The organism is Methylobacterium sp. Leaf91, from assembly GCF_001422815.1.
Classification (GTDB): Bacteria; Pseudomonadota; Alphaproteobacteria; order Rhizobiales; family Beijerinckiaceae; genus Methylobacterium.
The window spans coordinates 1-56,883 of the sequence record NZ_LMMP01000009.1; the positions used below are offsets into that span (position 1 = coordinate 1).

At 69.2% G+C, this 56,883-nt stretch carries 52 protein-coding genes and 3 pseudogenes (1 of these 55 only partly in view); 40 read left to right on the top strand and 15 right to left on the bottom strand.

Annotated elements, in window-relative coordinates:
* From ASF32_RS09075 to ASF32_RS09085, 4 genes and pseudogenes are all read right to left on the bottom strand, one after another.
* Positions 1-1,859 (bottom strand): condensation domain-containing protein (locus ASF32_RS09075; RefSeq protein ID WP_156467742.1); only part of this gene is annotated, 1,859 nt, incomplete at its 3' end.
* Positions 1,860-6,755 (bottom strand): non-ribosomal peptide synthetase, encoded by a 4,896-nt coding sequence (locus ASF32_RS09080; protein ID WP_156467743.1) that lies wholly within the window; start codon positions 6,753-6,755, stop codon positions 1,860-1,862.
* A 56-nt stretch (positions 6,756-6,811) separates the two neighbouring features.
* Positions 6,812-11,983: pseudogene (locus ASF32_RS24450) on the bottom strand (amino acid adenylation domain-containing protein); the annotation flags it as partial.
* A gap of 20 nt (positions 11,984-12,003) precedes the next feature.
* Complete coding sequence (locus ASF32_RS09085) at positions 12,004-12,219, bottom strand: MbtH family NRPS accessory protein (protein WP_056426712.1); 216 nt, start codon at positions 12,217-12,219, stop codon at positions 12,004-12,006.
* A gap of 198 nt (positions 12,220-12,417) precedes the next feature.
* Here ASF32_RS09085 and ASF32_RS09090 point away from each other — a divergent pair, with 198 nt between their 5' ends.
* The 6 genes from ASF32_RS09090 (at position 12,418) to ASF32_RS09115 (ending at position 16,425) form a co-directional block, all read left to right on the top strand.
* Positions 12,418-13,800 carry a lysine N(6)-hydroxylase/L-ornithine N(5)-oxygenase family protein gene (locus ASF32_RS09090; protein ID WP_056426716.1) on the top strand — a complete coding sequence of 461 codons (1,383 nt, stop codon included), beginning with the start codon at positions 12,418-12,420 and terminating at the stop codon, positions 13,798-13,800.
* Between the two features lie 54 nt (positions 13,801-13,854).
* Positions 13,855-14,679 carry an ATP-binding cassette domain-containing protein gene (locus tag ASF32_RS09095; RefSeq protein ID WP_056426719.1) on the top strand — a complete coding sequence of 275 codons (825 nt, stop codon included), beginning with the start codon at positions 13,855-13,857 and terminating at the stop codon, positions 14,677-14,679.
* A 59-nt stretch (positions 14,680-14,738) separates the two neighbouring features.
* A complete protein-coding gene (locus tag ASF32_RS09100) occupies positions 14,739-14,942 on the top strand; it encodes a hypothetical protein (RefSeq protein WP_056426724.1) in 204 nt (67 codons plus the stop codon).
* Entirely contained in the window at positions 14,939-15,139 is a 201-nt protein-coding gene (locus ASF32_RS09105; protein ID WP_056426727.1) for a DUF3606 domain-containing protein, read from the top strand. The genes ASF32_RS09100 and ASF32_RS09105 overlap by 4 nt, the downstream gene beginning before the upstream one ends.
* 210 nt (positions 15,140-15,349) lie before the next feature.
* Entirely contained in the window at positions 15,350-15,772 is a 423-nt protein-coding gene (locus tag ASF32_RS09110; RefSeq protein ID WP_056426730.1) for a hypothetical protein, read from the top strand.
* A gap of 8 nt (positions 15,773-15,780) precedes the next feature.
* On the top strand, positions 15,781-16,425 hold the full coding sequence (locus tag ASF32_RS09115) for an OmpA family protein (protein ID WP_056454510.1): 645 nt from the start codon (positions 15,781-15,783) through the stop codon (positions 16,423-16,425).
* Positions 16,426-17,047: 622 nt separating this feature from the next.
* Here ASF32_RS09115 and ASF32_RS09125 read toward each other — a convergent pair.
* Positions 17,048-17,836, bottom strand: coding sequence for a helix-turn-helix transcriptional regulator (locus ASF32_RS09125; RefSeq protein WP_056426738.1), 789 nt, complete (start codon positions 17,834-17,836; stop codon positions 17,048-17,050).
* Between the two features lie 123 nt (positions 17,837-17,959).
* Here ASF32_RS09125 and ASF32_RS09130 point away from each other — a divergent pair, with 123 nt between their 5' ends.
* The 4 genes from ASF32_RS09130 (at position 17,960) to ASF32_RS09145 (ending at position 21,230) form a co-directional block, all read left to right on the top strand.
* Positions 17,960-19,156 carry an MFS transporter gene (locus ASF32_RS09130; RefSeq protein ID WP_056426741.1) on the top strand — a complete coding sequence of 399 codons (1,197 nt, stop codon included), beginning with the start codon at positions 17,960-17,962 and terminating at the stop codon, positions 19,154-19,156.
* Between the two features lie 106 nt (positions 19,157-19,262).
* Entirely contained in the window at positions 19,263-19,724 is a 462-nt protein-coding gene (locus tag ASF32_RS09135; RefSeq protein WP_056426744.1) for a hypothetical protein, read from the top strand.
* A 418-nt stretch (positions 19,725-20,142) separates the two neighbouring features.
* Complete coding sequence (locus ASF32_RS09140) at positions 20,143-20,625, top strand: Hsp20 family protein (RefSeq protein WP_056426748.1); 483 nt, start codon at positions 20,143-20,145, stop codon at positions 20,623-20,625.
* A 101-nt stretch (positions 20,626-20,726) separates the two neighbouring features.
* Positions 20,727-21,230, top strand: coding sequence for a hypothetical protein (locus ASF32_RS09145; RefSeq protein ID WP_056426751.1), 504 nt, complete (start codon positions 20,727-20,729; stop codon positions 21,228-21,230).
* A gap of 309 nt (positions 21,231-21,539) precedes the next feature.
* Here ASF32_RS09145 and ASF32_RS09150 read toward each other — a convergent pair whose 3' ends face one another.
* Both ASF32_RS09150 and ASF32_RS09155 read right to left on the bottom strand, forming a co-directional pair.
* Positions 21,540-22,775 carry a restriction endonuclease gene (locus ASF32_RS09150; RefSeq protein ID WP_056426754.1) on the bottom strand — a complete coding sequence of 412 codons (1,236 nt, stop codon included), beginning with the start codon at positions 22,773-22,775 and terminating at the stop codon, positions 21,540-21,542.
* Positions 22,772-24,046: a hypothetical protein gene (locus ASF32_RS09155; protein ID WP_156467745.1), complete on the bottom strand. Its 1,275-nt coding sequence runs from the start codon at positions 24,044-24,046 to the stop codon at positions 22,772-22,774. Before ASF32_RS09155 ends, ASF32_RS09150 begins: the two co-directional genes overlap by 4 nt.
* 502 nt (positions 24,047-24,548) lie before the next feature.
* On the opposite strand from ASF32_RS09155, the gene ASF32_RS09160 reads away from it, so the two are divergent.
* The 3 genes from ASF32_RS09160 (at position 24,549) to ASF32_RS09170 (ending at position 27,999) form a co-directional block, all read left to right on the top strand.
* Positions 24,549-25,286, top strand: a complete 738-nt coding sequence (locus ASF32_RS09160; RefSeq protein ID WP_244478180.1) for a hypothetical protein — start codon at positions 24,549-24,551, stop codon at positions 25,284-25,286.
* Positions 25,219-26,496 (top strand): terminase family protein, encoded by a 1,278-nt coding sequence (locus ASF32_RS09165; protein ID WP_056426764.1) that lies wholly within the window; start codon positions 25,219-25,221, stop codon positions 26,494-26,496. The genes ASF32_RS09160 and ASF32_RS09165 overlap by 68 nt, the downstream gene beginning before the upstream one ends.
* A gap of 342 nt (positions 26,497-26,838) precedes the next feature.
* On the top strand, positions 26,839-27,999 hold the full coding sequence (locus ASF32_RS09170; RefSeq protein ID WP_056426767.1) for a phage portal protein: 1,161 nt from the start codon (positions 26,839-26,841) through the stop codon (positions 27,997-27,999).
* Positions 28,000-28,004: 5 nt separating this feature from the next.
* Here ASF32_RS09170 and ASF32_RS09175 read toward each other — a convergent pair whose 3' ends face one another.
* The 3 genes from ASF32_RS09175 to ASF32_RS09185 form a co-directional block, all read right to left on the bottom strand.
* Positions 28,005-28,442, bottom strand: a complete 438-nt coding sequence (locus ASF32_RS09175; protein ID WP_056426769.1) for a DUF4440 domain-containing protein — start codon at positions 28,440-28,442, stop codon at positions 28,005-28,007.
* 165 nt (positions 28,443-28,607) lie between these two features.
* Positions 28,608-29,021 carry a type II toxin-antitoxin system VapC family toxin gene (locus tag ASF32_RS09180; RefSeq protein WP_056426772.1) on the bottom strand — a complete coding sequence of 138 codons (414 nt, stop codon included), beginning with the start codon at positions 29,019-29,021 and terminating at the stop codon, positions 28,608-28,610.
* Positions 29,018-29,296 carry a type II toxin-antitoxin system VapB family antitoxin gene (locus ASF32_RS09185; RefSeq protein WP_244483616.1) on the bottom strand — a complete coding sequence of 93 codons (279 nt, stop codon included), beginning with the start codon at positions 29,294-29,296 and terminating at the stop codon, positions 29,018-29,020. The genes ASF32_RS09180 and ASF32_RS09185 overlap by 4 nt, the downstream gene beginning before the upstream one ends.
* A gap of 38 nt (positions 29,297-29,334) precedes the next feature.
* Here ASF32_RS09185 and ASF32_RS09190 point away from each other — a divergent pair, with 38 nt between their 5' ends.
* Both ASF32_RS09190 and ASF32_RS09195 read left to right on the top strand, forming a co-directional pair.
* On the top strand, positions 29,335-29,868 hold the full coding sequence (locus ASF32_RS09190) for an HK97 family phage prohead protease (RefSeq protein WP_056426775.1): 534 nt from the start codon (positions 29,335-29,337) through the stop codon (positions 29,866-29,868).
* On the top strand, positions 29,865-31,178 hold the full coding sequence (locus tag ASF32_RS09195; protein ID WP_056426778.1) for a phage major capsid protein: 1,314 nt from the start codon (positions 29,865-29,867) through the stop codon (positions 31,176-31,178). The genes ASF32_RS09190 and ASF32_RS09195 overlap by 4 nt, the downstream gene beginning before the upstream one ends.
* A gap of 117 nt (positions 31,179-31,295) precedes the next feature.
* Here ASF32_RS09195 and ASF32_RS09200 read toward each other — a convergent pair whose 3' ends face one another.
* Positions 31,296-33,029, bottom strand: coding sequence for a hypothetical protein (locus ASF32_RS09200; protein ID WP_156467746.1), 1,734 nt, complete (start codon positions 33,027-33,029; stop codon positions 31,296-31,298).
* Between the two features lie 465 nt (positions 33,030-33,494).
* Here ASF32_RS09200 and ASF32_RS09205 point away from each other — a divergent pair, with 465 nt between their 5' ends.
* Positions 33,495-33,716, top strand: coding sequence for a hypothetical protein (locus ASF32_RS09205; RefSeq protein ID WP_156467747.1), 222 nt, complete (start codon positions 33,495-33,497; stop codon positions 33,714-33,716).
* A 187-nt stretch (positions 33,717-33,903) separates the two neighbouring features.
* On the opposite strand, the gene ASF32_RS09210 is transcribed toward ASF32_RS09205, so the two are convergent.
* Positions 33,904-34,767, bottom strand: coding sequence for a trypsin-like serine protease (locus ASF32_RS09210; RefSeq protein ID WP_056426786.1), 864 nt, complete (start codon positions 34,765-34,767; stop codon positions 33,904-33,906).
* A 107-nt stretch (positions 34,768-34,874) separates the two neighbouring features.
* Complete coding sequence (locus ASF32_RS09215) at positions 34,875-35,624, bottom strand: trypsin-like serine protease (protein ID WP_244478181.1); 750 nt, start codon at positions 35,622-35,624, stop codon at positions 34,875-34,877.
* Positions 35,625-35,674: 50 nt separating this feature from the next.
* Here ASF32_RS09215 and ASF32_RS09220 point away from each other — a divergent pair, with 50 nt between their 5' ends.
* The 10 genes and pseudogenes from ASF32_RS09220 (at position 35,675) to ASF32_RS09270 (ending at position 40,990) form a co-directional block, all read left to right on the top strand.
* Positions 35,675-36,235, top strand: a complete 561-nt coding sequence (locus ASF32_RS09220; protein ID WP_056426794.1) for a phage head-tail connector protein — start codon at positions 35,675-35,677, stop codon at positions 36,233-36,235.
* Positions 36,236-36,258: 23 nt separating this feature from the next.
* Positions 36,259-36,600, top strand: coding sequence for a phage head closure protein (locus ASF32_RS09225; RefSeq protein WP_056426797.1), 342 nt, complete (start codon positions 36,259-36,261; stop codon positions 36,598-36,600).
* 1 nt (position 36,601) lies between these two features.
* Entirely contained in the window at positions 36,602-37,042 is a 441-nt protein-coding gene (locus tag ASF32_RS09230) for a DUF3168 domain-containing protein (RefSeq protein WP_056426800.1), read from the top strand.
* 61 nt (positions 37,043-37,103) lie between these two features.
* Positions 37,104-37,511 carry a phage major tail protein, TP901-1 family gene (locus ASF32_RS09235; protein ID WP_056426803.1) on the top strand — a complete coding sequence of 136 codons (408 nt, stop codon included), beginning with the start codon at positions 37,104-37,106 and terminating at the stop codon, positions 37,509-37,511.
* Positions 37,511-37,834 (top strand): gene transfer agent family protein, encoded by a 324-nt coding sequence (locus ASF32_RS09240; RefSeq protein ID WP_018045759.1) that lies wholly within the window; start codon positions 37,511-37,513, stop codon positions 37,832-37,834. Before ASF32_RS09235 ends, ASF32_RS09240 begins: the two co-directional genes overlap by 1 nt.
* The gene (locus tag ASF32_RS09245; RefSeq protein ID WP_056426805.1) at positions 37,831-38,049 is read left to right on the top strand and encodes a phage tail assembly chaperone; all 219 of its coding nucleotides are present in this window, start codon (positions 37,831-37,833) and stop codon (positions 38,047-38,049) included. The genes ASF32_RS09240 and ASF32_RS09245 overlap by 4 nt, the downstream gene beginning before the upstream one ends.
* A 253-nt stretch (positions 38,050-38,302) precedes the next feature.
* Positions 38,303-38,875, top strand: coding sequence for a phage tail tape measure protein (locus ASF32_RS09255; protein ID WP_056426811.1), 573 nt, complete (start codon positions 38,303-38,305; stop codon positions 38,873-38,875).
* Between the two features lie 73 nt (positions 38,876-38,948).
* Positions 38,949-39,584 (top strand): DUF2460 domain-containing protein, encoded by a 636-nt coding sequence (locus tag ASF32_RS09260; RefSeq protein ID WP_056426813.1) that lies wholly within the window; start codon positions 38,949-38,951, stop codon positions 39,582-39,584.
* Positions 39,585-39,599: 15 nt separating this feature from the next.
* A pseudogene (locus ASF32_RS09265) lies at positions 39,600-40,494 on the top strand (DUF2163 domain-containing protein).
* A gap of 19 nt (positions 40,495-40,513) precedes the next feature.
* Complete coding sequence (locus tag ASF32_RS09270) at positions 40,514-40,990, top strand: NlpC/P60 family protein (protein WP_056426817.1); 477 nt, start codon at positions 40,514-40,516, stop codon at positions 40,988-40,990.
* Here the strand turns inward: ASF32_RS09270 and ASF32_RS09275 are convergent.
* Together ASF32_RS09275 and ASF32_RS09280 are read right to left on the bottom strand one after the other, a co-directional pair.
* Complete coding sequence (locus ASF32_RS09275; RefSeq protein ID WP_056426820.1) at positions 40,974-41,255, bottom strand: XRE family transcriptional regulator; 282 nt, start codon at positions 41,253-41,255, stop codon at positions 40,974-40,976. The two genes, ASF32_RS09270 and ASF32_RS09275, sit on opposite strands and share 17 nt — an antisense overlap.
* The gene (locus ASF32_RS09280; protein WP_056426823.1) at positions 41,252-41,593 is read right to left on the bottom strand and encodes a type II toxin-antitoxin system RelE/ParE family toxin; all 342 of its coding nucleotides are present in this window, start codon (positions 41,591-41,593) and stop codon (positions 41,252-41,254) included. Before ASF32_RS09280 ends, ASF32_RS09275 begins: the two co-directional genes overlap by 4 nt.
* An 82-nt stretch (positions 41,594-41,675) precedes the next feature.
* On the opposite strand from ASF32_RS09280, the gene ASF32_RS09285 reads away from it, so the two are divergent.
* The 14 genes and pseudogenes from ASF32_RS09285 to ASF32_RS09350 form a co-directional block, all read left to right on the top strand.
* Positions 41,676-45,584 (top strand): glycoside hydrolase/phage tail family protein, encoded by a 3,909-nt coding sequence (locus ASF32_RS09285; protein ID WP_056426826.1) that lies wholly within the window; start codon positions 41,676-41,678, stop codon positions 45,582-45,584.
* Between the two features lie 25 nt (positions 45,585-45,609).
* On the top strand, positions 45,610-47,175 hold the full coding sequence (locus ASF32_RS09290) for a DUF2793 domain-containing protein (protein ID WP_056426829.1): 1,566 nt from the start codon (positions 45,610-45,612) through the stop codon (positions 47,173-47,175).
* A 79-nt stretch (positions 47,176-47,254) separates the two neighbouring features.
* The gene (locus tag ASF32_RS09295) at positions 47,255-47,950 is read left to right on the top strand and encodes a lysozyme (RefSeq protein WP_056426833.1); all 696 of its coding nucleotides are present in this window, start codon (positions 47,255-47,257) and stop codon (positions 47,948-47,950) included.
* 41 nt (positions 47,951-47,991) lie between these two features.
* Positions 47,992-48,516 carry a hypothetical protein gene (locus tag ASF32_RS09300; protein ID WP_056426836.1) on the top strand — a complete coding sequence of 175 codons (525 nt, stop codon included), beginning with the start codon at positions 47,992-47,994 and terminating at the stop codon, positions 48,514-48,516.
* 406 nt (positions 48,517-48,922) lie between these two features.
* On the top strand, positions 48,923-49,273 hold the full coding sequence (locus ASF32_RS09305) for a hypothetical protein (protein WP_056426839.1): 351 nt from the start codon (positions 48,923-48,925) through the stop codon (positions 49,271-49,273).
* Between the two features lie 87 nt (positions 49,274-49,360).
* On the top strand, positions 49,361-49,567 hold the full coding sequence (locus ASF32_RS09310; RefSeq protein ID WP_056426842.1) for a hypothetical protein: 207 nt from the start codon (positions 49,361-49,363) through the stop codon (positions 49,565-49,567).
* A 143-nt stretch (positions 49,568-49,710) separates the two neighbouring features.
* On the top strand, positions 49,711-50,085 hold the full coding sequence (locus ASF32_RS09315; RefSeq protein ID WP_056426845.1) for a PepSY domain-containing protein: 375 nt from the start codon (positions 49,711-49,713) through the stop codon (positions 50,083-50,085).
* A gap of 68 nt (positions 50,086-50,153) precedes the next feature.
* Positions 50,154-50,831, top strand: coding sequence for a response regulator transcription factor (locus ASF32_RS09320; RefSeq protein WP_056143225.1), 678 nt, complete (start codon positions 50,154-50,156; stop codon positions 50,829-50,831).
* A 76-nt stretch (positions 50,832-50,907) separates the two neighbouring features.
* Positions 50,908-51,360, top strand: a complete 453-nt coding sequence (locus ASF32_RS09325) for an antitoxin Xre/MbcA/ParS toxin-binding domain-containing protein (RefSeq protein ID WP_056426848.1) — start codon at positions 50,908-50,910, stop codon at positions 51,358-51,360.
* Positions 51,357-51,830, top strand: a pseudogene (locus ASF32_RS09330) (RES domain-containing protein); the annotation flags it as partial. The gene ASF32_RS09325 and the pseudogene ASF32_RS09330, both read left to right, overlap by 4 nt.
* A 350-nt stretch (positions 51,831-52,180) precedes the next feature.
* Positions 52,181-53,596, top strand: a complete 1,416-nt coding sequence (locus ASF32_RS09335) for a sensor histidine kinase (protein ID WP_056426850.1) — start codon at positions 52,181-52,183, stop codon at positions 53,594-53,596.
* Positions 53,597-53,761: 165 nt separating this feature from the next.
* Entirely contained in the window at positions 53,762-55,276 is a 1,515-nt protein-coding gene (ccmI, locus tag ASF32_RS09340) for a c-type cytochrome biogenesis protein CcmI (protein ID WP_056426852.1), read from the top strand.
* A gap of 205 nt (positions 55,277-55,481) precedes the next feature.
* The gene (gene ccmE, locus ASF32_RS09345) at positions 55,482-56,003 is read left to right on the top strand and encodes a cytochrome c maturation protein CcmE (protein WP_056426855.1); all 522 of its coding nucleotides are present in this window, start codon (positions 55,482-55,484) and stop codon (positions 56,001-56,003) included.
* A gap of 31 nt (positions 56,004-56,034) precedes the next feature.
* Positions 56,035-56,883, top strand: partial view of a heme lyase CcmF/NrfE family subunit gene (locus tag ASF32_RS09350; RefSeq protein WP_056426858.1) — the 5' portion only. 1,161 nt of this gene lie beyond the right edge of the window; the window shows 849 of its 2,010 coding nt (coding positions 1-849); the start codon lies at positions 56,035-56,037; its stop codon lies beyond the right edge, outside the window.

The following is a 56,883-nucleotide window of genomic DNA, read 5'->3' on the forward strand; positions in this document are numbered from 1 at the left end:
GCTTGTGCCAGCAGCAGCCGGGCGCCGGCATCCTCGACGAGGGCGGTGAGGCGTGCCGTCGGCTGGGCCGGATCGAGGGGCAGGAAGGCGCCACCCGCCCGGAGGATGGCGAGGAAGGCGGCGATCTGGTCGGGCCCGCGCGGCAGGGCGACGGCGACCACGGTCTCGGGTCCGACGCCCTCGCGCATCAACCGATGGGCGAGGCGGTTGGCGGCCCGGTCGAGCTCACCGAACGTGGTGGTGCGTGGCCCGCAGACCACCGCCGGGGCGTCGGGCGCGGCGAGGGCCGCCTCGCCGATCAGCCCCGGCACCAGCGCCTCCGACAGCGGCATCCCATCCGCGTAGGGCGCCGACAGATCCGACAGGGCCTCGAACGGAACCAAGGGCAACGCGTCAACACGGCGGCCGGGCTCCTCCACCGCTCCGCGCAGAAGGGTGAGGAACCCGTCTCGCATCCGCTCCATGGTGTCCCGCTGGAACAGGTCGCGGGCGTAACCGAACGATCCGCGCAGCGCCCCGCGGGCTTCCGTCACCGTTTCCAGCACGAGATCGAACTGGACGTTGCCGGTCCCGCGTCCGAAGGGCGAGACCGTCAGGTCGCCGATCTCGAACCGTCCCGGCCCCTCGACGCGGTGGCTGTGCATCACCTGGACGACGGGGGTGTGGCTCACGGTCCGGCGGGTCTGGAGCGCTTCGACCAGTCGCTCGAAGGGCAGGTCCTGGTGGCCTTGAGCATCCACCATAGCGTCGCGCACGGCCCGCACATGGTCGAGGACGCTCGCGCCCGGATCGACGATGACCCGGATCGCCAGGGTGTTGACGAAGAGACCGACAAGCCCTTCCGTCTCGGGACGGTTCCGGTTGGCGACAGGGATGCCGATGCGCAGGTCCGCCTCGCCGGTATAGCGCCGGAGGACCAGGGACAGGATGGCGAGGAGGACCATGGCACTGGTTGCGCCGGCCTGCCGCGCCAGGGCTTCGAGCCCGGTCGCCACATCGGCATCGAGGGTGAAATCCACCGCCGCGCCCCGGAAACTCTGAACCGCCGGGCGGGGCCGGTCAGTGGGCAGCGGGATCACGGTCTCGGTGGTCCCGAGGCGATCGCGCCACCAGGAGAGCTGGCGGTCGAGCTCGCCCGCCTCCAGCCAATCGCGCTGCCAGCGCGCGTAATCGGCATAGGCGATGGGCAGCGCGGGCAGACCGGCGGCCTCGCCCGCCGCATAGACGCGCATGAGCTCGGCGAGCAGGATCTCCACCGAGCGACCGTCCGAGACGAGGTGGTGCATCGTCAGGAGGAGGACGTGGCGCTCTGGCTCCATGCGAACCAGCACGGCTCTGAACAGGGGCGGTGCCGCCAGATCGAACGGTCGCCTGGCCTCCTCGCGGGACAGTGAGGCGAGGCGCTCCTCCGCGGTATCGCGATCCGACGTCTCGAGCGAGACTTGCCGCAGGTTCGCCGCGACTACGGCCAGGGTAATGGCCTCGACCCCGTCGCTCTCGCCGGCACGGAACCCCGTCCTCAGGGCCGGATGCCGGGCGACGAGGGCTTCGAAGGCTCGCGCCAGGGCATCGCCATCGAGCGGCCCGACGAGGTCGAGCCCGCCCGCGATATGGAGCAGGGCGGCGTCGCCTCCCATCCGCCCGATGAGCCACAGCCGCTCCTGCGCATAGGACAGGGGCGCGACCCTCTCGGGGCCGGCATCCTCCTCCCGCGCAACGATCGGCAACCGGGCGAAATCGATGCCCCGGGAGGCCAGGGCGTCGAGGAAGATTCGGCGCTTGTCGGCGGGAAGCCGGCCGAAGCGGCGGCTGAGATCGGTCGCCTGGGGTGTGGCTTGGTCGGCGGGGTGGGCGGTCATTCAGGCCTCCAGATCGGCGAGGAGGGCGTCCATGTCGGACAGGTCGTCCGCCTCGTCCCGTCCGTCGCCCGCCGTCTCGTTCGACGTCACCGCGAGGGCATAGCCGCGCAGGGTCGGCGCTTCGAACAGGGCGCGGATCGGTACGGTGACGCCGAGGCGCTGCTTCACCCGCATGGCGAGCTGTGCGGCGGTGAGGGAATGGCCGCCGAGGCCGAAGAAATCGTCGTCGCGGCCAATCGCGTCCACCTCCAGCACCTCGCGCCAGATCTCCGCGAGGGCGACCTCCATCGCCCCCTCCGGCTCGGCCGAGGCTCGCGAGAGGGGCAGGGGCGCGGGCAATGCGTGAAGGTCGAGCTTGCCGTTCGGCGTGAGGGGCAAGGACGGTACAGACACGATATGGGCCGGGACCATATGGCTCGGTAGCCGGCGAAGTAGGGCTTCACGCAGGCTCGCCTCGTCCACTGGCGTGCCGGTGACATAGGCGACGAGCTGCTTGTCCCCCGCCGTCTCGCGAAGCACGATCGCGGCATCGGCGATACCGTCCTGTGCCCGCAGGGCGGCGGCGATCTCGCCCGTCTCGATCCGGAAACCGCGCAGCTTCACCTGTCCGTCGGCCCGCCCAAGATAGGCGAGCGTGCCGTCCGGCCGGCGAAGGGCGAGATCGCCGCTGCGATAGAGCCGTCCGCCCGGAGGGCCGAACGGATCCGGCACGAAGCGTTCGGCCGTCAGCGCGGCGCGCCCGAGATAGCCCTGGGCCAAGCCGGCACCGCCCACATGGATCTCGCCCGTCACCCCGTCGGGAACGGGATCGAGGGAATCGTCGAGCAGGTGCAGGGTGAGGTCGGGCAACGCCTCGCCGATGGGGCTATCCGCCCTCTGCGCGTCGCCGGCGGCGAGAGGTCGGTAGGTCACGTGAACCGTCGTCTCGGTGATGCCGTACATGTTCACGAGACGCGGCACCGCATCGCCGAACCGATCGAACCAGGGCTTCAGCCCGGCGACGTCGAGGGCCTCTCCGCCGAACACGACGTGGCGCAGGGCCAATCCCTGCGGCCGGGCGACGGCCGCCTGCATCAGCGGCCGGAAGGCGGAGGGGGTCTGGTTCAGCACCGTGACGCCCTCGTGGACGAGGAGATCGAGGAACGCATCCGCCGCTCGCGTCACCTCACGCGGCACCACGACGAGGCGCCCCCCATGGCAGAGCGCCCCGAAGATTTCCCAGACCGAGAAGTCGAACCCGTAGGCATGGAACAGGGTCCAGACATCGTCCTGGCCAAAGCCGAAATCAGCCTGCGTGGTGGTCAGCAGGCGCGCAGCGTTGGCATGGGTGACGACGACGCCCTTCGGCTGTCCGGTGGAGCCCGACGTGTAGATCACATAGGCCGGCTGATCGGGATGAGGCGCCGGCGGCAAGGGGGTGTCTCCGTCCTCGGTCGCCGCCGCTTCGTCGAGGAGGATCGGCTGGGGACCACCCTCGGGCAGGCTCGCGGCGAGGCTCGTGGTGGTGAGCACGCGCCGGGCACCGGAATCGGCGAGCATGAACTCGATACGCTCGGCCGGATAGCTCGGATCGAGGGGAACATAGCCGGCTCCGCTCTTCAGGATCGCCAGGATCCCGACGATGAGCGAGAGCGAGCGCTCTGCGCAGAGTCCCACGAGATCACCGGGGCGCACGCCTTCACGGACGAGACGCCGGGCAAGACGCGTCGCTCTGGTCTCGATCTCCGCATAGGTCGCCCGCTCGCCCTCGAAGGTGACGGCCACCGCGTCCGGCCGCACCCTGGCGTGTTCCGCGATCCGCAGATGGATGGCGGGTTCGACCGGGGCCGTGCGGCTGTCGGCGGCCCGGCGTCGGGCCTGCCCGATCTCCTCCGGCAGGACGAGGGAGAGCGTATCCACGGGCGCGCCAGCCGCATCCATGACGGTGTCGAGGATGTGCAGCAGTTGCGCATTGAGGCGGTGGATATCGGCCGGGGAAATCCGGGCCTGATCCACGCTCCAGTTGAGGCGCGGCGAGCCGTCGAGAAGAAGCGACAGGGTCAACGGGACGTCGGTGGCCTCCAGCGTCGTCACCGGACCGAATTCCAGCCCGCCGAGGCTGCGCTCGCGGACGACGGCGTCGAGAGGATAATTCTCGACGACGAGCAGGCTGTCGAAGAGCGGCTGTCCGCTCCGCCCGGCCCAGGTCTGGATATCAGCGAGGGAGGCGAGATCGTGGTCCCGCAGGGCCGCCGCCTCGGCCTGGAGCCGGCGCAGCCAGTCCGAGACCGGACGCCGTCCGCCAAGTTCGACGCAGCGCGGCACCGTGTTGATGAACAGGCCGAGCACCTCGTGCATCCCGCCATCGTCCGGGGGACGGCCCGACCCGGTGATTCCGAACGCCACGCTCTTGCGTCCGGTGAACCGGCCCAGGGCGAGCGCCCATGCGGCTTCGAACACCGTGTTCAGGGTCACCTGCTCACGCCGGGCGAAAGCATGGAGACGGTCGGTGCGGGCTTCGCCCAAGACCGTATCGATGGCGATGTGGCCGCTCGCCCCTGCCACGCCGGACAGAGCCGGGGAGATGAGGCTGGGCGCGTCCAGCGGGGCCAGGGCGTCACGCCAGAACCGCTCGTCGCCGCCGCGGTCGCGTGTCGAGAGCCGGGCGAGATGGTCGCGGAACAGGCGGGACGGCGGCGCGATCGTCTCGCCCGCATAGTCGCGGAGCACCTCGGAGATCAGGCGGGCATTGCTCCATCCGTCGAGGAGGAGGTGGTGGCAGGTCCAGATCAGCCGATGCCGTCCCCGGCCGAAATCGACGATGAGGAGACGCATCAGCGGCGGCCGGGACAGGTCGAAGCCTTGGGCTCGCTCGGCCTCGGCGATCGCGGCGAGATCCGCGTCGGTCGCGTCCGGCCGGTCGAGGCGCGTGACCGTCAGGTCCGCAGAGGCATGGACGACCTGCAAGGGAGCGTCGAATTCGTCCGTCCAGTGGAAGCTGGTGCGCAGGATGGGATGGCGCGCCACGCTCGCCCGCCACGCCGTCGCGAAGCGCTCGGGATCGAGGCCGCCCAGGGTGACGCCGAGTTGATTGACGTAGAGACCGGCCCCCGGAGCGGCGAGCGCGTGGAACAGGATCCCGCCCTGTGTCGGAGTCAGCGGGTAGAGGTCCTCGATCGTCCACCAATCGAGGCCGAGGCCGTCGAGTTCGTCCTGGGTCAGGCCCGCGAGGGCGAAATCCGATGGGGTCGCGCCGCCGGCAGCCTCGTCATGGCCATGCACAGCGAGGGCATCGAATGCGAGCCTGAGGAGGTCGATCAGTCGTTCGATGGTCGGGCCGTCGAAACGGTCTCCGCCATAGCCGAGGCGCAGGGTGATCGCTCCCTTGCCCTGGTAGCTGTCGACCACGAGTTCGGAGCCCAGCGGAGCGGCGGGATCCGCCGACAGCCGCATCGCCTCGGTGTCGAGCGAAAACAGGGGCCCCGCATCGATATCGGCGACGGTGCCGAGGTGATTGAAGGTCACCTCCGGCCATGGCAGCGCGGACAGGCGCTCACGTTCGGTCCGTGACCCGAGATAGCGCAGGAGCGAGAAGTCCGTGCCGTCGCCGGGAAGCCGACGCAGGGTTTCTTTCGTCGCCTTTAGATCGCGCGCGATATCGCCCGAAACCGTCAGGCCGACCGGCACCAGGGTGGTGAACCAGCCGACGGTCCTGTCGAGGGGAAGATCCGCCGCGTCGCCGTCCCGCCCGTGGCGTTCGAGCGTCACGCCGAGCGTGGGATGCTTCGTCCAGGCGGCGAGGGCCCGTGCCAAGCCCGACAGAAGCACCTCGTCGAGGCGCATCCGATAGGTTTTGCGCAGACGATCGAGGCCAGCCACGACAGAAGAATCGAGGGCCAGATGGGTCGCTCGTGCGTGACGCTGATCGCGCGGAGCATCGGGATGGTCGACGGGAAGCCGGGCGGTCGAGCCTGAGAGCGCGCTGATCCACGCCTCGGTCTCCGTCCGGATCTCCGCCGTATGGTCGCGCAGGCGGTGGGCCCAGGACCGGAACGGCGTCGCGGGTACGAGGGCCGCATCGCCTCGGTAGAGCAGGTCGAGGTCCGAGACGAGGATGCGCCAGGAGACGGCATCCACGACGAGGTGATGGGCAGTGAGCAGCAGGCGCTGGCGTCCGCCGGGAAGGTTTGCCAGCACAGCGGCGAAGACGCGCCCATCCGCGAGGTTGAGGCTGCGCTCGGCGGCGAGGAAGCAGGTCCGCGCCTCGTCATCGCTCTCCACTTCGACCACCGAAAGCGGATCGGCGAGGCGGGCCGGCGAGACCGGCTCCTGAAACCACGCGCCTTCCGCGTCACGACCGAAGGCGTAGCGCAACGCCTCGTGATGGGCGACGAGGGCCGTCAGCGCCTCTCCGAGACGGTCGGCATCGAGAGTCACGCGGGCATCCAGCTCGACGGACTGGTTCCAGTGGTCGCGCTTCGGCATCGGTTGCTCGAAGAACCAATGCTGGATCGGCGTAAGGGGGGCAGGGCCTTCCGGCACGCGGATCGTAGCCGCTGACCCCTCGACCGGCGCGATGACGCGGGCGAGCACCGCCACCGTCTGATGCTCGAAGATCTGGCGCGGCGTCGCGGCAAAACCCGCTTCGCGCAGGCGGGCGACGATCTGCAGGCTGAGGATGGAATCGCCGCCCGCCTCGAAGAAATTCCGGTCGGGGGGGATGGCGGGAAGGCCGAGCGCCTTGGCCCAGATGTCGGCCACCACGGTCTCGGTGGGGGTGAGCGGGCGCGAGGGGCCGCTTAGCCCCTCCGCCAGCGGAGCAGGCTCCGGCAGGGCCGCGCGGTCGAGCTTGCCGTTGGGCGTCAGCGGAAGACGATCCAGCGCCACGATCCGGCTCGGGACCATGTAGTCCGGCAAGCGTCGGGCGAGCTCCGCCCGAAGTGCCGTAGGGTCGAACTCCGCCCCGGCCGCANCGCCACGATCCGGCTCGGGACCATGTAGTCCGGCAAGCGTCGGGCGAGCTCCGCCCGAAGTGCCGTAGGGTCGAACTCCGCCCCGGCCGCAGTGACAATGTAGGCCACCAGCATCGGACCCGCCGGGCCCTGGCGCAGACCCGCCGCCGCGCCGGCCACGATCTCCTGCGCCAGCAGCGCCGCCTCGACCTCGCCGAGTTCGATCCGGAACCCGCGCAGCTTCACCTGCGCGTCCGCCCGGCCGAGATACTCCACCGTCCCGTCCGACCGCCAGCGCGCCAGATCCCCGGTGCGGTAGAGTCGGCCGCCTTCCCGGCCCGACAGCTCCGGGAACGGATCGGGGATGAACCGGTCCGCCGTCTGCCCGGCCTGGCCGAGATAGCCCCGCGCCAGAGCGTCACCGCCGAGATGCAGTTCCCCGGTGACGCCCACCGGCACSGGCTGCAASGCCGCGTCGAGGATGTAGGCCCGGCGATCCCCCACCGCCCGGCCGATCGGAGCGTAGGCCCCCTCCACCGCGTCGCCGGCCCGGGCCCGCCAGACGAGGGGCGAGATCACCGTCTCGGTCGGGCCRTAGCCGTTGATCAGCAGGGTCGGGTCGAGCGCCCGGCCGATCAGTCCGAAGCTCTCCCGCGACAGCGCCTCGCCGCCGAAGCTGTACGAGCGCCGGCTCGGGCGCGGGCCGCTGGCGGCCTCCAGCGCGAGCTGGTGCATGTAGGCGGTGGGGAAGCCTGCATGGGTCACGCCGTGACGCTCCATGGCGTCCAGCGCCTCGCGCGGGGTCCATAATCCGTCCGGCTTGAGCACGACGCAGCCGCCGAAGGCCAGCGGCACCATCCAGCGCTCCTGCGCCCCGTCGAAGCTCATCGACAGGACGTGGAGCTCGCGGGTCTGCCGGTTCGTGCCGTAGACCGCACCGGTGGCGCGCACGTGYCGGGCCAGGGGACCGTGCGCCACGGCGACGCCCTTGGGCCGGCCCGTCGAGCCCGACGTGTAGATGACGTAGGCGAGCTGGTCCGGATGAGCGATTCGCGGTGGCGCGGTCTCCGGCTCGGAGGCGAGGTCGAGGCTGGACGGGTCGAGCCGCGCGAGGCCGCCCGGACCGGCTCGGCTCAGCCCGTCGAGGGTGCTGCCTCGGGCCAGCAGCAGGCGGGCGCCGGCATCCTCGACGAGGGCGGCGAGGCGCGCCGTCGGCTGGACCGGATCGAGGGGCAGGAAGGCGCCACCCGCCCGGAGGATGGCGAGGAAGGCGGCGATCTGGTCGGGCCCGCGCGGCAGGGCGACGGCGACCACGGTCTCGGGTGGTGGCGCGGTCTCCGGCTCGGAGGCGAGGTCGAGGCTGGACGGGTCGAGCCGCGCGAGGCCGCCCGGACCGGCTCGGCTCAGCCCGTCGAGGGTGCCGGCTTGTGCCAGCAGCAGCCGGGCGCCGGCATCCTCGACGAGGGCGGTGAGGCGTGCCGTCGGCTGGGCCGGATCGAGGGGCAGGAAGGCGCCACCCGCCCGGAGGATGGCGAGGAAGGCGGCGATCTGGTCGGGCCCGCGCGGCAGGGCGACGGCGACCACGGTCTCGGGGCCGATTCCCTCACGGATCAACCGGTGGGCGAGACGGTTGGCCGCCCGGTCGAGCTCGCCGAACGTGGTGGTGCGCGGCCCGCAGACCACCGCTGGCGCGTCGGGATCGGCGAGGGCCGCCTCGCCGATGAGTTCCGGCACCAGCCCCTCCGACAGCGGCATCCCATCCGCGTAGGGCGCCGACAGATCCGACAGGGCCTCGAACGGAACTAGAGGCAACGCGTCAACACGCTCGGTCGGGCTACCGGTGAGGCCGTCGAGGAGGGCGAGATAGCCGTGCTCGAACCCGGCGATGGTATCACCATCGAACAGGGCCTCGGAATAGGCGAAGGTCGCGGACAGGCTGCCGGCTTTCTCCGCCACTTCCAAGACGAGATCGTAGGCAGGCGTGCCGGTATCCTGGCCGAACGCTTCCAGCGTGAGGCCGCCGGCCGTACCGAACGCCCCCAAAGCCGCCGGTTGCTGACTGATCATGACGCGGGCGAGCGGTGCGCGACCTGGAACACGCTCCGGCTGAAGGGCTTCCACCAGACGCTCGAAGGGCAGGTCCTGATGGGCCAGGGCATCGGTGAGCGAGGCCCAGGTCCGGCTCACGACCTCGCGACCCGGCAGGACCGGATCGATGGTCACCGGCAGCACCAGCGTATTTACGAAGACGCCCACGAGATTCTCGACGCCGGGCAGGTGGCGACCCGCTACCGGCATCGCGATGCGCAGGTGCCGTGCTTCGCCGTAGCGCTGAAGGAACAGCGCGAAGGCGCTGAGCAGGATCGCGAAGGGCGACGTGCCGGTTTCCGCCGCGAGGGCCATGACTTGGCGGGTCAGGCCGTCAGCGATCGCGAAACCGTGCCGGCAGACGCGATCTGGCTGCCCGGCGGGCCTGCGACGGTCGGTAAGGGACAGGGCGGGTTCCGCGTCGCCGAGGCGGTCGCGCCACCAGGACAGATCGGCCTCCATCGCTTCGGCCTGAGCCTCTCCCCTCTGCCAGGATGCGATATCGGCCGGTTGGATCGCAAGGGCGACCAGATCGGCCGATCGTCCTTCGACCTCCGCCGCGTACAGGGCCGGCCATTCACGCAGGATCACCGTCATGGACCAACCATCGGCCACGATGTGATGCAGGGTGATGAGGAGGACGTGATGCGTCTCGTCGAGCTGGACCAGGGTGAAGCGCGCCAGGGGGCCGCCGCATCGCGCGAAGGGCCGTTCGGCCTCCTCGCGACAGAGTTCGGCGAAGCGCTTTTCGCGGGATTGTAGAGGGATCGTCGAGAGATCGAAGTCGGCTAAATCTATCTTGTAGCCGGCTTCTATCCTTTGTTCTCCGCGACCATCGGGTCTGCGAGAGAGCCGCGTCCGGAAGGCGTCGTGGCGCGCCGTGAGAGCATCGAGGCTGCGCGTCAGGGCATCGCGGTCGAGGGAGCCGCGCAGATGAATGCCACCTGCGATATGATGAGTCTCGTCGTCGCCGAACTCGGCCTCGAACCACAGCCGCTCCTGCGCCAGGGACAAGGGAAGCACTCCCTCCCGGGAGGCAGGCTTGATCAGGAAGGCTTTCCGGCCCGCCGCGATCTCGGTTTCCACCGCGCCGGCGAACGCCCCGAGCCGGGGATGAGCGAACAGAACCTGTGGGGGAACTGCGACGCCGAGCGCGGTGCGGAGCTCGGCGAGCATCCGTATGGCCGCGATCGAGTTGCCGCCGAGGGCGAAGAAGTGGCTGTCGCGGGTCACGTCGCTGCGGTCGAGAAGCGCGGACCAGATCGCGGCGAGGCGCAACTCCAACCCGGTCATGGTTGTATCGGGGCGGGGGTTCGGTGCCTCCTCTCCGTCGACTCGGCGGCCATCCTCCACCACCGCATAGGCGTCGAGGGAGCCTGCCTGCCACCCGCGCCGCGCGGCGCCCCGCTGGATTTTCCCGCTGGATGTGCGCGGCAGGCCGCCTGGATTGAGGAGAACGACGACACGCGCGGTCTCGAGGAAGGCATCGGCGACCGCCTCGGACACCAGGGCGGCCAGCGCCTCGGGCGCGGTGAGCTTCTGGACGGTGCGAGAGACCTCCACCGCGACGCCGATGCCTTCACGCCCATCCCGCTCGATGGCGAAGGCGGCGATGCGTCCCTGGCGCAGGATGTCGACATTCCGCTCGACGACCCGCTCCACATCTTGCGGGTAGACGTTCTGACCGCGCAGGATGATGAGATCCTTCTCGCGCCCGACGAGAAACAGCCGGCCCCCATGCAGGAAGCCGAGGTCTCCCGTCCTGAGGCTCCGGATACCGTCCCGCTCGACGAAGGCGGCATCGGTGGCGTCCTGGTTGCGCCAATAGCCCTGGGCGAGGCTTGGGCCGGATGCCACGACCTCGCCGATTGTCCCATCGGGCAGGCTGGCCCCGTCTGGTCCGGCGATGTGAATCGGATGGTCCGGCTGCGCGAAACCGCAATCGACCAGCCGAGTGCCCTCCCCTGCCGCCACGGCACGACCTTCCGCGAGAATGGCCGGGTCGAGGTCAAGACTGCGCATGCCCTCGCCCCGCTGGCCCGCGGTGAGGAAGAGCGTCGCCTCCGCCAGACCGTAGGACGGCCTCAGCGCACGGGGATAGAAGCCGGCGGGCGCGAAGCGTTCTGCGAACTCGGCCATGGTGGAGGCGCGGACCATCTCCGACCCGGAGAAGGCGATCTGCCAGCTCGACAGGTCGAGACGCGCCGCCGTCTCGTCATCGACCCTGTCCTGGCATAGGCGGAACGCGAAATCGGGTCCGCCGCTGACCGTCCCCCGAAAGCGGTGGATGGCCTCCAGCCAGCGTGCCGGTCGTCCGAGGAAATGCTTGGGCGACATGAGGACGCCCAGGATGCCTGTATAGATCGGCTGCAGCATCCCGCCGATCAGCCCCATGTCATGGTAGAGCGGCAGCCAGCTCACCATGACGTCGTTGGGGCGGATATCGAACCCGACCCGGATCAGATGTTCGTTGGCGATGAGATTGCCGTGGCTCACGACCACGCCCTTCGGCACCGCCGTCGAGCCCGACGTGTATTGCAGGAAGGCCACCGCCTCCGGTGCCGGCGTGGCAACGAGCCAGTCGGCGCCCTCCCCCTCGGCGAGGTCGTCCGGGGTGATGTCCTCCACCGGAAGGACCGCCCCTGGCTGGCCCGAAGCCGCGAGCATGTTGCGGACGGACTCCGCATCACTGTCATGGACGAGGACGATCGAGGGCTCGGAATCCGCGATGATGGCGGCGATCCGGGCCTGATGTTGCTCCCGGCGCGGCTCCGGCGGGAAGACCGGGACGGCGATGAGGCCCGCTTGGAGGCAGCCGAAGAAACCCGCGACATAGTCGAGGCCGGTATCGAGTAGCAGGCAGACCCGATCGCCGGGGCTCGCCGATCGCCGCAGCCGGGCGGCGATGGCCCGTGCCCGCCCGGCGAGCTCCGCATAGGTGACGGTGATCTCCCCCGACCGGGGATCGTCGAGGAAATGCAGGGCCGGTACGGTGCCGTGGTTCCCCGCGAGCCAGCGCAGGTGGCTGACGAGGTCTGATGCGGGCGGGACCGCCAGCGGCGCGCGCGGAAGACCGTCGATCATCGGATGTCCTAGAAGTGTCATCGGAACGGGGGGCGGAACGCTCAGGCTCTGGCGTCGCCGTCGAGGGCGCGGCGCAGGCTGAGCGGCCGCATGTCGGTCCAGACCGTCTCGATATGGGCGAGGCACGAGGCACGTGGCCCGGAGAAGCCGGTGGCACGCCACCCGGCCGGGACGGCGCGGTGGGCGGGCCAGACCGAGTATTGCTCCTCCCCGTTGATCACGACGAGGAACGTCGCTTCGCTGTCGTCGATAGCCATGGCGTCGTGCTCCGCGAATGGGCCGGTGTCGAAGCCCAAGACGGTGGCGGACGGCCGAAATTTAAGCGGCGGCGCAACTATTTTCGCGGCGGCTCCTAAATCCCTCCCCCGCCCGAACGTCCCTTAGCCTGACAGTTGCCGGCGGATCGTGAGGTCCGCTCGGCGCGGACATCTCGGCGCAGGAATGGAGGTTCGGTGATGACGGAATCCTACGACCCCTCGGACACCTCATATTCCCTGCGCGACACCTTCCGGGGTTCGCAGGGCGGGCGCTGGGACGACGACGAAGCACCGGCCTACGACGCGGTCGGCGTCGGCTTCGGCCCGTCGAACCTGGCACTCGCCATCGCCCTCGACGAGGCGGGACGGCAGCAGGGCCGCCAACCGCGCGTGCGCTTTCTGGAGCGCCAGGACGAGTTTGTCTGGCATGGCGGGATGCTTCTGCCCGATAGCGGGATGCAGATCTCCTTCCTGAAGGATCTCGTCACCCTGCGCGATCCGACGAGTCCCTACACCTTCATCAACTACCTGCATGTCCACGGCCGGCTGATCGACTACATCAACCGCAAGTCGTTCTTCCCGAGCCGGATCGAGTTCAACGACTATCTGCGCTGGGTCGCGGGGCATTTCGCCGATCGCTGCGATTACGGCGATACGGTGCTGGCCATCGAGCCGGAGGGACGCGGCGATACCATCCGCCACCTGCTGGTCCATTCACGCAAGGCCGATGGCCGCGAGCAGAGGCGGCGTACCCGCGCCGTCATCCTCGCCACCGGGGGCGAGCCGCGCATCCTGCCGGTCTTCGAGGAGTTGCAGAGCAGCGCCCGGGTATTCCACTCCTCGCGCTACCTGTCGCGGATCGACGGTGTTCCCCTGCCGGAGGCTTCCACGCGCCGGCCGCGCATCGCCGTCATCGGCGCGGGCCAGACGGCGGCGGAGCTGTTCCTCGACCTGCAGAGTCGTATCCCCGACGCGGACATCGCCATGATCTTCCGCGGCCAGGCGCTGAAGCCCGCCGATGACAGCCCTTTCGTCAACGAGATCTTCAACCCGGACTTCACCGACTTCGTCTATGGCCAGCCCGAGGCCCATCGCCGGGCCATCATCGACGAGTTCCGCGGCACCAATTACTCGGTGATCGACACCGACCTGCTGACGCGGATCTTCGATCTCCTCTACCAGCAGAAGGTCAGCGGCGAGCATCGCCATGCCCTACGACCGAGGACCACCGTGGTCGGGGCCTCGGAGCAGGCCGGCGAGATCGTCCTCGAAACCCTGGACGCCGCCACCGGCCTCACGACGCGGGAATTCTACGACACCGTGATTCTCGCCACGGGGTACCGCCGCGACCGTCTGGAGACCATGATGCCGGCCCTCACGCCGCATCTCACCGACGGCGCCATCGGACGCGACTACCGCCTCGCCACCCGGCCCGGCTTCGAGCCCGCCATCTACGTCCAGGGTTTCAGCGAGCCGACCCACGGTCTGAGCGATACCCTCTTGTCCATCCTGGTCATGCGGGGGCATGAGATCGCCCAATCGCTCCTCGCCGACCGGCAGAGGGCCGGTGCGCGGGCCTGACGCGGCCCTCGATCCCACCATCATAACGGCGTTGCAGCGTCGAACGGGCGAACGATGTCCTTGAGCCGAGCCGATGCGGGAGCGAGACGCGAGCCGAGTCCGGACGATGCGGACTACAGCCTCGACGGGGTCACGTTTTCCGTTCCGGGACGCGTGCTGCTGCACCCACTGAGCCTCGTTATCCCCACCGGCCGGGTCATCGGCCTCATCGGCCATAACGGCTCGGGCAAGTCGACCCTGATCAAGCTTCTGGCCCGCCAGCAGGCCCCGAGCGGTGGCCGTCTCCTGTTCAAGGGCGCATCGATCGAGAGTCTGGGAGACCGCGCCTTCGCCCGCGAGGTCGCCTACCTGCCGCAGGCGACGCCGCAGGCGCCCGGCATGCTGGTCAAGGAGCTCGTCGCCATGGGCCGCTATCCCTGGCACGGAGCGTTGGGCCGACTGGGCTCGACCGACCGGGACGCCATCGCCGAGGCGATGCGGCTCACGAAGGTGACCCCCTTCGCCGAGCGCATGGTGGACAGCCTCTCCGGCGGCGAGCGTCAGCGCGTCTGGCTCGCCATGCTGGTGGCGCAGAATGCCCGCTGCCTGCTTCTCGACGAGCCCATCGCCGCCCTCGACATCGCCCACCAGATCGAGGTGCTCTCCCTCGTGCGTCACCTGTCCCAGGAGCGGGGCCTCACCGTCATCGTGGTCTTGCACGACGTGAACATGGCGGCCCGCACCTGCGACGACCTCATCGCGCTCCATCGCGGACGCCTCATCGCGCGCGGCACCCCGGCCGAGATCGTGACGCCTGAGGGGCTGGAGGCGATCTACGGGGTGCGTATGGGAGTGTTCCCCCACCCCCGGACGGGGATGGCCCTGAGCTACCTCGATTGAGGCCGGCCCGAACCCGTACCGCGCTTCAGGCGTTGCCCCGTCAGATCAGGGAGCGACGCATGTCCGAGACGACGAAACCGCCCGAACCGACCGAGACGCTGACCGAATCCACCTCCGACCGGTCGCGCGGCGGCGGTTCCGGCAAGCCGGAACAGAACAGCGCCGCGACCGGCCCGAAGGATACCGTGAGCGGGATCGTTCAGGAAACGCCGGACGATCCGAGCGACCGGCCCGGCACCGAAGCTGAGGAAGCCGCCCGATGAGCATAGATGGATCCACGCCCGAGGCGCCCACCACGGTGTCGCTGAAGGAGCCCCGGGACAAGGCCTATTGGGCCCGCTATTTCCAGACCCCGAGCGAGGAGGTGGAGGCGGCCGTGGAGGAGGTCGGCCACGATCCGGCGAAAGTGGCTGAACGGCTCGGCAAGCCGTGGCCCTTCGAAGCCAGCGGCATCGTGTGAGGGAATCCCCTTGAGCGGGAGCGGCGGGAGGCTGACGGATCACCTCCCCCTTAAACTTGCGGACGAGGCGTGGCTCCGGTCCCGCCCCGCTTTGGCGGCACCCGCATCTTCCGGCGGGGGCCGACTTCTCTATATGCTTGACCGTAAGCCCGCGTCTCTCCGTTCGAAAGGAACGCCGCTTTGGTCTCGAGACTAACTGCCCTCGCGTTGATGACCCTGCTGCCCGTCGCGGCACTTGCCGCGGACCGGACGGTGACGATCGCCGGAGGGCAGGTCAGCGCGCCGGTGGGCCTGACCGTACAGGTGAAATCCGTCACTTTGGGTGAGGACGCCACGACGGTCCGCCTGCTGGCGAGTTTCGACAGCCACAAGACGACCTTCGTCAACATGAACGACCGGCAGAATGCCTACCTCGCCTGGGGCGACGGGGCGGAACAGCGTCTCCACCTGCGCCAGATCGCCGACAACAAGTGGATGCGCGTTCTCAACGGCCGGACCATGGAGGGCGATCTCGTTTTCCCCGGCGCCCTGCCCTCCGACGCGAGCCGGCTGACGCTGGTCTTCAACCCCGGCCGGTCCGGCGACGACATCAACGCGCCTGGCATCACCGTTCCGCTGGCTCTGACCCCGTGAGAGGGGCAGTGCTTTTGGCGGCGATCCTGGCACTGCCCGGGCTCGCTCCGGAGGGACATGCGTCGAGCTACACCGTGACGGCGGGCGGGGCCGCGATCGGCGACGCTCCCTCCCGGTTCGCCGAGATCGGCCTCCCCGCCTCGCATTGGGAGGAGAAGCCCCAACCGAGCGCTGCGGCTAGTTCGGGCGGCGCTTCCTCCTTCGGGGCGAAGGGCATGACGTCCGAGGCGCGTCTGAAGACGGAGGCCAACCTCTCCGCCCTCGGCGCCCGGCGGGAGGGCGCGGCCATCCTGGTGGAGCTGCCGAGCGATGTCCTGTTCGACTTCGACAAGTCCGTGATCCGCGCCGAAGCCCGCCCGGCGCTGGTCCGGCTCGCGGAGGTTCTCGCGGCCATGCCGAAGGCCCGTATGGCCATCACCGGCCACACCGACGCCATGGGCGCGGACGCCTACAACCAGGCCCTGTCGGAGCGCCGGGCGGTCTCCGTCCGCGCTTGGCTGGTGGGGCGCGGCATCGCCGCCGGGCGCCTGTCGGCGGCGGGCAAGGGCGAGACCATGCCGGTCGCGCCCAACGCCAATCCCGATGGTCGCGACGACCCCGCCGGACGGCAGCGGAACCGCCGCGTCGCGTTCCTCATCGCGCCCGATGGATAGACGGAGAACGACCGACCGGAAATGTCCACCCGGATCGTCGGGGACCACGACCTCCCGATAGCCTCGTCCCGCTTACCGAACGGCAGGCGCTTCCTCACCGGCGGCACGCCCGCCTGCTTCAGGTCGGCGAGGCATCCGCGCATGACCCGCATCATCTCCGCCTCCGTTTCGGCCGAAACGCCCTTGGGCCGGAGGGCGGGACTGGCATTTTCGGACCAATCGACCCGTGTGCAGGAGAGGAAGAGATGCCGAAAGTGCCGGCTGCACCCGCGCTCCGCCAGGGTGCGCAGGGCCGGCGGGTCGACGTCCCGCACGATCTCCTCGACGCTCCCGAACGCCCCGGAGGTGAGCGGCCGGTCCCGCCGCTTCCACTGGCCTGTTCGATGCTCGACGAGGCCGTTCACGCACTCGTCCGCCAGACTCGTCGGCGGCCGGACCAGGAGTTCGTCGAAGGCGCAGGCGGGCGAGGATATCGCCAGCGACAGGGCGAGCAGACGCATCAGCATCGCGATCGGCCCCGAACGGGTCCGAGACGGCGCTGGGGAGGTCGCGGATGTCGACCCATTCTGCGGGCTCCTCGGGCTCGGGGCATGACCGATCCTGCCGGGACGGACGACGCTCTTCAATCCGGCGGAGCGACGGTGGCCGAGCCCGGCCGGGTGTCCCCCTCCTGTCCGATCAACGCTTGGGTCCTGCCCCTCAGGGCCTGGAGGCTCCGATAGCCGACCGAGGCGGCGACGTGGCGTGCCGCCCGGCCATCGGCCGCGAGGGCCAGGGCCCGCACGATCCTGGCCCTCGCGCGCCACTGCCCGAAGCTGAGGCCCGTTTCCCGGCGAAACCCGCGCGTCAGGGTCCGGCGGCTCACGCCGGCCCGGTCGGCCCAGGCGTCGAGACCGAGCGCCAAGGCGGGATCGTCGATCAACCCGAGGCAGATCCGCCGGAGGCGGGCATCCTGCGGCAAGGGCAGGGTCAACCGGGTTTCGGGGGCGCGTCTCGTCTCGTCGAGCACCAGGGCGGCCAGATGCCCGCCGCGACCCGTCTCGTCATACAGAACGGGCTCGCCTGTCAGGGCGACCAAGGCGGCGGCGAGGAGGGGCGAGACTTCGATGACGCGCGCCCGTTCGGAGAAGCCGGCGATGGCCTCGACGGCCAGATAGGCCGAGCACATGGCGACCTCGCCATGCATGACCACCGCGTGGGGGAGGCGCGGTGGGATCCACAGGGCATGGCCCTCCGGCACCACCCAGGTCCCGTCCTCGGCGGTCGCCATCATCAATCCGGCGGTGGCGTAGAGCAGCTGCGCCCGCTTGTGGGAGTGCCGCTCCGTGCGGCTGCCGGCCACGAAGGTCTTGGGCATCACCGCGACGGCGCGGGGCACGTCCTGATAATCCTCGGCCCTGATGGAGCGCATGGTTTCCCCGTCGGCGCGGTTTGCCGTGGCATCGTTTGCCTTGGCCCGATCGCGTACACCTTCGGCCCGACAGCGTTCAACGGGTCAGCTAGAGCGGGGCCTGCCTGCGGAGATCCTCTATCGATGGACGCCGAAACCCTGTCCCGCCGCACCCTGCGCTTCGTCAACGTGGCGCATGCCCTCGATCACTTCGTGCTGCTGATCTACCCGACGGCCGTGATCGCCATTGCGGCGCAGACCGGGCTTTCCTATGGGGAGCTCATCGCGCTCGCCACCGGGGCCTTCGTGGCCTTCGGCCTCTGTGCGCTGCCGATGGGCTGGCTCGCCGACCGGTTCGGACGGCGAAACCTCCTGGCGGTGTTCTTCTTCGGCTACGGCCTGTCGTGCCTCGGGGTCGCGAGCGCCGCCAGCCCGACGGCCTTCGCCCTGTGGCTCTGCGTGCTCGGGCTGGCCTCGGCGATCTATCACCCGGTCGGCTCGACCATGCTCGTTTCCCACTCGCGCCGCCTCGGGCGGGACCTCGGCGTCAACGGCGTCTGGGGCAATGTCGGCGCCGCGACGGCCTCGGGTGTCACGGCGCTGCTGGCGACGGGGTTCGGCTGGCAGGCGGCCTTCGTGGTGCCGGGGCTGGTCTGCCTCGCCTGCGGAGCGGCCTTTCTGGCCATGGTCCCCGGCGACGGCGAGGGCGCGCAGGGCAAGGAAGGGGGCAAGGCGGTGCTCGCGGTGTCCCGCCCCATCCCCCTGCTCGTGGTTTTCGCCTGCGCCATCGTGGCCGGCGGGATGACCTTCAACATCACCACCATCGCCCTGCCGAAGGTGGTGGACGAGCGCGTCGGCGAGGGGCTGCCCCTCGCGCTGATCGGCTCCGTGGCCACCCTGGTCTTCATGGTGGGAGCCCTGACCCAGCTCCTCATGGGGCGACTGATCGACCGTTACAGCCTGCCGGCGCTGTTCCTCGGCCTGTCGGTGCTGCAGCCGCTGGGCCTCGGAATCGCCGCCCTGAGCAGCGGCGTCCCGCTCCTCGCCGGGCTCGTCCTGACCATGGCCGCGCTCTACGGGCAGGTGGTGATCAACGACGCGATGGTGGCTCGCTACGTGCCGCCGCTCTACCGCGCGCGGGCCTACAGCGTGCGCTATTTCCTCGGTTTCACCGTGAGCGGGTTCGCGGTGCCGCTGATCGCCCTGCTGCACGAGAGGGGCGGGTTCGGGCTCGTGCTCGGGATCGCGGCGGCCTGCGGCGGCGTCATCGTGGCCTCGGCGGTCGGCTTCTTCGGCTTCACGGGGAAAGACCGGTCCCGGCCCCTCGCCCCGGCGGAATGAGGCGGGGCCAACCGCCACGCGACCGGCCTTCGCACCGCCATCGGACGGGGTCATCGCGAAAACCGGCCGGACGTCCTATTCCGGTCGCGCCAGCGGGAGCGATGCCATGCAGAAGCGCTACGAGATTTTCGCCGACTATCACCAGTTCTATCTCTGGGATCACGGCGAGATGCCCGACGCGGCGCTGGATTACACCGAAGAGGACCTCCAGCTGAGGGTCAAGACGGCGCCGTTCCTCGTGGTCATCCAGCCCGAGCGCAACATGTCCGTGCCGGTGGAGCTCGACCTCCTCGACGGGCCGCCCGACGAGGCCCTCGACCTCTGGGACCACGTGGTGGAGGCGAGCCTCGACCTGCCCTCGGGCCGGCTCGAAATCCACGAATGCACGGGCGGGTCCATCGACATCCTGTCCGTGGCCCCCGGCACCTACCGCGTCCGCGCCTGTTTCGGCGGCCTTACCACCCTCACCGACGACCGCCTGGACGGCGAGGACCATTACCGCCTCGTCCTGTGGCCGGCCCCTGCCGCACCGCTCGCGGTGATCAAACAATTTGCCGGATCCCGCTGAGAGCCCGGCCCCCCTCTTCATTCTCACGATTCCGACGTGGCCAACGACGATCAGGACCCTGTGCCGGAGGCTCTCGACGGGCGGGCGTGAGACGCAACCGGCTCCCTCTCCTGGAAGGAGAGGGTTGGGGTGAGGTGTGGTCCCTCTCCGGAAAGTGCACACACCTCACCCTGTCCCTCTCCTTCCAGGAGAGGGGACCCGCGCTGCCCGCGAGATATTGGAAGCCGGCAGCCCCTCGTGGCGGGAGGCAGGCCCGAAGCCCGACCTCTCACACCGCGAAAGAAATCGACACCGCCCCGGAACCACACCCCACCATCGGCGTTATGCGCGTGCGAGGCCCGGATGGGCTCGCATTCTGGCGCCGGACACGGTGTCCGGCGCGCTTTGTCATCACGTTGCTCTTCAGGAGGATGTGGTCATGAGGACTTTGGATTTCGCACCGCTCTATCGCTCGACCGTCGGTTTCGACCGCATGATCTCGCTGCTCGACCAGGCGACCCGGATCGAGCCGTCGACCACCTGGCCGCCCTACAATATCGAGAAGGTGGCCGACGATGCCTATCGCATCACCATGGCGGTGGCGGGCTTCACCCCGGATGAGATCGACCTGACGCAGCACGACACCGTGCTTCAGGTGACGGGCCAGAAGGGGGGCCAGGACGGAGAGCGCGCCTATCTCCATCGCGGGATCGCGACGCGCCCCTTCCGGCAGACCTTCAACCTCGCCGACCACGTGAAGGTCACCGGAGCCAGCCTCGACAACGGGCTGTTGACCGTGGACCTCGTGCGCGAGGTGCCGGAGGCCTACAAGCCCCGCCGCATCGCCATCGGCGGCGCGGCTCAGGCGGTGGGCCAGGACAACGCGCCCGCCCAGGTCGAGGACCACGCCGAGGCCGCCTGATCGCCGACGCCGATCATGAGAGAGACCCTCGGGGGCCTTCAGGCCCGCGAGGGCCGCATCCCGTTCTCAGTCCTGCCTCACAGCCATAGGGAGGATCGATCATGTCGATGAGGGAAACGCACTTTTCTCGTTCCGGCGCCGGGCGTTCCGGCCTCATGAACCCCGCCGCCACGCAGCCAGCCTCGTTCGAGGCCTGGCAGGCCGTGGTCGCCCCCGGGGACGTGTTTCGTCATCCGCGCGAGGTGCTGGCGCACCCGCTCCTTTCCCGCGAGGAGAAGCGGACGATCCTGGCCTCCTGGGTCTCGGATGCCTGCGCCCTCGAGAGCGCTCCGGGCCTGCGCTGCCTCACCGGGGCCAGGGCCGAGCCGGTCACCGTCGATGCCCTGCTCGCGGCGCTCGCCGAACTCGACGGCCCCGCCGCCCCGGAGAATGCCGCCGCCGACGCGCCCCGGCCCGCGCCGCGCCGCCGGCCGCGCCTCGCGAACCTGCACCGCTATCTCCGCCCGCGCCGTCGAAACAACGACGACGACGACCCGCCGCCCTGCCCGGCGACGATCATGCCCCGCCCCCGGACGCCGCCCAGCGCGGACGCGATCCCGGCTTGAGCGGTGAAGGCTGACGCGCGCCGCCGCCGAAGGGCGGCGGCAGGCGGTCTAGCCCGCGCCTATGAAGGCCCTCACCACCATTCCCTCGCCGACCGAAGCGAGTGATTTCTGAGGTTAGGCGGTGGCGAAGAGGACCGGCTCTGGGTGGTTTCGAGCCTGTCCACCTGCGGAGCGCAAGGCCAAGTGAGCTCACGTTTAAAAAGTCGCAGCCCACCGGTCATTCGATTGACAGGAGCTTGGCCGAGCCGTGCGTAAAGGCGACATTAGCTCGACGATAAAGCCTTCGATTAACGGGCAAAAAGCTATTGGCTACAGCAGTTTAGGATTTGGGTCTATTTCCCGCTCCTCTGATTCGGACACCGGGTTGGCGGACAAGGGCCCGTCGCGTCCGGTAGGGGCGACTTCGGAGTTCGTCTCCGCCACCGGGCTAGACGATTTTGGGGCCGAAGCAGCCGCGAGCGAATGTGAAGCCGCTGCCGGAAGGGAGCTGGCAGGCGATGAGGTAACGAAGTCACTGCTCATCAGCGCTGGCCGTTTAGCGCCAACGAAGTCGGCAAGAACACCAATTATAGACTTTGCCTCAATACTCAAGCCAACAAGATCTGGCCGAGCGCGTGCATGAGCGCGGCTCTCCAACTCGCGGGCGACTGTAAACAGATGCCCCGAATTTTGCTCTTTTGCGAAGAAGTCCGCGATGATTCCAGCGCGCACCCCAGTAAACATTTCTTGAAGCGCATCGCTTGTCTGGCGAGCAATTACACGCCCATTTTTGACGCCCTTAGAGATTACGGAAAGTACGGTTTCGATGCTTTCTTGAACTCGGTTGTCACCGGAGTCTCCGTACGTCACTCCGGCATAGAGCAGATCATGACGAGCGGAAGGCTCTTCAAAGGCCAGTTTCTCCAGTGCAGCATCAAGTGCCATACACGCCAACGCGGCAGACAAGAAAGCTCCGCGAAGAGCTTGCTCCCGGTGCTGTGGACGGGTTGCAGCTCTTTCAGCGAAGAAACGAAATGACCTAATTGCTTTGTTGAAGGCGGGGTACGGCGCAAGACTAACGACTGCGGATTTAGCTGCTGCGATTTGCTTAATCCAATCTCCGTCCTGCTTGTGTCCTGCATATGATTGGATGTTGGCGTTCAGCTCTTCGAGACTAAGGCGATCTCTGAGAAGGTCGTCCCCGTCGTTCCATCGGCGGAGGAAGGCGGCAGTAAGCAGTGTAACTTTCTGCTGTTGAGCAAAACGGTTGACCTTGGCGTTCGTATCGGTGGTGGTGACGACCGCCCGGTCGCACCCGAGCGCCAGTTGCATCCCTCGAACCCACATGATGCGCTCGTAGGCTTTCGGTGACTTCTTGTCTTTTACGTCAACCAACGCGCGGGTACGCACACCACCGCCTTGACGCCCGTACAGCCATACGTCGACGTCGGTGACCTCCTCATCCTCGAACTGGATTGAGACACTCCGGATTGCCAAGAAGCCCTGTCGCGCGAAATAAGCTCGCGCCAGCTCTTCGAGACCAGCACCCTTCGGCAACGCCATCATCCACCACTCCTCAAGCGATCCAGTGCGTCGTGAACGAACCGCTTGTCACTCAAATTGTTCTTCTCTCGTACTTCGTTTCGCGCTGCGTGGGGACCTTTGAAGGCTCTGGCCGGGGAGCCGTCCATCAAAACGGCCTCCTGAGACGCAGCCCCGCCGCGGATAATTGTCAATGCAAGTTCGCCAACGTCCTTCTTGAGCAAGCGCATTGTGTATCGACCATGGCTTCTCTCGGTAACATCGACGACTTGGCGAGCTTCAAGCTCGCGGTAGTCTTCACCAATCGCGCGGATGCCACCAGCGCGAGCGGCTAGTTCGTCACCGCGGACAAGAGCGCGGATGAGCGCGTCTGGCATAGTGATTTGACCTCGGGTGGCGCTACTGCGCGTTTGACCGTACGTTAGCGATGCGATCAGCGCCTTAGCATCATCAATAGGATCTTCTTCAAAGGGACGCCCGTACTTCTGAAAATCGTTGGGTGAAGCAACGTATCCTACAGACTCAGTGCTGTTGCTCACCTCCATCCGGTCAAACAAGCCCACACTAATCAGTCGCTTGTAAAGCTCAGCGCCCAACATTTTTTCAACATCAGCATCGTACAACGCACCGCTGCGCGTTAGCTTATCTTGGACTTCTGAGAGCCGGACTCGCTCGTCAGCCTTGAGCTGCTCCAAAACTCTGTGTGCCTTCTCCGCGTACTTACCGTCGCGAAAAGTATGAGAGTTAAAAAGAAGACCGCGGCCTGGCTCCCCCTCTTCATCAATCAAAGCTGTCTTCTTTGAAAGATCAACGAGAGTGGTCGCTTCTGCCTTCCTCAATTTGTGAGTATCTGAAATATACTCTTCAGCTTCAGCACGCCTGAATGGCTTGCCTGAAACGCGCTCCGAGAGATCGAGGATCGCCTGCTCGTCTGAAGTTGGCTTTTGCTCATCAAATAATTCTGCAGTGGCTTCAAGGACTGCCTGTGTCGTTGCGCCCAGCACAGCGATAGATCCGTCGCTTGTAATGTCGATTCGACCTGCATTCTTCAGAAGTTCTAAACCTAAAGTTCGAGCTGACTTATCGATTCCACTTAACTGGCAAGCGTTATCCACCGTCTGACGCGATATGGCAAAGGTAGTTGATTCATCCGATTGTCGACGAATCAAATTATAGAGGCGACCGACCTTGCCCGCGTATGAGATGTTCTCTAACCGAGCTGCACCTGCACCCGAGTAACCATCAAGATTTTTGGATTGAGCAAGAAGCCATGCCCCTTTGGTCTTATTGTCCATATGCGTGGGGTTCTGCCCCCTCCTTATTCACAGACGGTAGTGACGCAAATCACCTGCCATCGACACTACTGGTGGCATAACCATAAATTTGCAACCGATAAAATTGCTTGCGGCTATGTCCCAGTGCTCGGCGCAGTATCGGAGGGCTTCAGCAGCGTGTTTTATGCCCGAATAGAGACCGGCCCCGAACATCATTCCCGCATTGTAGCGTCCGATTTTAGGATAGATAAATTCGCTGTTTTAAAGATCTCCTTGGGCATATCATTGCCCAAAGGCACCAGAACGAACGTTAGCTCCCAGAAGTGCTGAGTCTTAAGCGCTCAAGCGAAGTTGGGGTGGAAGCAGAAGCGACCAAGCGTCAGGCGTCCCACCGCCCCCCCCGCCAGGCGTACGCCTAAAAATCCTACAATAGGAATTTATGATTGACAGCGTGACGCTCCTTCTGTATCAATGAGGAACGCTCAAGAAGTGTGACGAGAGGGGCAGCGAGATGGAGCTTCCCTTGGAGACACGAAAACTCGTCGAGCAGTTGATGCGGACGACGAGCATGACGAGCCGCGAGATCGCGGAGCGGACGGGGGTCCGCGCTCAGACGATCAGCACGTGGAACCGCCAGCATGGCTGGCGCGAGGGGGTGAGCGACGTAGCGCGTCGGCTCGACCCCGGAGCCTGGGCGCCCGCGCGGCGGCGCGCCGTGGAGACGCTCTACGGGATGATGGAGATCGAGCCCGCGACGCTGGCTCTGGCGCTCGGCGGCACCGTCGCCGGCGCGCCGGCCCTGTTCCGGGCTTGCGGCTTCGAGCGCAGGCCGCGGGCCCGCCCGGCGCCGCGCCCGCAGAAGGCCGGGGCGGCCCCTCCGGCTGCGCGGGTGATGGACAATCTGGGCGAGGCCCTGCGCGCCCATATCGGCCGCCAGATCGCGCGGTTCGACGCGGCCCTGAGTGGCGAGATGCCGCCCGCGCTCGATTCCGCGAAGGTGCTGCGCGACCTCGGCGGCCTGAAACGGCTGCTCGACGACCTCTCTAGCGAAGACCGGGAGCGGAGCGATGCGCAGCGCAACCTTGCGGACCGGGATTCTGCGACGTCCCGCCCCCCGGCCGATGACAGCGACCTGCCCGCCCTGCGCGCGGCAATCGCGGCGCGCTATGCGGCATGCCTCGGCGAGCGGCCGGATGCCGGGTTTCCTGGCGAGCCTGCCGCCGCACCTGATCCGGGCGCTGGCCTCGGACTGGCTCCATAACGCCCGGACCGACCAGCTGCCGCCCTGCCCGTCGCGGGGGGACTGGACGACCTGGGCGGTGATCGGCGGGCGCGGCTCGGGCAAGACCCGCACGGGGGCCGAATGGGTGCGGGCCCTGGCCACGGGCGACCCCGCCTTCTGCGCCCGGGCGGTGGGCCGCATCGCCCTCATCGGCGAGACCTATGCCGACGTGCGCGACGTGATGATCGAGGGGCCGTCCGGCCTGCTGGCGCTCTCCGGGGCGCGGCCGCATTGGGCGCCCTCGCGGCGGCGGCTCGAATGGGCCAACGGCGCGGTGGCGATGGCCTTCTCCGCCGAGGAGCCGGATTCCCTGCGCGGGCCGCAATTCGGCGCAGCCTGGTCCGACGAGATCGCCAAATGGCGCCGGCCGGACGCCACCTACGACATGATCCAGTTCGGCCTGCGCCTCGGCGACCGGCCCCGCAACCTCGTCACCACCACGCCCCGGCCGATCCCGCTGATCCGGCGCATCCTTTCCGACCCGCTCACGGTGGTGAGCCGCTCGCGCACCGCCGACAACGCCGCCAACCTCGCGCCCTCCTTCCTCGACGCCGTGGTGGGGCGCTATGCCGGCACGCGGCTCGGGCGGCAGGAGCTCGACGGCGAGCTGATCGAGGACCGGCCCGACGCGCTCTGGACGCGGGAGGGGATCGAGGCCGCGCGCCGGGACGGGATGCCGGAGCTTCGGCGGATCGTCGTGGCGGTGGACCCGCCCGCCTCCTCGAAGGCAGGGGCCGATGCCTGCGGGATCGTCGCCGCCGGGCTCGGACCGGACGGGCATGCCTATGTGGTCGCCGACGCCACGTTGGGCCGGGCGAGCCCGCAGGCCTGGGCCGGCGCCGCCCTGGCGCTCTACCATCGCCTGGAGGCGGGCAGCCTCGTGGTCGAGGTCAACCAGGGCGGCGAGATGGCCATCGCGGTCATCGCCGAGGTCGACGCCTCGGTGCCGGTGATCCCGGTGCGGGCGACGCGCGGCAAGTATCTGCGGGCCGAGCCGGTCTCGGTGCTCTACGCGCAGGGCCGCGTCCACCATGTCGGCAGCCTGCCGGCGCTCGAGGACGAGCTCTGCGATTTCGGGCCGGGCGGCCTCTCCAGCGGCGCCTCGCCCGACCGCCTCGACGCCCTCGTCTGGGCGTTGACCCACCTCATGCTGGGGCAGAGGGCCGAGCCGAGGATCCGGCGGGTGTGAGCGCGTTCTCCTCTCCCCGCCGGGCGGGGGAGACGGGGATGAGCGCCGGCCTTCGGGTCCAACAGCCTGAAGGCACGTCCCTATTCAAAAGAGGCTGGTCCCCCTCTCCCCGCCGGGCGGGGAGAGGACGTCGTCCTCCCCTTGCCGGGAGGCGACGTGAGCCCGCTAGGGCGAGGGTGAGGGGGTCTCTCCGGGTGTGGCTCCTTCGGACGCGCCCCCTCACCCTCGGCTGCCGCCTCGCCGCGTCGACGACAAGGTCGTCGCGGCCCTCTCCCCGCATGCGGGGAGAGGGGACTGCACACAGGCCTTTCGGACCAGAACTGATCGAGTCAGGACATTCCCATGCCGAACCTTCTCGCCCGCCTGGCGCGGGCCGCCTTTCCCGTGGCCGAGACCAAGGCGGCGCCGGTTTCCGGCCTCGGCATCGCCTTCTACGGCGAGGGCCGGGCGGTGTGGACCGCGCGGGATTACGGGGCGCTGGCGCGCGAGGGGTTCCAGCGCAACGCCATCGTCCACCGGGCGGTGCGGCTGGTGGCGGAGGCCGCGGCCGCCCTGCCCCTGGTGCTGACGGACCGGGCGGGGCCGCATCCGCTCCTCGCCCTCCTCGCCCGGCCGAATGCCCGCGAGGGCGGATCGCGCCTGCTGGAGACGCTCTATGGCTACCTCATGGTCTCGGGGAACGCGTATCTCGAAGCCTTGAGCCTCGATGGCACCCCGCGCGAACTCCACGCTCTCCGTCCCGACCGGATGCGGGTGGTGCCGGGCCCCGATGGATGGCCCATCGCCTACGACCATACCGTCGGCGGGCGGGTGCTGCGGCACGACCAGACCCGCGAGGGCGTGCCGCCGATCCTCCACCTCACCCTGTTCCACCCGGCCGACGACCATTACGGCCTATCGCCGATGGAGGCGGCGGCGGTGGCGCTCGACATCCACAACGCCGCCGGGGCCTGGAACAAGGCCCTCCTCGACAATGCCGCCCGGCCCTCCGGGGCGCTGGTCTACGCCACCTCCACCGGCGCGACGTTGAGCGACGCGCAATTCACCCGCCTCAAGGGCGAGCTGGAGGCGAATTACCAGGGCGCGGCCAATGCCGGCCGGCCGCTGCTGCTGGAGGGCGGCCTCGACTGGAAGCCGCTCTCGCTCTCGCCGAAGGACATGGATTTCGTGGAGGCGAAGGCCGCCGCCGCCCGCGAGATCGCCCTGGCCTTCGGCGTACCGCCCCTGCTGCTGGGCCTCGCGGGCGACAACACCCACGCCAATTACGCCGAGGCCAACCGCGCCTTCTACCGGCAGACGGTGATCCCGCTGGCGCGCCGCACCGCAGAGAGCCTCGCCCAATGGCTGGAACCCGCCTTCGGCCCCGCCCGCCTGGAGCCCGATCTCGACGCGATCGAGGCCCTGGCGCCGGAGCGGGAATCGCTCTGGCGCCGGGTCCAGGCGGCGGACTTCCTCACCGAGGCGGAGAAACGCGAGGCCGTGGGCTACGGGACGGCGTTATAGGTTCGTCAGTTCCAGGTGTGCAGCACCGTGCGCCAGTCCTTGCCCTCACGCTCCAGGACGTTGACCCAGTTGCCCTCGAACGTCTTCTTCGCGCCCCCCTCACCGGGGCCGGACATGGACCAGCGCCCGGTGACGAGGAGAACGTCCCCCTTCATCTGCGCCGAGTTGACCTTGATCGCGTGCTCCTCGAACCCCTTCGCCTTCAGCCCGGCGAAGAAGGCGCCGATCTTGTCGGCGCCGGACACCGCTGCGCCCTTCGGGATCACCATCGCATCGGTCGCGTAGAGGGCCTTGAGGCCGTCCATGTCGCCGGAATTGTAGGTCTTGTCCCAGCGGGCCGCCGCGGCCTGGGCATCGGCAGTGGGATCCGCGGCCGAGGCCGGGATCGGACCAAGCAGGCACAGCAGAACGGATGCGATGCATAGCTTAACGCTCAAGCTCATGATGATCCCCCGTTTCCGATTCGCAGTCGATCGAAGTCGAATAATGTCACTGATCTGCGATCAGGAAAGCGAAATCTTGGTGTATCCGGGCGGATATTGCCAACCCGGACCATCGTCTCGATCGGGGCGCGATCGTTCGGGTGTCACGTCGATCGGGCCGGTGGCTTAGCCGGAAGGTCCGGCCCGAACGATATCCGTGAGGGTGAAATCCTCGCCCTTGAACAGCAGGACCGCCTGATGGGCTCTCGCGCAGGCATAGGCGTGGCAATCGCCCATGTTGAGGGACGCCGGATGCCGGCCCTTGCCGAAGCGCTCATAGGCTTCGACGGCGAGTTCGAACTCACGCCCGGCAATCGGAACGAGGCGGATTTCCACCTCCTCGCAAGTCAGGCGAACCCGTTCGCGGGCCGCCTCGACCGTGAAGGCGTAGTTGCGCACGAGGCCCGCGATGGTTTCCCAGAGCGAGAGCGCCGAACACAGCCTGTCGGGATCGGTCTCCAGGATATCCGCGAACGCGTCGGCTTCCGCCTCGCCGGCGATGATCGCGATCAGCGCGGAGGCATCGACGAAGAGCGTCATTCTCCGCTCAGGTCGTCGAAGAAGGCCTTGTCGGCGGCCTGCCCCGTGGGCTTCGGCAGCGGATGACGGGCCCTCAAGGCCGCGAGGCGTTCGCGTAGCGGCACCGGAGGGGTCAGGCGGCTCAGTTCGGCCGTGACGGCCCGGCGCACGGCCTCGGATTTGGTGACGCCGGACGCTTTCGCGAGCTTCACCACGAGGCCCGCCGTCTCGTCGTCCTTGATGTAGAGCGGCACACGCACCTCCGGGATATCCTCGGCATGATGAGGATATCCCACCGCCTCACCCCAGTCACCCCACCCTTCGGGAGCCCGCCATGGACGGCCATTTCACCGGCTATGCCAGCCTGTTCGGCGTGCCCGATCTCGGCAACGACGTCGTGTCCGCCGGCGCCTTCGCGGCGAGCCTCGGCGAGCGTGGGGCCGCGGGTGTGCGGATGCTGTTCCAGCACGATCCGGCCGAGCCGATCGGGCGGTGGCTCTCCCTGCGCGAGGATGCGCGCGGCCTGCGGGTGGAGGGGCTGATCAACCTCGCCGTCCAGCGCGGGCGCGAGGTCGACGCGCTGATGCGCGAGGGCGGCCTCGACGGTCTGTCCATCGGCTTTCGCACCCTGCGTTCGAGCCCGCAGCGCGGCGGCCTGCGCCGCCTGCTCGCAATCGACCTCTGGGAGATTTCCCTCGTCACCTTCCCGCTCCTGCCCGGCGCCCGCGCCGCCGCGCCGGACGGGACGGTGACGCCCCTCGCCCGCGAGTTGCGCGCCTTCGCGCACCGGCTCGCGCCGCGTGGCGCGCCGTCCCCCCGGACGGCCTCCGCCCCTTCCCCCTTCACCCAGCAGACGAGGTTCGCATGAGTGTTCACGTTTCGCCGAGCGCCCCGGAGACCAAGGCCGATCCGCATGGCTTTCTGGAAAACCACGCCCTTCTGGAAAACAAAGCGGCGCGCCCCGCCTCCGACGCCGAAATCGGCGCCGCCATGGACGAACTCTCCCGCGCCGTCGAGGCCTTCAAGGAGACCAATGACGGCCGGCTCGCCGAACTCGAGGGGCGCCGCTCGGGCGATGTCCTCACCGAGGAGAAGCTCGCCCGCATCGACGCGGCCCTCGACTCGGCGCGCACCCGCCTCGACCGCCTGACCCTGGACGGCCGCCGTCCGCCCCTGGGTGGTGATGGGCCGACCCGTCCGGACCCGGCTTCCGTGGAGCACAAGGCCGCCTTCGACCTCTATGTCCGGGCGGGCGAGAGCGGCGGGCTGAAGCGCCTGGAGGAGAAGGCGCTCTCGGCCGGCTCCGGCCCCGATGGCGGCTATCTCGTGCCGCAGGCCATCGAGCGGGACGTGCTGAAGCGGCTCGCCAACCTCTCGCCGATCCGGGCGCTCGCCACGGTGCGCACCATTTCGGGCGGGCTCTACAAGCGCGCCGTCTCCACCACCGATGCGGTCTCGGGCTGGGTCGCCGAGACCGCGGCGCGGCCGCAGACCGACGCTCCGTCCCTCTCTGAACTGAGCTTCCCGGCCATGGAGCTCTACGCCATGCCGGCGGCGACCCAGACGCTCCTCGACGACGCCATCGTCGATATCGACGCCTGGCTCGCCGACGAGGTGGAGACCGTCTTCGCCGAACAGGAAAGCGTCGCCTTCGTCACCGGCAACGGGGTCAGCCGCCCGCGCGGCTTCCTCAGCGTGGACAATGTCGAGAATTCCGCCTGGAGCCCAGGCAGGCTCGGCTTCGTCGCCACGGGCGCGGCGGGGGCCTTCCCCAGCGCCGACCCGTCCGACGTGCTGTTCGACCTCGTCTATGCCCTGCGGGCCGGCTACCGCCAGAACGCCAGCTTCGTGATGAACCGCAAGGTCCAGAGCACGATCCGCAAGATGAAGGATGCCGACGGCAACTACCTGTGGCAGCCGCCGGTCTCGGCCGACAGGATCGCGACCCTCCTCGGCTTCCCCGTGGCCGAGGCCGAGGCAATGCCGGATGTGGCGGCCAACAGCCTGTCCATCGCTTTCGGCGACTTCAAGCGCGGCTATCTCGTGGTGGACCGCGCCGGCCTGCGCGTCCTGCGCGACCCCTACTCGGCCAAGCCCTACGTGCTGTTCTACACCACCAAGCGCGTCGGCGGCGGCGTGCAGGATTTCGACGCGATCAAGCTGCTGAAATTCGCGTGAGGCAACGGGGCGGGTCGGCCGGTCACCGGGGGGCGGTCCGCCACGACATTCCGGCGATAGGAGGCTGACGCTCGCCCCGCCGAGTCGCAACCGAGGCGGTGAGAGGGGGCGTGCTCCTCAGGTGGCCCCGGTGACGAGGGCGATCATCGCCTCGTCACCGGGTCTCGTCGGGCGAAGCTTGACGGGTTGCTGCCCATGGAACCGCCAAGCCCGTCCATCGCGGTTCTGCCGTCCGTCGAACGTGGCTTCCGTGGTGCGATATCCCGAAAGGGTCAGGACCACGCCATGATGTCCGTCCGGGCAGGGGATCGCCACGGTCCTCCCCGTATCCTCCTTCCACAGCGCCACGGATCTGGACCCGTCCTTGCGGCCGGTGCGGTTCGCACGTTCGATTAGAGCAAGGGAGGTGAAGGTGAGGACGGACGACCCAGGGTCGTCGGCCAGCACCGTAGCGTAGCGCGCGGGCCATCTCTCCGGCACCTGCGGCCCATCCATGAGCAAGGCGAAGACGAGACTCGGGCCGATGGAACGCAGCACGGTATGACAGGGGTCGACCCGGGCCATATCCTCGCAGATCATCGTGGTGAACGTCGATGCTTCACGAAACACGTTCACGTGGATTTCCCGTTTGGGGACCATCGTCTTCTCCCACCACGTCACGCGAGGATCGAGGGCGGCGGCCAGGGCATAGGTCGAGATCTGCGATTCATCGAGGCGCCAGCGATGGTGCTTCGAACGACTCGTCGTGATCGTGCGCGCAAGCCAATCGGGATTGCTGGACTTGAACACGCTCGAGAGCGCGACGTTCGCGACCTCGCCCTTGCAGTTCATGCTCGATCCGGCGACCAGGAATTCGATCGACGGAAAACGGGTGACGACGGCCTCGACGATCCTTTCGTAGATCGGCCAGTCGAGCGCGAGCTCCGGGAAAACCACGCCGTGGAGATGGCCGACATCCTCCATCGACCGTTCGATGAGCTTGATCGTGAAGGCGATGAGAGCGTCGCGCCGGGTCATTCCCCGCGGCTGCCTGCGACCATTCAACCATTGCTGCTGAAGCTCGAACCACCCCCAGGGCGTCGTATTCGTGACCCCCGAACGATCGGCGTCCTCGGGGGTCAGGCGAACGTGTCCCTTGAACCACTGGGCCGAGATCTGGAATGGGTAGGGGATCAAGAGCAGGTTGAGCGCGTCGTCGTCATCGGACCTCAGCGGTCCGGGCGGCCGTTGCCAGCACGCACGGACGATCCCGCGAGGCGGGAGCGTCGCGAGGTTGTGACTGAAGGTCCGGAGCGTGCAGCCCATCGGAGGTGTGCGCGATTTGGGTTGAACGCAGACCACGTCTGGATCGGCCTGCATGCAGACGGTCGAGTGCTGGGGAAAGTACGTGATGTGGGCTTGCGCCTTCTCCAGCAGGCTCTGGTAGATCCGTTCCTGCGAGCTGTACCAGGCATCGTAGACCCAGCTTGTCGCCGCGCTTCCGGAAGGGATGACCTCGCGGGTCGTTCCGTATCCGAGATCGGCACAGGCTTCGTCCGCGATGACGAGGAGACCGATGGCCGGAAGCCACCAGCGGGCGGGGGGCGCATGAGGGCGATGCTCGACGAAGACCGGGTCTCCGGCGTGTTTACCGATCTCGCTCCATAAGCGCGTCACCAGTTCCGGAACGGCGGCATGGCCCATCCATGTCTGCCCGGACTTCACCCATTCGGCATGCTCGTCGAGGTCCATCAGCAGGGCCGACGCACTCCAATTCGCAGGTTCGTCTCGGGGCACGAGATAGTGGTAGGCGCCCGCCGTCTCCAGAAGATAGGCGGCGACGGCAAACAGATCCGCCGGGTAGTCCGGCACGGCAGGCCATCCCTCATGTCCTTTGTCCGAAAAGAAGGAGCGCGTTCCGTTGGGGAAAATGCGCGCGACAATCGTGCCGACACTGAGCGAGGCTGACATCGTGGCGCACTTGCAATTCGAAGGGAGACGCGTGAATGCTACCTATGCGTGTCATGGCAGCCTCCGCAAGCGCATCTCTCGAATCCTTTGAAGCGACGCGACATCCCGTGTGGCGCATCGCCGGGGAGCGGCCCTGACATTCGCGTCGGATGCGAGTCACCAGAGGGCAAGATGTTGAGGAGAAGGAACTTTTCCTCTATCGCCACGAACCAAACGGCGCTATCGAAAGAATGATTTAACCGATTATTCGCTTATCTCATGCGAACCGTGGATGGTACGCCCGGTTGTGATTTCCAGATACCCATCGTCACCATTGCCAGGGACGCTCCGAGACGTTCAGCCCTGCAACCCAGCATGGAGCCGCAAATGTCAGCCGTAAGCCCGATCGCCTACCTGAAGGCGCAGCACGTCGCATCACAGGAGGCCAGTGCGCGGCTCGTCGAGCACCTGACACGAGCGGGGATTCCTGCCGAGACCGCTCACCAAGTGGTGGCTCAGCACATCGCGGGATCAGCTGAGCGTCTGCACTCGGAGAACGAGTCCATCTTGGACGCCAATATCCATTGGACGCAGAACGGTCACAACTGATCCAGAAGCCGGAGGGCTGCGGAGCGCCGAGGACAGACACTGCGCCCGGCGAGGCCACCTAGACCGGTGACGACCGAGGCCGTCCACAGTCAAAGCCCACCTCCGTTGAGCGCGTCCCAGAGGCTCGTTTCAAGGCATGACGCCGACGAACGAACGCCGATTCTGAAGAGAATCGACGCTCCGCCCCTCACCGCCGACCCGGCCGCGCCATCCAATCGGAGCGGTTGGAGCGGCGGAAGCTCGCGGGGGCTTCGCTCGGGGAGAGCTGGGCCATCTCGGCGGCGCGGGAGGTGATCCAGCCGGCATGCTGGCCCGTCGGGGTCACCGCCGTGAAGCCGCCGCAGGCGGTGCGGGCGCGCTTGTCCTGGCGCATGGCGCCGCTCGACCAGCTGACCACGCCGACGATCTGGTAGCCGCCCGGACCGCCGCGCAGGATCGGCCCGCCGGAATCGCCGAGGCAGGCGCCGGCCCCCGCCGTCTCGGCGAGCTTGCGCCGGTCCGTCACCACCGTGACCGTGTTGGCGACCTGGAGCGAGCCGATGGAGACGAGATGCGCCTGCCGCAGGGTGCGGGCGGTGTTGCGGCGGTTCTCGGCCACGACACCGAAGCCGGCGATGTCCACCGACTCGCCGGTGCCGATGGCCCCGCCGCCGCGCGGATCGAGGGGCTGGAAATCCGCCCCTAACGGCTCGGACAGTTTGATCAGGGCGAGATCGATGCCCGGCTGATCCTCCGGCGTGGTGCCGGGCACGAAATCGGGGTGCATCGACGCCGCGATGGCGGAGATGCGGCGCTGGCGGAACGACCGGTCGACGGCGACGACGCTGTAGCCGGCCTGGTGCATGACGCAATGCGCGGCGGTGAGGACGAGATCGGGACCGATGAGCGTGCCCGAGCAGATCTCGCCCTGGGTGCTCTCGATGCGCACCACCGAGGCGCGCAAACCATTGGGATCACGGGAGACTTCGCCGTTGATCACGGCGAGCGCCGGAGCCGGGACGAGACCGACCAGCGCCGTGACGGCGACCCTTCGCAGCGCGGTCGTGAACATCGTGTCTCTCCCGCGCCCGGCATGAGCCCCGGACGTCCCTGGAATGAAGCCTAGCGTAAGGCAATCCCTCGGCCAAGCTCCGGTTCCGTCGCTGAGGCAGTGCGGCGTCAGGGGGCGGACCAGCCGGCGGAGCGGCCCCAGCCCGCGAGGGTCCGGTCGATCCAGTCGCGCTGCGGCCCCAGCAGGACGCCTTGTGAGATGCTACCGCAAGCGCCGCCCCCGACCCAGGCGGAGACGGCCAGCGGCGGCGCGCCGGGCGCATCCGCGATCGGCCCGCCGGAATCGCCCTGGCAGGCGCCGGATGCGCCGCCGGACGGCTTCATCCAGACCAGGATGCGGCTCTGCCCATAAGGCTCGACCACGGGGAGGACGGCGCTGCGGAAGGTGCCGGTGGTGCGCGGCTCGCCCGGTTTCGACACCCCGTAGCCGGAGAGGACGAGGCTCTCGCCGGCGCGCGGCAGTGCGGCGCTCAACGGGGTCGGCCGGAAGCGGGCGGGAAGCGGCGTAGCGGTGCGGACGAGCGCCAGATCGATGGAGCGCCGACGCCCAGCGATGGCGCCGGCGTCGTAGCCGGGATGGACCGCGCGGGCGGCGAGATCGACCAGCACCGGCTGGCCCGCCTCGTCGCGAAAATGCACCCGGTGCTCCGCGCCGCCCTGGCGGGAGCCCGCCGCCACGCAATGGCCCGCCGTCAGCACCGAATCCTGCGCCACGACGATGCCGGTGCACACGCCGCCGTTCGAGGACAGCACCATCACGGCCGAGCCGGCCGCCTCCGGCGCCTCGCGACCGCCGACGACGGCGGCGGCCGGCCCGGCGGCGAGGCCGAGCAGCAGCGCGATACCCGCAGACCGCATGTCGAGATCCATTCCGCCCATCCCCTTCACCGTCCCACCCGGAGACGACGATGAATCCGATACGCGTCGATGCCGCCATCGTCGAGCCGGTCACGTTGGCCGACATGCGCGCCCACCTGCGGCTCGACCCGGACAACACCACCGAGGACGGTCTGGTGGAGAGCCTGATCGCCTCGTCCCGCGCCATGGTGGAGCTCGCGACGCGGCGCATCCTGGCGCCCGGACGCTACCGGGTGATGCTCACGGCCTGGCCCCGGGACCGGTTCGTACCCCTTCCCCTGAGCCCCCTCGTCGCCCTGGCGAGCGCCGGCTCGGTGGATGCGACGGGCACCGTCACGGACTTCGCCCCCGGCCTCGTCCGCCTCGCGCCGGATACGGTGGAAGCGCCGGGGCTGATCGTCTCGCCCGCCCTTCCCTCCCTATACCGGGCCGCCGCCCTGATCGAGGTCGATGCCGGGTTTGGCGGATCGGGTCTGCCGATCCCTTCTGCTCTCGCCCAGGCGATCCGGCTCGTGGCGGCGCATGGGTTCGAGCATCGGGGCGACCTGCCGGTGACCCTTGCCCCGATGGTGGAGGCGCTCGTCGCGCCGCACCGCCGGATGCGCCTTTAACCCGCCGATCCCGGAGCCTTGTCATGACGCACCCGCCCATCGGCGCGCGGCGACGCCGCTACGTGCTCGAACGCTTCGTCGACGACCCGGACGGGTTCGGCGGGCACCTTCGCCGGTTCGTGGCCGGCCCGCTCCTGTGGGGCACGCTGGATTCCACCGGCCATGCCGAGCGCACGCGCGGCGGCCGCTCGGATGCGGTGGCGACCCACCGCATCCGCCTCGCCTACCGGGCGGACGTGACGCCCGCCATGCGGCTCGTCTCCGGTTCGCGCCGCTTCGCCATCCGCGCGGCGGGCGATCCCGACGGGCGCAGGCGCGACCTCGTCTGCGAGGTCGAGGAACTGATCGAAGCGACGGGGGCCTGACATGAGCGACGCCCTGTCCCTTCCGGCCAACCCGCTCCTCGCCCTGCGGGCCGCCATCCTCACCGTCCTCGGCGACGACGCGGAGCTCGGCCGGCTCATGGGCGGCGAGGTCCGCATCCATGACGAGCCTCCACGCGGCGCGGCACCCGTCTACGCGCTGTTCGGACCCGCCGAGATGCGGGACGATTCCGTCGACGGCGCGCTGCGCCATACCCATCGGATCGGGCTGATCCTCTTCGCCAGGCCCGGCTCCAGCCGCGGCGCCATCGAGGCTGCAGGCCGGGCCGCCGCCCTGCTGCACGAGGCGCTGCTCTCTCCCGCCGGCCATGCGCTGTCGGTCCTGCGGGTCGAATCCCTCGCCTGCGCCCGTGACGAGCGCAGCGGCGAGACCCGCGCCATCCTCACCCTCCAGGCCGTCACCGAGCGGCTGCCGACCTCCTGAGCCGGCTTTGCTCCGCAGAACCGGCGACCTCTCTTGCTAACCCGCTTCAAGGAGCGACCCCATGAGTGCCCAGAAAGGCAAGGACCTCCTCATCCGGATCAGCGAGGGAACGGGGTTCACGGCGGTGGCCGGCCTGCGCGCCCGGCAGCTCGCCTTCAACGCCGAGACCGTGGACGTGACGAGCGCCGAATCCGTAGGGCGCTGGCGCGAGCTGTTGGCCGGGGCGGGGGTGCGCCGCGCGGCCGTCTCGGGCTCGGGCGTTTTTCGCGACGAGGCCTCCGACACCCGCCTGCGCCAGATGTTCTTCGACGGCAGCATCGACACGCTGCAGGTCGTGGTGCCGGCCTTCGGCACGATCCAGGGCCTGTTCCAGATCACCAGCCTGGAATATCGCGGCGACCATGCCGGCGAGGTGACCTTCGACATGGCCCTCGATTCGGCCGGTCCCCTCACCTTTACGAGCCTGTGATGGCGAACCGCAGGCGCGGAGAGGTCTCCGTCGCGATCGGGGACCGGCGCTACACCCTGTGCCTCACCCTGGGAGCCCTGGCCGAACTGGAGGAGGCGCTCGGCGCCACCGATCTCACCGGCCTCGCGGGCCGCTTCGCCGAAGGCCGTCTCGCCAGCCGCGACCTCATCGCGCTCCTCGGCGCGACCCTGCGCGGCGGCGGCCACGATCTCGACGACGCGGCGGTGGCGCGGCTGCCACTCTCGGGCGGGATCGAGCCCATCGCCACGGCCCTCGGCGAGGCCCTGGCCGCCGCCTTCGGAGCCGAGACGCCGGACCCTTGAGCCCCACGGGCGGGATCGGGCCGGAGGCTCCCTCCGCCTTCCCGTGGGACGAGGCCATGGCCCTGGGCCTGAACGCCCTGCGCTGGAGCCCGCGCGACTTCTGGGCGGCGACGCCCCGCGAATTGATGGCCGCACTCGGAGGCTCTAGCCGCCGCGACGCGGCCAGCGCCGCCGACCTGCGGCGGCTGATGAATGCCTATCCCGACCCGTCGTGACGTGGTTCGGCCTTCGATGAAGCCCGGCTCCCACGCGAGCCGCGCTGCCTATGAGGGACCTCTTTTTCAAAAAAACCACCTCATCCTGAGGTGCGGCGACAGCCGCCTCGAAGGAGCCCTCCAGCCCCCTCTGCGGCTTCTGGAGCCCTCCTTCGAGGCCTTCGCTGCGCTGCGGCACCTCAGGATGAGGTCGGTGGATAGGATGGGGGCGGGGAGAACCGAGCCCCTGAGAAGCGGATGACAGGAGCCGACCATGGCCGAGACCGAGATCGACCGCGCCATCGCCGCGCGGACCAAGCAGTTGAGCACCCTGGACAATCTGGCCCAGAAGTTCGGCGACAGCCTGAGCAAGGCCTTCATCAGCACGGTCGGCCCGGCCAAGCAGCTCGATGGGGCGCTGACCTCCCTCGTCACCAAGCTCGCCGGCATGGCGGGCAAGGCCGTCCTCGACCCGGTGAAGGGCGGCATCGAATCCTTGGTGAAGAGCCTCATCAATTCCGGCGCATCGAGCGCGGCCTTCGCGAAGGGCGGCGTGATCGCTGGAGGCCGGGTGCGCCCCTTCGGCAGCGGCGGCGTGGTGGCCGCCCCCACCTACTTCCCGATGCGCGACGGGACGGGCCTGATGGGCGAGGCCGGGCCGGAGGCGATCCTGCCCCTCGCGCGCGGCAGCGACGGGCGCCTCGGGGTCGCCGGCGGCGCTTCGGGGCAGCCGGTCTCCGTCACCGTCCATATCGCGACGCCGGATGCGGAGAGCTTCCGCCGCTCGGAGGCGCAGGTGGCCGCCGCCCTCGCCCGCGCCGTAGCGCGGGGCCGGCGCGCGTCCTGAGCGAGAACGACGCGGGGCCGGCGCGCATCCTGAACAACCACGGCATCCTGAACACCATCTAGGGAGGCCCGCCATGGCCGGTGATTTCCATGAGGTCCGCTTTCCCCTCGACGTGGCCCTGCGCGGCAGCGGCGGGCCGAGCCGGCTCACAGAGATCGTGACCCTCGCCTCGGGGCGCGAGCATCGCAACAGCCGCTGGGCCGATTCGCGGCGGCGCTACGATGCGGGCCTCGGCATCCGCACCCTCGACGCCCTGCACGCGGTCCTGGCCTTCTTCGAGGAAAGACGCGGGCGCCTCTACGGCTTCCGCTATCGCGACAGGATCGACCATCGCTCGGGGCCGCCGAGCCAGGCGGTGGGGCCGGGCGACCAGCCTCTCGGCCTCGGGGACGGCACGACGCGGGTGTTTGCCCTCGCCAAGACCTACGGCACCGGGCCGCTGCCCTATCGCCGCCTCATCGCCAAGCCGGTGGCGGAGACCGTGCGGGTGGCGGTGACCGGTGTCGAGCGGCCGGCATCAGCCTTCACCTGCGACGGCACCACGGGCCTCGTGACCCTGGCGACGGCCCCCGCCGCGGGCGCACCGGTGACGGCGGGGTTCTGGTTCGACGTGCCCGTCCGTTTCGACACCGACGATCTCAGTGTGGACCTCCAGGCTTTCAGCGCCGGCGACATCCCGAACGTGCCGCTCATCGAGATCGTGCCCTGACCGGAGCTTGGATTCATGCGCGACATCCCCGCCGCCCTCGCCGCGCATCTCGCCGGCGGGTCCACCACCCTGTGCCATTGCTGGTCTCTGAACCCGGCGCGACGGCCTCACCCTCGGCTTTACCGACCATGACCGCGACCTCGCCTTCTCCGGCATCACCTTCACCGCGCGCTCGGGGTTAGAGGCCGCCGAGGCGAGCGCGGAGCTCGGCTTCGCGGTGGGCGGCGGCGAGGTCGCCGGGGCGCTGACCTCGCTCGGCATCGCCGACGCGGACGTGGCGGGTGGGCTCTACGACGCGGCCGGCATCGAGACCTGGCTCGTGGATTGGACCGATCCGGGAACGCGGCTCCTCCTCGATGTCGGGACCATCGGCGAGATCCGCCGGGCGGGCACCGCCTTCGTCGCGGAACTGCGTGGGCTGATGGACCGCCTCGACGAGGAGCGCGGCCGGACCTTCCGCGCCACCTGCGGGGCGGATCTCGGTGATGCACGCTGCCGCGTCGACCTCGCCGACCCGCGCTACCGCACCACCGGGACCGTTCTCGCGCCGGCGACACCGGGCGACATGCCAGCCACCCTGGCGGGGATTTTCGCCGAGGGCACCTTCACGGGCGGACGGCTCAGCTGGGATTCGGGCGCGAATGCCGGCCTCGCCAACGACGTCCGGGCGCACCGGCAGTCCGAGGGCGGCGTCCGGATCGAACTTTGGCAGGAGCCGCCCCGCGCCATGGCCGCCGGGGACCGGTTCACCCTGACGGCCGGCTGCGACAAGCGCCTCTCCACCTGTGCGGCGGTCTTCGCCAATGCGGTGAACTTCCAGGGATTCCCGCACATGCCCGGCAACGACTTCGTCATGCGCGCCATCCCGGGTTCCAGTACCGCCCTCGACGGCGGCAGTCTGTTCCGTTGAGCCGGCAAAGGAATTGGTTATGCGAAGTTCCGACCGGATCGTCGCCGAGGCACGGGCCTGGATCGGCACGCCCTACCGGCATCAGGCCTCGCTCAAGGGCGTCGGCTGCGATTGCCTCGGGTTGGTCCGGGGAATCTGGCGCGGGCTCCTCGGGCCGGAGCCAGAGACCGCGCCGCCTTATTCGGCCTCATGGGCGGAATCCGCCCTCCCCGGCAGCGACCCGATGGCGGAGGCCGCCCGCCGCCATCTCGCCGCCGTGCGCGATCCTCTGAGCGGCTACACACCGAGAGCAGCCGACGTCCTGCTCTTCGCCTTCCGCTCTCATTTGCCAGCAAAGCACTGCGCGATCGCGAGCGGGGATGGGACGATGATCCACGCCCATGACGGCGCGGCGGTGACGGAAGTCACCCTCACGCGATGGTGGCGCCGTCACCTGGCGCATGTGTTCCGGTTTCCGGATGCGTTCCCGCCTCGGAAACTCAGGCTGCCTTGCTGACGCGCATCTCGACGTGAAGACCGACCGCGCCCAGCATGTTCACGAGGGAATCGATTGCGAACAGATCGATCTTGCCACGCATCAGATCCGAGATGCGCGGCTGCGTCACACCGAGAATTTTGGCGGCCTCAGTCTGGCTCAAACCTTCGCCCACGATGTGGTTCTGCAACGCGATCATGAGCGAAGAGCGAAGCTTCATGTTTTCGGCCTCGGCCGAACTGTCCTCGATCGCGTCCCAGACGCTCGAAAATGCCTGTCCGATCATCGTGTCATGTCCCTGATCAAAGTCTCGTAGCGGCTTTTGGCGACCGCGATGTCCTTGGGACTCGTTTTCTGTGTCGCCTTCTTGAAACAATGCAAGACGAAGACGGCGTCCGCCAGCTTGGCGATGTAGATGACCCGGTAGGCTCCCGTCGCCTCGTGCAGGCGAATCTCTCGGACACCAACTCCGATTGAAGTCATCGGCTTCCAATCATCGGGTTCGTGGCCCGCCTGCACTCTGTCGAGCTGGTGTCCAGCCTTGCGCCTAGCCGAAAGCGGAAACGCCCGGAGCTGATCGAGCGAGTTACCGACAAACACAACGTCTTTGGATCGCTCTGCCACGCCTCTCTATACAAGATTTTGTATGGCGAGCCAAGGAGAGCGGCCGCGCAAACACATCCCCTCCCTCCCGGAGCCCTCCCGCATGGCCACGCTCATCCTGCAGACAGCCGGGGCGGCTCTGGGGACCGCGCTCGGCGGGCCGATCGGCGGGGCCGTGCTCGGCACGCTCGGCGCCGTGGCCGGTGGTGCGATCGACAGCGCCCTGTTCGGAGCGCGGGCCGGGCCGCGCTTCGTCGAAGGCCCGCGCCTGACCGATGTGGCCGGGCTGTCCTCCACGGAGGGCGAGCCGATCAAGCGGGTCTATGGCCGCGCCAAGGTGGGCGGCACCCTGATCTGGGCGACGCGCCCGCTGGAAGTGGCCAATACCAGCGTCCAGCGCGCCGCGTCCGGGGGCAAGGGCGGCGCCGGCCAGAAGACCGTGACCACGACCTATGCGTATTTCGCCGACCTCGCGGTGGGGCTGTGCGAAGGCGAGATCGCCCATGTCCGCCGGGTCTGGGCCGATGGCCGCGAGATCGACCTCACCACCCTGAATTACCGCCTGCACCGGGGCGGGGCCGACCAGGCGCCCGATCCGTTGATCGTCGCCAAGGAAGGCGCGGACCGAGCACCGGCCTATCGCGGCCTTGCCTATGTCGTGTTCGAGCGTCTGGCGCTCGCCGAGTTCGGCAACCGGGTGCCGCAGCTGGCCTTCGAGGTGATCCGCCCCGTGGAGGGGCTCGCCGGGATGGTCCGCGCCGTCTGCCTCATTCCCGGCTCGACGGAATTCGGCCTCGACCCCCGCCTCGTCACCGAGGATGCGGGTTTCGGCACCACGCGGGCCGCCAACCGGTTCCAGTTCCAGGAGGCGAGCGACGTCACCGCCTCCCTCGACGCGCTCCAGGCCCTGTGCCCGCGCCTCGCCCGCGTCTCGGTGGTGGCGAGCTGGTTCGGCAGCGACCTGCGCGCGGGCCGATGCACGGTGACGCCCAAGGTCGACCGGCCGGACAAGGCGACCCTCGGCGACACATGGAGCGTCGCCGGGTTGGCCCGCGATGAGGTGGAGACGGTCTCGACCGCGCCCATGGGAGGTGCGGCCTATGGCGGCACGCCCTCCGATGCCGGGCTCGGCCGCCTCGTCGCCGAGTTGCGCCGCCGCGGTCTCGAGGTCGTGCTCTACCCGTTCGTGATGATGGACGTGCCCGCCGGCAACGGCCTGCCCGATCCGCGCGACGCGGGCGCGCTCCATCAGCCGCCCTATCCCTGGCGGGGCCGTATCACCTGCGCGCCGGCCCCCGGCCAGCCGGGAAGCCCGGACGGGACCGCCGTTGCGGCAGCGCAAGTGGCGGCCTTCTTCCAGAACCCGGACGGCTATCGCCGCTTCCTTCTCCATTATGCCGACCTTGCCGCCGGCTGGGCGGCCGACGGCGTTTCACTCTCCGGCTTCATCATCGGCAGCGAGTTCCCGAGCCTCACCCGCGTGCGGGGCGAGGCCGGGCGCTATCCGGCCGTGGAGGCGTTCACGGCCCTGGCCCAGGAGGTGCGCGCCCGCCTCGGGGCCGGCGTGGCCCTGGTCTACGCGGCCGATTGGACCGAGTACGGCGCCCATGTCAGCGACGGCGGGGCCACCGTGCGGTTCCCCCTCGACGCGCTCTTCGCCGATCCCGCCATCGCGGCGGTGGGCATCGACTATTACCCGCCGATCAGTGACTGGCGCGACGGCGAGGGCCATGCCGACCTCGCCGAGACCGACAGCCTCTACGACACGGCCTATCTCAAGCGCCGCCTCGGGGCCGGCGAGGCCTTCGACTGGTACTATGCCGACGACGCCGACCGGCGGGCGCAACGGCGCACCCCCATCACCGACGGCGCGGCGGCCAAGCCCTGGATCTACCGGGCCAAGGACCTCGTCTCCTGGTGGTCGAACCCGCATCGCGAGCGCGACGGCGGGGTCGAGACCGGCACCACCGCCTGGATTCCCCAATCCAAGCCGATCTGGCTCACCGAAATCGGCGTGCCCGCCGTAGACAGGGGCACCAACGGCCCCAACGTCTTTCCCGATGCGAAATCCTCCGAGAACGCCGCGCCGCCCTTCTCCGCCAATCGTCGCGACGACCTGATCCAGGCCCGTGGCCTCGCCGCCATCCTGACCCGCTTCGATGCGGCGCTGCCGGGTTTCGAGCCGGCTCACAACCCGGTCTCGCCCGTCTATGGCGGCCCGATGGTCGCCGCCGAGTCGGTCTTCGTCTGGTGCTGGGATGCGCGGCCCTTCCCGGCCTTCCCGGATTTCGACACGGTCTGGGCGGATGCGGAGAACTGGTCCCTGGGTCATTGGATCACAGGACGGATCGAGGGGCTGGAGCTCGACCGCCTGATCCGCGCGATCCTCGCCGATCTCGGCATCACCGCGCCGGCCCGGATCGCCGCCGATGCCTGGCTCGACGGCTACGTCATCGACCGGCCGATCTCTGCGCGCGGCGCCCTGGAGCCCCTGGCCCGGATCTACGGGCTCGACGTCTCGGCGGTGGGTGGCAGGCTCGACATTCGCGGCCCGCGCCGCGAGCGCCCGATCGCCCTCGCGGCCGCCGATCTGGTGCTGACGGAGCGGGACCGGGCGCCGCTCAGCTTCGTCCGCGCCGAAGAATTCGAGCTGCCGCGCGCGCTCACCCTCGGCTTCTGCGACGGGGAGAGCGCGGATTACCGGAAAGCCAGCGCCTCGGCGATCCGTCCCACCGGCCTGAGACGGCGCGAAAGCAACGCCGACGCCCCCATCGTCACGCGCCGGGAGAGCGCGGAAGCGCTGGCCGAGGCGCTCCTCGACATGGCCATTGCCGGGCGCGACAGCGCGGGTTTCGCGGTGAGCCCGCGCCGGATCGACCTGGTGCCGGGCGACCTCCTGGCCCTGCCCGGGGCCCGGCTCCCCCACCGGATCGTGCGGATCGCCGACAGTGCCGGCGCGCGGCGGATCGAGACCCGTGCGGTCCCGGCCCAGGGGTTCCGCCGCGACGCCTATCGCAGCCCCGACGGGAAAGCCCACAGGCCGCCGCCATCCATGGCCGGGCGCCCCTTCGCCCGCGTGCTCGACCTGCCGGTGGACAGAGGCAGCCCGACCATCCTCCAATATCTCGCCGTCTCGGCCGATCCCTGGCCCGGTGAGATGGCCGTCTGGCGCTCCGCCGGGACGGACGGGCCGCTCGGCCTGCACCGCATCGTCGATTACCCCGCCTGCCTCGGCGAGACGCTGACCCCGCTGCCGCCGGGACCGCTCTGGCGCTTCGACCGGGGGACCCGGCTCGATCTGCGCCTGCGCCATGCCGGCGCCCTCTCCTCCATCGCCGAGAGCGACGTTCTGGCGGGCGGCAACCTCTTCGCCCTGGTGGGCAGCGATGGCGGGGTCGAGATCATCGCGGCGGCCGGCGCCGAGCTGATCGGTCCCGGCACCTACCGCCTCAGCCGCCTGCTGCGCGGCCTGATGGGGAGCGAGGATCTCAGCCGGCGCGCGAATCCGGCCGGCTGCCTCGTCGTGCGCCTCGACGACGGGGCGGTCGTGCCCCTGGTGGAGCGGCTCGACGAGGCCGGCCGGCCGTTCCGTTACCGGATCGGGCCGGCCGCCCGCGACCCCGGCGATCCGAGCCATGTCGAGCTGCAGGCGAGCGCCGGCCTGCTGCCGCTCCGCCCCCTCGCGCCGGTGCACCTGACCGCACGCCGCGAGGCGGAGGGAATCCGGCTGGCCTGGCTCCGCCGGGCGCGGCGGGACGCGGATGGCTGGGAGCCGGTGGAGATCCCGCATGACGAGGCGGGCGAGACCTACGAGGTCTCGATCCACGCGCCGGACGGATCGATCCTCCGAACCGTTCGGACGACCGAGCCGGCGCTCCTCTACCTCGCCGCCGACGAGAGCGCCGATTTCGGCGCGACGCAGACCCACCTCGACGTGAGCGTCGCCCCGATCGGCGCGCTCACCGGCCTTGGCCCCGGCCGCCGCGCCATCCTGCCCGTGCGCTCCGCCTGAGCGCCCACCGATCCGGAGCTCCACCATGTCGCAGATGACGGCCAACCTCGCCCTGCCGCTGATCGCGGCGGGGCAGGCGGGAAAGCACGTGACCCATAACGAGGCCCTGGCGGCCCTCGATACCCTCGTGCAGCTCGCCTGCCTCGACAAGGACCTGACGTCCCCGCCCTCCTCGCCCACCGAGGGAGACCGCTACCTCGTCGCCGACGCTGCGCCCACCGGCGCCTGGACCGGGCTCTCCGGCCACATCGTCCATTTCCATGACGGCGTCTGGAACGGCCTCGCGCCGAGAGCCGGGTGGCTCGCCTATCTGGCCGACGAGGACGCGTTCTACCGTTTCGACGGCACCGCCTGGAGCGCCCTCTCCCGCACGATCTCGGCCCTGCAGAGCCTCGCCCTGCTCGGCCTCGGCACCGAGGCGGATGCGGAGAACCCGTTCGCGGCCAAGCTCAACAAGGCCCTGTGGACGGCGCGCGGCATGGCGGAGGGCGGCACCGGCGACCTGCGCTTCGCCCTGAACAAGGCTGCCACGGGCAACGTGCTGTCGCTGCTGCTCCAGACCGGATTCTCGGCGCGCGCCGAGATCGGCCTGATCGCCGACGATGGCCTGTCCGTGAAAGTCTCGGCGGATGGGACGAACTGGGCCCATGCCTGGCGGGCCCAGGCGAATAACGGCTTCGTCGGTTTCGGTTCGGCCGCGTCGCCGGGCGGCCCGGTGCCGGGTGCTCCGATCTCCGTCTCGGGCTCGTCGAGTGCCGCCCTGATCCAGCTCGAATCCTACAGCCTGGGCGCGCCGGTGGTGAACATCACGACGCGCATCGCCCGCGGCACCCCGGCCGCCCCGACGGGCATCCTCGCGGGAGACCGATTCTTCGGTTTCTTCGGCCGTGGCTACCATGCGGCGGGCGGGTTCTCCGGCTACATGGTCACCTTCAACGGTGTCGCCGAAGAGGATTTCACCGCCACGGCGCAGGGCACGTTCGTCGATTTCCAGACGACGGAAATCGGCACGAGGTCACGCCGGTCCGTGGTCAAGTTCAGGGGCAACGGCGCCCTCGAACTCATCCCCCGCACCGGCACGCCGAGCGCAGGGCTCGCACCCGGGCAGATCCTGTTCGACGGCACCGCCACCGCGTTCAAGGTCTATGACGGGACGCGCTGGTCCCGCCTCACCGACCTGCCCCGGTTCGCAGCCGCCATGGCCGCCGACATGACGATTCCGGCGGGCGCCTGGGCGAAGGTGGCGTTCAACACCGCCGAGGTGAACGACCAGGGCGCGTTCGTGCCCGCGGCGAACCGGTTCGTCGCCCCCGAGGCCGGCACCTACACGTTCGGCGCGGGCCTCGCCTTCCGCAAAAGCGGCAACGCCGCGCCCACCGCGCTCCAGGCCCGGTTCTACCGCAACGGCGCGGCGTCCCCGCGCCACCGGGCGGGCGTGACCGGCCTGGTCGACGGCGTCTCGACCCTCGCTCTCACGGCGACCCTCGCCCTGGCGGCGGGCGACACCGTGGAGGTGTTCGCGCAGTTCACCGGCGCCGAGGGCGGCATCCTCGCCGCCGACACGACGTTCTGGGGCCTCTCCGTGCCCTGAACCGCCCGGGAGGCGGTGCCCTCCCGGATCGCGCGTCGCCGGACGACGCCTCTCCCCCGTTCCAGACCCGGAGTGAACCATGGACCTCAGCGCCATCGGCAGTGCCGTGCTCGTCGCCCGCGAAGGCCGGCGCCTCGACGCCTACCGCGATTCCGTCGGCATCTGGACCATCGGAATCGGCCATACCAGCGCGGCGGGGCCGCCCGCGGTGACACAGGGCCTGCGTCTGACCGCGGCGGAATGCGACGCCGTCTTCGCCCGCGATGTCGGCCGCTTCGTGCGCACCGTCGCGGCGGTGGTGCCAAGCGATCTACCCGACCATGCCTTCGATGCCCTGGTCTCCCTCTGCTTCAACATCGGCGAAGGCGCGTTCCGGCGCTCGACCGTCGTGCGCCGCCTGAAGGCCGGGGACCGCGCGGGGGCCGCCGAGGCGATCCTGATGTGGAACCGGCCCGCCTCCCTGATCCCGCGCCGGAGGGCCGAGTACGACCAGTTCCGCACGCCCTACGCAACCTCCCTGCCGCGCGCCCGCTCCACCGATCCCGCCGTCATCCCGCGCCCGGCCGAGACGACCCCACTGCCCGCGAGCCCGGCGCGGGAGCAACCGGAAGCAGGGCCGGGACTCCTGACAGGCCCGGCCGTCGGCTCCGAGCGCCGCCCCCTCCCCCGCACGCCTTCGATTCGGACCGCGCCGCCGCAGCGGAGCGTCGCGCCCGCCAGTGCCTGGGCTCGGTTCACGGCGTCCCTCCGGGCCCTGTTCGGCCCGGGGGCCTGATCCCGAAAAGCCCGCTCCCCCGCCGCATCCCGGAGATCGTCATGAAACCCTCGTTCCTCGTCCTCGGCGGCCTTGCCGTGCTGCTTTCCTCCTGCGCCGCCTCGCCCTGCATGGCGGCGACGGCGGAAGCCGCCATCCTCCTGCCCTGGGGCGATGCCGCGATCGCCCTCGCCCAGATCGTCACCGCCTTCCTGGTGCCCCTGGCGATCACCGCGGCGACCGCCGCATTGGCGCGGATCGCCGGCCCGTTGCAGGTTCTGATCACGACCACCCTGGTCGAGCGTCTCGTGCGCAATGTCGGCGATTACGCGATCAATGCCGTGGCCGGCGCCGTACGCGGACGGACCCTGTCGGTGCCGGTGGGCTCGGCCGTGATCGCACGCGCGGTTCAACGGGCCCTCGACCAGGCGCCGGCCTGGCTGGTGACGGCGGCGGGCGGGGCGGAGGGTCTCGCGGAGAAGGTCTTCCGCAGCCTGCCCCTCGATGAGGAGGCCACGACCGGCAACACCCTGCCCCCCGCCCTCGATGCCCTGCGGGCGGGACAGGGCGCGGTGTCCCCGGTCTGAGCTGCGTTCCGTGGACCGAGGGCTGCGATAGTCACACTTCTCGCGGGCTGCGCTGGCGAGCCCTCTCCTGGAAGGCAGGGCGATCGCATATGATACCACGCCGTCATTCCGGGTCGCCACAGGCGAGCCCGGACCCGGAGGGCCGCGCCGGAGGCGTGCAATCCAGAGCCGCCGACAGTGTAAAGTCCTGCATCACTTGTGTTTCTGGATCCCGGGCTCCGCTGCGCGGACCCGGGATGACGGGGTGGTGCCAGCGGGTTTCTGACAGGCAAATCGGCATATGCGGTCGCCCTGAATGCGAGGAGAGGGCACCCGGCGCGCCTTAGGTCGCGGACCTGCTTGGAAAGAGCGAACAGCCTTCGAGCAGATGGGTGAGCCCATTCGGGGCAGCGGAGGGGAGGTTCCCATGGACAGGATCGCACTCGAAGCCGCCCGACTGCTGTTCTCGGAGGAGGGCGCGGGCTGGATCGTCGCCGCCCTTCTCGGCTTCGCCTGCCTGCATCTCTACCGGGAGGTGGGCCGGGCGCAGGAAGCCCGGATCGGCGAGGCCGGCGCCACGGCGACGGCTCTGGAACGGGCCTCGCAGGCGAACTCGGCCGTGGCTTTGGCCATCGAGAGCCGCACGCGCGTGCTCGAGGACCTGTCCCGGCTGGCCGGCGAGATCTCGCGCGGTGTCGATCGCGGCGACGAGCGGGCGCGGGAGAAGTTCGACGAAATCCTGCGCCGCCTCTCGGAAACCCGCCACGAGGGCCGATGACGCCCCGGCTTTCCCCCCGCGCGGCGCTCATCGCGCCTCGTGCTTCTTTGCCCGTTCCCCTTTACCCATGGATGGGAGCTCACCCCGATGAACCGTCTCGCCCGCTTCTTCCCGCCCTCCCCACGCCTGCGCGCCGCCTCCGGGCGCCTCCGGGCGGCGGAGACCGGATTCGAGCTCTCGATGACCGACCTGCGCAGGGCCGCCCTCGAGCACGTCGATTGTCACCGCCTCCTCGGCATCGCCTTGCGGGCGAGCCTGCAACCTGCGGTTCTCCACGGCGAAGGCCGCTCGTGACCGCCCGTTTCGGGAACCGGAGGGGGCACGATCGGCTTGCCCGCTCTCATCCCGCCGCGCCACGATCCGATCGTTCGGGATCGGGGCCCGGCCGAACCCGCATTCAGGGCGCATTCAGTGCCCGAAGACCATTGACTCATCTCATGCGCATCCTCCTCGCCCTGCTGTTCATCGGCCTGACCGTCGCGGCTTTCGCGACGGGGCCGATTCGCACGCTGGCGGAAGAGACGATGACGCCCGGTACGGCCGAGGTCTCGGCGCCGATGCACGTGGTCCCGCCGAGCGAGAGCTGTCTCAGCCCGGCGGACCTGCGCGAGGCGGTGGCGGACAAGCGGGTGATCGAGCCGGTGGCCGCGATCCGCGCCGCCAGGACGGTGATCTCCCGGGCCGAGATCCAGCGCGCCCGGCTCTGCCGGCACGGGGAGGGCCTCGCCTATCTCCTGACGGCCTTGCGCCGGGACGGACAGTTCGTCCACGTGTTGGTGGATGCCACCACCGGACGGGTTATCGGCAAATAAAGGCGGGGGCGCCTATCGTTCTCCGCGACGGGGGCTTCACCGCCGCCTCATCTTGGGAGTGAATCGCAGTGCGTCTGCTCGTCGTCGAGGATGACCGGGACATCAACCGGCAAGTGGTCAGCGCGCTCGAGGAGGCCGGCTACGTCGCCGACAAGGCCTTCGACGGCGAAGAGGGCGCCTATCTCGGCGAGAGCGAACCCTACGACGCGATCATCCTCGACATGGGCCTGCCAAAGGCGGACGGCGTCACCGTGCTGCAGAAATGGCGCCGCGCCGGCATCAAGACGCCGGTCATCATCCTCACCGCCCGCGACCGCTGGTCGGACAAGGTCGACGGGTTCGATGCCGGGGCCGACGATTACGTGACCAAGCCCTTCCACATGGAAGAGCTGATGGCCCGCGTACGCGCGCTCCTGCGCCGCGCCACCGGCCACGCCACGAGCCAGATCTCCTGCGGGCCCGTCGTGCTCGATACCCGCTCGGGCCGCGTCTATGTCGACGGCAACCCGATCAAGCTCACGAGCCACGAATACCGCCTGCTCGCCTACCTGATGCACCATACCGGCCGCGTGGTCTCCCGCGCCGAGTTGACGGAGCATCTCTACGACCAGGATTTCGACAGGGATTCCAATACGATCGAGGTCTTCGTCGGCCGCCTCCGCAAGAAGCTCGCTGTGGACCTGATCCAGACCGTGCGCGGCCTCGGCTACCTCGTCGACCCGAACCAGCCCGCGCCGCGGGTGTAGGGGGTAGAACTTCGGCGGATCTTGCCCCCGTCTCATCTGAGCCCCATAATCGGCTCAGATGAGACGGGAGTGCGACATGGCGAGCTACGACATGGACAGCGGGGTGGCCGTTGCCGACGTTCTCGGATTCGAAGGGCCGAGGTCCGGCGAAAGCACGGACGCGAATGTCATCGCGCAGGTCACGGCGGGGTTGCCGGTGGCTTCCGTCGATCGGCTCGCCTCCGCCGTCGCTCCCGACGATCGGACTTTCGCCTTCAACTTCGTGGCACGCGCTACGCTCAACCGCCGCCGCGCGGAGGCGAAGGCGAGGCTGACCCCGCATGAGAGTGCGAAGGTGGTGCGCCTGGCGAAGGTCTGGGCGATGGCCCGTGATGTCTGGAAATCGGATGACGCCGCCCGGGACTTCCTACACCGCCCTCATCCTCTCCTCGAGAACCGGCCGCCCCTCGAAGTCGCGCTGGAATCCGAGTTCGGCGGACCACGCGTGGAGGCCGTCCTCGGCCGGCTCAAATATGGCTCCGCTGCGTGAGCGGTCAGACGCTCACGCAGGCACAGAAGGCCTATCGAATCGGGGATCCCGACGGCGAGTACGCAATCTTCGATCCGACGGGGTCACGCCTTTTCCCCGGCCGCTGGAACACACCGGCAAGCCCGATGATCTATGCGTCGGCCGACTACTCCACATCCATGCTCGAAAAGCTCGTCCACGGCAGCGGACGGCTTCCACCCAACCAGCACTACGTCGAGATCCTCCTGTCGGCCGGTCTCTCCTACGAGGTGCTGTCCCAACCTGCGGTGCCGGGATGGGATCATCCCGATTGCAACGCGTCGCGGACCTTCGGTGAAACTTGGCACCGCTCTCGCCGGTCGCTGCTTCTGTTCGTCCCGAGCGTCGTGGCGCGCGTGAGCACCAATATCCTCATCAACCCGGACCATCCGGATTTCGGCAGGATTACGGTGGGGCTTCATCAGCCATGCTGGTGGGACAACCGCCTGTTCGAGCGGCCGGGCAACCCTACTTCAGCACCAACGGCCTCATCGCGGCCGGTCCAATCCGCCGGGCCGCACGACGCCCTCTCCGCTATCGGCGAGTTCGGCGACGGTCCGAACCTGGATCCGTGACGTCTCTTGCGGTGACGTCTCTTGTAACTCGCGGGCAACCGCACGCCTGATCGCCTCGTCGGACGAAACGCCCCAGCGCTCCGCCAGGGTTCTCACAAGCAGTTCGGTCTCGGGATCATCGATGTCGAAGGCCATCGCCGCATCTCCATTCGGATGATGGTACAGACGGTACGACACGTCTTTCAACCAGAGCGGAACCGCCGCACCATCATGACGACGAGACGAGTGTGACCGCCTTTCCCTCCTGGCTGCCGTTCCGGCGGCGCTCCATCGCCGTGCGCCTGGCGGGCTCGGCTCTGATCGCGAGTTCGGCGATCCTGCTGATCGCGGCCTGGATCCTCACCACGCTCTACCGCGAGAACACCGAGCGTTCCTTCGACAGCCGGCTCCTCGTCTATGCCAACAACCTCGCCACCGATCTCGTCTCGCCCAACGATCCCGAGAGCCGCTCCTTCAACCTGAGCGACCCGCGCTTCGACCTGCCCCTCTCGGGCTGGTACTGGCAGGTGGGGCGGCCGGATGCGCGCCCGCGCGACCTGCGCACCTCGCGCTCCCTCGTCGGCGTGCCGCTGAAGCCGGCCGGCACGCCGGACAACAATGCCGGGATCGGCCAGATCCGCCAGGGCTACGGCAAGGCCCAGGACGACCGGCCGCTACGCATCATCGAGCGCGACGTCGATCTCGGCGAGGAGGGACGCTACACCGTGCGCGTCGCCGGCCCCGCCGACGAGATCGAGAACGATGTCGGCCGCTTCCGCTTCTCGCTGATGGTGACGTTCGGCCTGCTCGGCCTGTTCCTGGCGCTGACGACGCTGCTGCAGATCCGCTTCGGCCTGGCGCCCCTGGCCAAGCTCCGCACGGCGCTCGGGGCGATCCGCCGGGGCGAGGCCGACCGGATCGGCGGCGAGTATCCCCGCGACATCGCCCCTCTCGCCGGCGAGGTGAACCTCCTGATCGAGACCAACCGCGAGATCCTGGAGCGGGCGCGCACGCAGGTGGGCAACCTCGCCCACGCCCTGAAGACGCCGCTATCGATCATCGTCAACGAGGTCGGCGCCAGCGACGCGTCGGACGACCTCGCCGCGAAGATCCGCGAGCAGGCGGCGGTGATGCGCGACCAGGTGAACTACCATCTCGACCGGGCGCGGGCGGCGGCTTTGGCCGGCACCCTCGGCACCTCCACCGAGGTGGAGCCGGCGCTCGCAGGCCTCGTGCGCACCTTCGGCAAGATCTACCGCGACAAGGACATCGCCTACGAGGTCCATGTCCCGCCGGGTCTGCGCTTTCGCGGCGAGCGCCAGGATTTCGAGGAGATGATCGGCAACCTCGTCGACAACGCCTCGAAATGGGCGCGCAGCCGCGTCTCGATCCGGGCGGAAACGGTAAGCGAGCACCATTATCCCCACCTTCTCGTCTCCATCGAGGATGACGGGCCGGGCCTGCAGCCGGAAGACCGCGCGGCGGTGCTGGGCCGTGGACAGAGGCTCGACGAGACCAAACCCGGCTCGGGCCTCGGCCTCTCCATCGTGGCCGATCTGGCGGCCCTCTATCGTGGCCGTTTCCGCCTGGAGGAAGCCCAGCTCGGCGGCGTCCGGGCCGTGATCGAGGTGCCCGGAGACGCACCGAATGCCAGCGCCGGATGAGCGCCGGACTATGCGAAACGCCCCGAATGGTGTTTCAGACGGGCGTGCCCCTCGGGTCGGCGACTTCCGACACGGCACAGGTTCACGTGACACCGTGTCGCCGAACCGGTCCCTGCGTTCAGGCTCGTCCGGCGCTTACATGCGATGCTGCGAGTTTGGGGTGCGATGACGGCGATCTGGTTCATTTTGGCGGTGATGACGGGGGGCACCGTGCTGGCATTGCTCTGGCCGATGTCGCTGTGGTCCAAGGCACGGCGGGCGGATGCCGCTCCCCCGCCTCCGGCCGGAGCGCTGTCCACCGAAACCGCGTTCTATGAGGACCAGCTCCGCGAGATCGAGCGCGACCTGACGCGCGGGTTGATCGCGCCCGCCGAGGCCGACGCGGCCCGCACCGAGGCGGCCCGCCGCCTCCTTCGTGCCAGCCGGGAGAACCCCGAAGCCGTCTCCGATGGGATGGCCGAGCCCGCCCTGCGCCAGCGCCGCGCGGCCTCGGCCTTCGCACTGTCGACGATCCCGCTCGTGGCGCTCATCGCCTACGGGCTCTACGGCTCGCCTCACATGCCGTCCCAGACGGCCTCCGACCGGCAGGCGGTGCAGTCCGGCGGGCAGGACATGCTGAAGGCCATCGGGCAGATCGAGGCGCGGCTCGCCAGCGATCCGAGCGACGGCCGCGGCTGGTCGGTGCTCGCGCCGGTCTATGTCCGCCTCGGACGGTTCGACGATGCGGCCCATGCCTATGAGGCCGCCACCCGCCTGCTCGGCGAGTCGCCGCAGCGCCTCTCCGATTGGGGCGAGGCCCTCGTCGCCGGCGCCAACGGGACCGTGACGCCCCGGGCGAAGGAGATCTTCGAACGCGCGGCGAGCCTCGATGCCGGCGCCGCCAAGCCGCGTTTCTACCTGGCGCGCGCCGCCGAACTCGAGGGCGACATCCCCGGCGCGGTCCGCCAGCTGACCACCCTGATGGAGAGCGCCCCGGCCGATGCGCCCTGGCTGCCCCTGGTGCGCGAGACGCTCACCCGCCTGAACGGCGAGGCGCCGGCCACGGCCGCCAAGCCCGGTCCTGCCGCCAAGGCTCCCGATTCCAGCGCTGCGGCGGACCTGCAGGCGATGCCCGCCGCCAATCGCGACGCGGCGATCCGGGGCATGGTCGACGGGCTCGACCGGCGCCTGACCGAGAAGGGGGGCACCGCCGACGAGTGGGTCCGCCTCGTCCGGTCCTACGGCGTGCTGGGAGATCGCGAAAAGATGAAGGCGGCCCTCGACCGGGCGCGGAACGCGGTCGGCAGCGAAGCTGGGGCCGGGGCCAAGCTCGATGAACTCGCACGGGAGTTCGGCCTCGCTACGGCACCGGCGGCTCCGCCGGTGACCGCCGCCGATGCGGCAGAGCGCGCCGGGACGGATGCCGCCGTGGCTGCCGTGAAGGCGATGCCGGCGCCCGAGCGGGACGCCGCCATCCGCGGCATGGTCGCCGGCCTCGACCGGCGGCTCGCCTCGAAGGGCGGCACGGTGGATGATTGGCTGCGTCTCGTGCGTTCGTACAGCGTATTGGGTGAACGCCAGCAGGCGAGCCATGCCCTCGATCGCGGTCGCATGGCCCTCAGCCCGGATGCCCGCGCCATGGAAAAGCTTGACATCCTGGCCCAGGAACTCGGCCTGCGCGGAGGCAACGACAAGCCGTAATCCGGGCTGCGACGAAGGACGCCCCCTGACAATCCGCCCCGGCCACGGGTCTTGACCCGGACTGTCATGGGGCCGAAACCCGAGTTACGCCAGAAACCTAAATTATACCGGACCACTGGCCAGACGACAGGACAGCCGGATCTGCCCTTCCGCGCCGACCGAGCGCCCGTTCACGAGGCGCCGGAACAGAAACGGGACGAAACTTGTGACTCGCAAGAGCCGCCGCCTGATCCTGATCGCCGCCTGCGGTGCCGTGCTCGCGCTGGCCCTCGGCCTGATCCTGTCCGCCATGAGTGGGTCGATCGTGTTCTTCCGGTCACCCACCGAGGTGACCGCGCAGGGTGTGGCGCCGGGCACCCGCTTCCGCCTCGGCGGGCTGGTGAAGGAGGGCTCGCTCCAGCGTGGCCCCGACCAGAACATCGATTTTGCCGTGACCGACACCAACGCGACGGTCCAGGTGCAGTATCGCGGGTTGCTTCCCGACCTGTTCCGCGAGGGCCAGGGGATCGTCGCCGAAGGGCGGCTCGAGCCGGGCGGCATCTTCCGCGCCGACACCGTGCTGGCCAAGCACGACGAATCCTACATGCCCCGCGAGGTCGCCGATGCGCTCAAGGCGCAGGGCCGGTGGCAGGAGGGCGGCTCCAAGGCAGCCCCCGCCGGGAAAGCCGCCGAGGGCGTGAAGACCGCCGACGGCGAGCCGACGCTCGGACGACGCAGCGAACGATGACCGGTATGACCCTGAGGAAGGACAATCCGACGTGCTGATCGAAGTCGGACATTTCGCGCTGGCATTGGCGCTGGCGCTTTCCCTGGTCCAGGCGGTGATGCCGGTCTGGGCCGCCCGCTCGGGGGACGCGGCCCTGCGCGCCGTGGCCACTCCGGCAGCGCTCGGCACCTTCGCCTGCATCCTGTTCTCGTTCGGGGCGCTCACCTACGCCCATGCCACGTCAGACTTCTCGGTCCAGAACGTGATCGAGAATTCGCACACGGCCAAGCCCTTCCTCTACAAGCTCTCGGGCGTGTGGGGGAACCATGAGGGCTCGATGCTGCTCTGGGTCCTCATCCTGGCCCTGTTCGGCGCCCTGGTCGCGGTGTCCCGGAACTCGGTTCCGCCGGTGCTCCGTGCCAACACCCTGGCGGTCCAGGGTCTCGTCACCTTCGTCTTCGTGCTGTTCATCATCACGACCTCGAACCCGTTCATGCGGGTGAGCCCGGCGCCGATCGAGGGCAACGACCTCAATCCGCTGCTGCAGGATTTCGGCCTCGCGATCCATCCGCCCCTCCTCTACGTCGGCTATGTGGGCTTCTCGATCACCTTCGCCTTCGCCATCGCGGCGCTGATCGACGGCCGCATCGACGCGGTCTGGGCCCGCGCCGTGCGTCCCTGGACGCTGATCGCCTGGAGCTTCCTGACCCTGGGTATCGCGATGGGCTCGTACTGGGCCTATTACGAACTCGGCTGGGGCGGCTGGTGGTTCTGGGATCCGGTGGAGAACGCCTCGCTGATGCCCTGGCTCGCGGGCACGGCGCTGCTCCATTCCACCGTGGTGATGGAGAAGCGCGATGCGCTCAAGGTCTGGACGGTGCTGCTCGCCATCCTCACGTTC

Coding starts and splice junctions, on each gene's coding strand:
- ASF32_RS09085 (WP_056426712.1), bottom strand. CDS start 12,219: ATGGCTATCGACGACAGCGAAGCGACGTTCCTCGTCGTGATCAACGGG.
- ASF32_RS09090 (WP_056426716.1), top strand. CDS start 12,418: ATGACGGAATCCTACGACCCCTCGGACACCTCATATTCCCTGCGCGAC.
- ASF32_RS09095 (WP_056426719.1), top strand. CDS start 13,855: ATGTCCTTGAGCCGAGCCGATGCGGGAGCGAGACGCGAGCCGAGTCCG.
- ASF32_RS09100 (WP_056426724.1), top strand. CDS start 14,739: ATGTCCGAGACGACGAAACCGCCCGAACCGACCGAGACGCTGACCGAA.
- ASF32_RS09105 (WP_056426727.1), top strand. CDS start 14,939: ATGAGCATAGATGGATCCACGCCCGAGGCGCCCACCACGGTGTCGCTG.
- ASF32_RS09110 (WP_056426730.1), top strand. CDS start 15,350: ATGACCCTGCTGCCCGTCGCGGCACTTGCCGCGGACCGGACGGTGACG.
- ASF32_RS09125 (WP_056426738.1), bottom strand. CDS start 17,836: ATGCGCTCCATCAGGGCCGAGGATTATCAGGACGTGCCCCGCGCCGTC.
- ASF32_RS09130 (WP_056426741.1), top strand. CDS start 17,960: ATGGACGCCGAAACCCTGTCCCGCCGCACCCTGCGCTTCGTCAACGTG.
- ASF32_RS09135 (WP_056426744.1), top strand. CDS start 19,263: ATGCAGAAGCGCTACGAGATTTTCGCCGACTATCACCAGTTCTATCTC.
- ASF32_RS09140 (WP_056426748.1), top strand. CDS start 20,143: ATGAGGACTTTGGATTTCGCACCGCTCTATCGCTCGACCGTCGGTTTC.
- ASF32_RS09145 (WP_056426751.1), top strand. CDS start 20,727: ATGTCGATGAGGGAAACGCACTTTTCTCGTTCCGGCGCCGGGCGTTCC.
- ASF32_RS09150 (WP_056426754.1), bottom strand. CDS start 22,775: ATGATGGCGTTGCCGAAGGGTGCTGGTCTCGAAGAGCTGGCGCGAGCT.
- ASF32_RS09155 (WP_156467745.1), bottom strand. CDS start 24,046: ATGGACAATAAGACCAAAGGGGCATGGCTTCTTGCTCAATCCAAAAAT.
- ASF32_RS09165 (WP_056426764.1), top strand. CDS start 25,219: ATGCCGGGTTTCCTGGCGAGCCTGCCGCCGCACCTGATCCGGGCGCTG.
- ASF32_RS09170 (WP_056426767.1), top strand. CDS start 26,839: ATGCCGAACCTTCTCGCCCGCCTGGCGCGGGCCGCCTTTCCCGTGGCC.
- ASF32_RS09175 (WP_056426769.1), bottom strand. CDS start 28,442: ATGAGCTTGAGCGTTAAGCTATGCATCGCATCCGTTCTGCTGTGCCTG.
- ASF32_RS09180 (WP_056426772.1), bottom strand. CDS start 29,021: ATGACGCTCTTCGTCGATGCCTCCGCGCTGATCGCGATCATCGCCGGC.
- ASF32_RS09190 (WP_056426775.1), top strand. CDS start 29,335: ATGGACGGCCATTTCACCGGCTATGCCAGCCTGTTCGGCGTGCCCGAT.
- ASF32_RS09195 (WP_056426778.1), top strand. CDS start 29,865: ATGAGTGTTCACGTTTCGCCGAGCGCCCCGGAGACCAAGGCCGATCCG.
- ASF32_RS09205 (WP_156467747.1), top strand. CDS start 33,495: ATGTCAGCCGTAAGCCCGATCGCCTACCTGAAGGCGCAGCACGTCGCA.
- ASF32_RS09210 (WP_056426786.1), bottom strand. CDS start 34,767: ATGTTCACGACCGCGCTGCGAAGGGTCGCCGTCACGGCGCTGGTCGGT.
- ASF32_RS09215 (WP_244478181.1), bottom strand. CDS start 35,624: ATGCGGTCTGCGGGTATCGCGCTGCTGCTCGGCCTCGCCGCCGGGCCG.
- ASF32_RS09220 (WP_056426794.1), top strand. CDS start 35,675: ATGAATCCGATACGCGTCGATGCCGCCATCGTCGAGCCGGTCACGTTG.
- ASF32_RS09225 (WP_056426797.1), top strand. CDS start 36,259: ATGACGCACCCGCCCATCGGCGCGCGGCGACGCCGCTACGTGCTCGAA.
- ASF32_RS09230 (WP_056426800.1), top strand. CDS start 36,602: ATGAGCGACGCCCTGTCCCTTCCGGCCAACCCGCTCCTCGCCCTGCGG.
- ASF32_RS09235 (WP_056426803.1), top strand. CDS start 37,104: ATGAGTGCCCAGAAAGGCAAGGACCTCCTCATCCGGATCAGCGAGGGA.
- ASF32_RS09240 (WP_018045759.1), top strand. CDS start 37,511: ATGGCGAACCGCAGGCGCGGAGAGGTCTCCGTCGCGATCGGGGACCGG.
- ASF32_RS09255 (WP_056426811.1), top strand. CDS start 38,303: ATGGCCGAGACCGAGATCGACCGCGCCATCGCCGCGCGGACCAAGCAG.
- ASF32_RS09260 (WP_056426813.1), top strand. CDS start 38,949: ATGGCCGGTGATTTCCATGAGGTCCGCTTTCCCCTCGACGTGGCCCTG.
- ASF32_RS09270 (WP_056426817.1), top strand. CDS start 40,514: ATGCGAAGTTCCGACCGGATCGTCGCCGAGGCACGGGCCTGGATCGGC.
- ASF32_RS09275 (WP_056426820.1), bottom strand. CDS start 41,255: ATGATCGGACAGGCATTTTCGAGCGTCTGGGACGCGATCGAGGACAGT.
- ASF32_RS09285 (WP_056426826.1), top strand. CDS start 41,676: ATGGCCACGCTCATCCTGCAGACAGCCGGGGCGGCTCTGGGGACCGCG.
- ASF32_RS09290 (WP_056426829.1), top strand. CDS start 45,610: ATGTCGCAGATGACGGCCAACCTCGCCCTGCCGCTGATCGCGGCGGGG.
- ASF32_RS09295 (WP_056426833.1), top strand. CDS start 47,255: ATGGACCTCAGCGCCATCGGCAGTGCCGTGCTCGTCGCCCGCGAAGGC.
- ASF32_RS09300 (WP_056426836.1), top strand. CDS start 47,992: ATGAAACCCTCGTTCCTCGTCCTCGGCGGCCTTGCCGTGCTGCTTTCC.
- ASF32_RS09305 (WP_056426839.1), top strand. CDS start 48,923: ATGGACAGGATCGCACTCGAAGCCGCCCGACTGCTGTTCTCGGAGGAG.
- ASF32_RS09310 (WP_056426842.1), top strand. CDS start 49,361: ATGAACCGTCTCGCCCGCTTCTTCCCGCCCTCCCCACGCCTGCGCGCC.
- ASF32_RS09315 (WP_056426845.1), top strand. CDS start 49,711: ATGCGCATCCTCCTCGCCCTGCTGTTCATCGGCCTGACCGTCGCGGCT.
- ASF32_RS09325 (WP_056426848.1), top strand. CDS start 50,908: ATGGCGAGCTACGACATGGACAGCGGGGTGGCCGTTGCCGACGTTCTC.
- ccmI (WP_056426852.1), top strand. CDS start 53,762: ATGACGGCGATCTGGTTCATTTTGGCGGTGATGACGGGGGGCACCGTG.